This window comes from Hymenobacter daeguensis (genome assembly GCF_054780555.1).
In genome coordinates, this window is sequence record NZ_BAAGWC010000016.1 from 1 (window position 1) to 57,671 (window position 57,671).

At 63.9% G+C, this 57,671-nt stretch carries 36 protein-coding genes (1 of these 36 running past the window's edge); 19 read left to right on the forward strand and 17 right to left on the reverse strand.

Features of this window, described 5'->3' with window-relative positions; translation table 11 throughout:
* Nucleotides 1-114: 114 nt before the first annotated feature.
* Complete coding sequence (locus ACYVHT_RS16335; protein WP_460554130.1) at nt 115-1,338, reverse strand: ABC transporter permease; 1,224 nt, start codon at nt 1,336-1,338, stop codon at nt 115-117.
* A 109-nt stretch (nt 1,339-1,447) separates the two neighbouring features.
* Between ACYVHT_RS16335 and ACYVHT_RS16340 the strand changes: the two genes are divergently transcribed.
* From ACYVHT_RS16340 to ACYVHT_RS16355, 4 genes are all read left to right on the forward strand, one after another.
* Nucleotides 1,448-2,686, forward strand: a complete 1,239-nt coding sequence (locus ACYVHT_RS16340; RefSeq protein ID WP_460554133.1) for an exo-beta-N-acetylmuramidase NamZ family protein — start codon at nt 1,448-1,450, stop codon at nt 2,684-2,686.
* Nucleotides 2,687-2,838: 152 nt separating this feature from the next.
* Nucleotides 2,839-3,792, forward strand: a complete 954-nt coding sequence (gene fmt / locus ACYVHT_RS16345) for a methionyl-tRNA formyltransferase (protein ID WP_460554136.1) — start codon at nt 2,839-2,841, stop codon at nt 3,790-3,792.
* Nucleotides 3,793-3,807: 15 nt separating this feature from the next.
* Nucleotides 3,808-5,319 carry a hypothetical protein gene (locus tag ACYVHT_RS16350; RefSeq protein ID WP_460554139.1) on the forward strand — a complete coding sequence of 504 codons (1,512 nt, stop codon included), beginning with the start codon at nt 3,808-3,810 and terminating at the stop codon, nt 5,317-5,319.
* 48 nt (nt 5,320-5,367) lie between these two features.
* Complete coding sequence (locus tag ACYVHT_RS16355; protein WP_460554142.1) at nt 5,368-5,856, forward strand: dihydrofolate reductase; 489 nt, start codon at nt 5,368-5,370, stop codon at nt 5,854-5,856.
* Nucleotides 5,857-5,928: 72 nt separating this feature from the next.
* Here the strand turns inward: ACYVHT_RS16355 and porU2 are convergent, their stop codons facing one another.
* Nucleotides 5,929-11,148, reverse strand: a complete 5,220-nt coding sequence (porU2, locus tag ACYVHT_RS16360; protein WP_460554145.1) for a putative type IX secretion system sortase PorU2 — start codon at nt 11,146-11,148, stop codon at nt 5,929-5,931.
* Between the two features lie 85 nt (nt 11,149-11,233).
* Nucleotides 11,234-12,349 (reverse strand): PorV/PorQ family protein, encoded by a 1,116-nt coding sequence (locus ACYVHT_RS16365; RefSeq protein ID WP_460554148.1) that lies wholly within the window; start codon nt 12,347-12,349, stop codon nt 11,234-11,236.
* A 424-nt stretch (nt 12,350-12,773) separates the two neighbouring features.
* On the opposite strand from ACYVHT_RS16365, the gene ACYVHT_RS16370 reads away from it, so the two are divergent.
* A complete protein-coding gene (locus ACYVHT_RS16370; protein ID WP_460554151.1) occupies nt 12,774-13,121 on the forward strand; it encodes a PadR family transcriptional regulator in 348 nt (115 codons plus the stop codon).
* A 65-nt stretch (nt 13,122-13,186) separates the two neighbouring features.
* Entirely contained in the window at nt 13,187-15,826 is a 2,640-nt protein-coding gene (locus ACYVHT_RS16375) for a PspC domain-containing protein (RefSeq protein ID WP_460554154.1), read from the forward strand.
* A gap of 97 nt (nt 15,827-15,923) precedes the next feature.
* Here ACYVHT_RS16375 and ACYVHT_RS16380 read toward each other — a convergent pair whose 3' ends face one another.
* The 3 genes from ACYVHT_RS16380 to mce form a co-directional block, all read right to left on the reverse strand.
* Complete coding sequence (locus tag ACYVHT_RS16380; RefSeq protein WP_460554157.1) at nt 15,924-17,363, reverse strand: CCA tRNA nucleotidyltransferase; 1,440 nt, start codon at nt 17,361-17,363, stop codon at nt 15,924-15,926.
* Between the two features lie 112 nt (nt 17,364-17,475).
* A complete protein-coding gene (locus ACYVHT_RS16385) occupies nt 17,476-18,048 on the reverse strand; it encodes an L-threonylcarbamoyladenylate synthase (protein ID WP_460554160.1) in 573 nt (190 codons plus the stop codon).
* 106 nt (nt 18,049-18,154) lie between these two features.
* Nucleotides 18,155-18,556 carry a VOC family protein gene (mce, locus tag ACYVHT_RS16390; protein WP_460554162.1) on the reverse strand — a complete coding sequence of 134 codons (402 nt, stop codon included), beginning with the start codon at nt 18,554-18,556 and terminating at the stop codon, nt 18,155-18,157.
* Nucleotides 18,557-18,769: 213 nt separating this feature from the next.
* On the opposite strand from mce, the gene ACYVHT_RS16395 reads away from it, so the two are divergent.
* The 4 genes from ACYVHT_RS16395 (at nt 18,770) to ACYVHT_RS16410 (ending at nt 21,431) form a co-directional block, all read left to right on the forward strand.
* Nucleotides 18,770-19,984, forward strand: coding sequence for a PLP-dependent aminotransferase family protein (locus ACYVHT_RS16395; protein WP_460554165.1), 1,215 nt, complete (start codon nt 18,770-18,772; stop codon nt 19,982-19,984).
* 102 nt (nt 19,985-20,086) lie between these two features.
* Nucleotides 20,087-20,497 carry a Fe-S cluster assembly scaffold IscU gene (gene iscU, locus ACYVHT_RS16400; RefSeq protein ID WP_046244756.1) on the forward strand — a complete coding sequence of 137 codons (411 nt, stop codon included), beginning with the start codon at nt 20,087-20,089 and terminating at the stop codon, nt 20,495-20,497.
* Nucleotides 20,498-20,588: 91 nt separating this feature from the next.
* On the forward strand, nt 20,589-20,984 hold the full coding sequence (locus tag ACYVHT_RS16405) for a hypothetical protein (protein WP_460554169.1): 396 nt from the start codon (nt 20,589-20,591) through the stop codon (nt 20,982-20,984).
* A gap of 120 nt (nt 20,985-21,104) precedes the next feature.
* Complete coding sequence (locus ACYVHT_RS16410) at nt 21,105-21,431, forward strand: HesB/IscA family protein (RefSeq protein WP_460554172.1); 327 nt, start codon at nt 21,105-21,107, stop codon at nt 21,429-21,431.
* Between the two features lie 610 nt (nt 21,432-22,041).
* Here ACYVHT_RS16410 and ACYVHT_RS16415 read toward each other — a convergent pair.
* The 5 genes from ACYVHT_RS16415 to ACYVHT_RS16435 all read right to left on the reverse strand — a co-directional run bounded on the left by ACYVHT_RS16415 (nt 22,042) and on the right by ACYVHT_RS16435 (nt 35,869).
* Complete coding sequence (locus ACYVHT_RS16415) at nt 22,042-27,003, reverse strand: choice-of-anchor D domain-containing protein (RefSeq protein WP_460554175.1); 4,962 nt, start codon at nt 27,001-27,003, stop codon at nt 22,042-22,044.
* A gap of 963 nt (nt 27,004-27,966) precedes the next feature.
* A complete protein-coding gene (locus tag ACYVHT_RS16420; RefSeq protein ID WP_460554178.1) occupies nt 27,967-31,827 on the reverse strand; it encodes a T9SS type A sorting domain-containing protein in 3,861 nt (1,286 codons plus the stop codon).
* Between the two features lie 607 nt (nt 31,828-32,434).
* A complete protein-coding gene (locus ACYVHT_RS16425) occupies nt 32,435-33,691 on the reverse strand; it encodes a glycosyltransferase family protein (RefSeq protein WP_460554181.1) in 1,257 nt (418 codons plus the stop codon).
* Between the two features lie 174 nt (nt 33,692-33,865).
* Complete coding sequence (locus ACYVHT_RS16430) at nt 33,866-34,612, reverse strand: LytR/AlgR family response regulator transcription factor (protein ID WP_460554184.1); 747 nt, start codon at nt 34,610-34,612, stop codon at nt 33,866-33,868.
* 180 nt (nt 34,613-34,792) lie between these two features.
* Entirely contained in the window at nt 34,793-35,869 is a 1,077-nt protein-coding gene (locus ACYVHT_RS16435; protein WP_460554187.1) for a sensor histidine kinase, read from the reverse strand.
* Nucleotides 35,870-36,243: 374 nt separating this feature from the next.
* On the opposite strand from ACYVHT_RS16435, the gene pulA reads away from it, so the two are divergent.
* The 3 genes from pulA to ACYVHT_RS16450 all read left to right on the forward strand — a co-directional run bounded on the left by pulA (nt 36,244) and on the right by ACYVHT_RS16450 (nt 41,579).
* Nucleotides 36,244-38,217 carry a type I pullulanase gene (pulA, locus tag ACYVHT_RS16440; protein WP_460554190.1) on the forward strand — a complete coding sequence of 658 codons (1,974 nt, stop codon included), beginning with the start codon at nt 36,244-36,246 and terminating at the stop codon, nt 38,215-38,217.
* Nucleotides 38,218-38,551: 334 nt separating this feature from the next.
* Nucleotides 38,552-39,553, forward strand: a complete 1,002-nt coding sequence (locus ACYVHT_RS16445; RefSeq protein WP_460554193.1) for a hypothetical protein — start codon at nt 38,552-38,554, stop codon at nt 39,551-39,553.
* Nucleotides 39,554-39,800: 247 nt separating this feature from the next.
* Nucleotides 39,801-41,579 carry an OmpA family protein gene (locus ACYVHT_RS16450; RefSeq protein ID WP_460554196.1) on the forward strand — a complete coding sequence of 593 codons (1,779 nt, stop codon included), beginning with the start codon at nt 39,801-39,803 and terminating at the stop codon, nt 41,577-41,579.
* On the opposite strand, the gene ACYVHT_RS16455 is transcribed toward ACYVHT_RS16450, so the two are convergent.
* The gene (locus tag ACYVHT_RS16455) at nt 41,580-42,749 is read right to left on the reverse strand and encodes a hypothetical protein (protein WP_460554199.1); all 1,170 of its coding nucleotides are present in this window, start codon (nt 42,747-42,749) and stop codon (nt 41,580-41,582) included.
* A 135-nt stretch (nt 42,750-42,884) separates the two neighbouring features.
* Between ACYVHT_RS16455 and ACYVHT_RS16460 the strand changes: the two genes are divergently transcribed.
* Complete coding sequence (locus tag ACYVHT_RS16460; protein ID WP_460554203.1) at nt 42,885-43,667, forward strand: ABC transporter permease; 783 nt, start codon at nt 42,885-42,887, stop codon at nt 43,665-43,667.
* A gap of 44 nt (nt 43,668-43,711) precedes the next feature.
* On the opposite strand, the gene ACYVHT_RS16465 is transcribed toward ACYVHT_RS16460, so the two are convergent.
* Nucleotides 43,712-44,317 carry a transposase gene (locus ACYVHT_RS16465; protein WP_460554206.1) on the reverse strand — a complete coding sequence of 202 codons (606 nt, stop codon included), beginning with the start codon at nt 44,315-44,317 and terminating at the stop codon, nt 43,712-43,714.
* Between the two features lie 139 nt (nt 44,318-44,456).
* Here ACYVHT_RS16465 and ACYVHT_RS16470 point away from each other — a divergent pair, with 139 nt between their 5' ends.
* Nucleotides 44,457-45,287 carry a P-loop NTPase family protein gene (locus ACYVHT_RS16470; protein WP_460554209.1) on the forward strand — a complete coding sequence of 277 codons (831 nt, stop codon included), beginning with the start codon at nt 44,457-44,459 and terminating at the stop codon, nt 45,285-45,287.
* Here ACYVHT_RS16470 and ACYVHT_RS16475 read toward each other — a convergent pair.
* Together ACYVHT_RS16475 and ACYVHT_RS16480 are read right to left on the reverse strand one after the other, a co-directional pair.
* Nucleotides 45,284-45,949: a hypothetical protein gene (locus ACYVHT_RS16475; protein WP_460554212.1), complete on the reverse strand. Its 666-nt coding sequence runs from the start codon at nt 45,947-45,949 to the stop codon at nt 45,284-45,286. The two genes, ACYVHT_RS16470 and ACYVHT_RS16475, sit on opposite strands and share 4 nt — an antisense overlap.
* On the reverse strand, nt 45,891-46,973 hold the full coding sequence (locus tag ACYVHT_RS16480) for an AAA family ATPase (RefSeq protein WP_460554215.1): 1,083 nt from the start codon (nt 46,971-46,973) through the stop codon (nt 45,891-45,893). The genes ACYVHT_RS16475 and ACYVHT_RS16480 overlap by 59 nt, the downstream gene beginning before the upstream one ends.
* A 53-nt stretch (nt 46,974-47,026) precedes the next feature.
* On the opposite strand from ACYVHT_RS16480, the gene ACYVHT_RS16485 reads away from it, so the two are divergent.
* Nucleotides 47,027-48,388, forward strand: coding sequence for a sigma-54-dependent transcriptional regulator (locus tag ACYVHT_RS16485; RefSeq protein ID WP_460554218.1), 1,362 nt, complete (start codon nt 47,027-47,029; stop codon nt 48,386-48,388).
* 103 nt (nt 48,389-48,491) lie between these two features.
* On the opposite strand, the gene ACYVHT_RS16490 is transcribed toward ACYVHT_RS16485, so the two are convergent.
* Together ACYVHT_RS16490 and ACYVHT_RS16495 are read right to left on the reverse strand one after the other, a co-directional pair.
* Nucleotides 48,492-48,923, reverse strand: coding sequence for a response regulator (locus tag ACYVHT_RS16490; protein WP_460554221.1), 432 nt, complete (start codon nt 48,921-48,923; stop codon nt 48,492-48,494).
* A gap of 86 nt (nt 48,924-49,009) precedes the next feature.
* Nucleotides 49,010-52,555, reverse strand: coding sequence for a PAS domain-containing hybrid sensor histidine kinase/response regulator (locus tag ACYVHT_RS16495; protein WP_460554224.1), 3,546 nt, complete (start codon nt 52,553-52,555; stop codon nt 49,010-49,012).
* Nucleotides 52,556-52,966: 411 nt separating this feature from the next.
* On the opposite strand from ACYVHT_RS16495, the gene ACYVHT_RS16500 reads away from it, so the two are divergent.
* The 3 genes from ACYVHT_RS16500 to ACYVHT_RS16510 form a co-directional block, all read left to right on the forward strand.
* A complete protein-coding gene (locus tag ACYVHT_RS16500) occupies nt 52,967-54,412 on the forward strand; it encodes a sensor histidine kinase (protein ID WP_460554227.1) in 1,446 nt (481 codons plus the stop codon).
* Between the two features lie 81 nt (nt 54,413-54,493).
* Nucleotides 54,494-55,204: a hypothetical protein gene (locus ACYVHT_RS16505; RefSeq protein ID WP_460554230.1), complete on the forward strand. Its 711-nt coding sequence runs from the start codon at nt 54,494-54,496 to the stop codon at nt 55,202-55,204.
* 108 nt (nt 55,205-55,312) lie between these two features.
* On the forward strand, nt 55,313-57,671 hold the 5' portion of the coding sequence (locus ACYVHT_RS16510) for an AsmA family protein (RefSeq protein ID WP_460554233.1). 974 nt of this gene lie beyond the right edge of the window; 2,359 of the gene's 3,333 nt are visible here — the first part of the coding sequence; the start codon lies at nt 55,313-55,315; its stop codon lies off the right edge, out of view.

Genomic DNA, 57,671 nt, shown 5'->3' on the forward strand with positions numbered 1-57,671 from the left:
CATTGACGGTCTGTAATTTCGTGGCGGTGCATGGGCGATTACTGATTTAGCGAAAGGTAATTGTCCTCACGCTCTAGTATCCGTTCAATCAGCAAAAATTGGTGGTTCCGAGCATTAGTCGAACTTGATGGCTACCACCGGCTTAATCCGGGCAATCAGGTAGGTGGGAATAAGCACGGCCAGCAGCGAGGCGGCGAAGGTGGCCACGTTCAGAATGATGAGCATGCGCGGGTCCCAGGAAATGGGCACGCGGTCCATGTAGTAGTTCTCAGGGTCGAGCGGGATGACGTGGAAGTAGTACTGGATGGCGCAGAAGCCCACGGCGATGACGTTGCCGATGGCCATGCCGCGCAGCGTGAGCGACAGCCCCCGGAAAAAGAACATGCTCCGAATCTGGGTATCGGTCGCGCCCAGCGCTTTCAGAATCCCAATCATGTTGGTGCGCTCCAGAATCATGATGAAGATGGTGGCCACCATGTTGAACGTGGCCACGAAAATGATGAGGAGCAGGAAGATGATGACGTTGCGGTTCAGCAGCTGCAGCCAGTCGAAGAGCTGGGCGTACTGGTCCGTGATTTTGTCGATTTTGAGGTCGTAGGGCAGCTGTTCGATGAACTTATCGTAGGTGCGGTCCAGGGTGTTGAAATTCTTCAGCACCACTTCCATGCCGCCCACCAGCGAGTCGGGCCAGGCCGGCGAGTTCAGCTCCCGAATCTGGCGAATGTCGCCCAGCACGTACACTTCATCAAACTCATCGAGGCCCGTGGAATAGATGCCGCTGACGCGAAACTGCCGGATGCGCGGCGGGTTCTGAATGAAGTAAAACAGCGCCTTGTCGCCCACCGAGAGGCGCAGCTTGTCGGCCACCTTGCGCGAGAGCAGCACGTCGTCGCTGGCCGCCGAGTCGGGGAAGCTCAGGAACTTGCCAGCCACCAGATTGGCGCGCATGGGCGAGCGGCCGTCGGTTTCGGCAATGCCCTTGAGCACCACGCCGAGCACTTCGTCGGTGGTTTTGATGATGGCCGTTTTCACGGCGTAGGGCTGGGTGGTTTTTACTTCCGGAAACTGGTGCAGCTGCTCCACCAGCCGGGGGCCGCCAATGGGCGCTACTTCGAGCGAGTTGTTGGTGTCGTAGCGCGAGATTTGCAGGTGGGCCCCAAACGAAAAAATCTTGTTCTGAATCTCGTTGCGGAAGCCTTGCAGGATGGCAAACGACACAACCATCACCGCCAGGCCCATGGCAATGCTGATGATGGCTATTTTTGTGACCGACGAGGTGAAGGAGCCGGAGTCGGCTCCCCCGTCAATCTTGTGCGAAATGTAGCGGGCGACGTTCATTGTTCAGCCGTAAAGCTACGTTTTGAACGCCGACCGGCCACGCCGCCGCCGCAGATATCCGGCACCGCCCGCGCAGGCACGGCATTTATTCCTCTTTTTTCCCATTGCTATGGTTGGCATTTCGGCTAAAATCATGTTTTCGGTCTTGCTGGCGCTGCCGGCCTGCGGCACCGCCCGCCCGGCGGGGCAGGCCCCGGCCGAGGCCCATACGTTGGCCACCCCGCCCCGCGTTGCCGCGGCGGCGGCCATCACGGTCGGGGCCGAGCGCCTGGCCGAGTACCTGCCGCTGCTCAGGGGCCAGCGCGTGGGCCTGGTCATCAACCAGACCTCGCGGGTGGGCAGCAGCTACCTCGTGGACACGCTGCGGGCGCGGGGCGTGAACGTGACGGCCATCTTCGCGCCGGAGCACGGCTTTCGGGGCGAGGCGGCCGACGGGGCCACCATCAAGGATGGGCGCGACGCCCGCAGCGGCGTGCCCGTGCGCTCGGTGTACGGCAAAACCAAGAAGCCCACGCCCGAGATGCTGGCCGATGTGGACGTGCTGGTGTTTGACATTCAGGACGTGGGGGCGCGGTTCTACACCTTCATCAGCACGCTGCACTACGTGATGGAAGCGGCGGCCGAGCAGGGCAAAAAGGTCATCGTGCTCGACCGCCCCAACCCCAACGGCGACCTTGTGGATGGCCCTCTGCGGGAGCCGGCGCACCAGTCCTTCGTCGGCCTCGACCCACTGCCCATTGCCCACGGCCTCACAGTGGGTGAGCTGGCCAACATGCTGAACGGCGAGAAATGGCTGGCCGGCGGCAAAGCCTGCGCGCTCACGGTCGTTCCGCTGGCCAAGGGCTACACCCACGCCACGGCCTACCACTTGCCCGTGCGCCCCTCCCCCAACCTGCCCACCGACCACGCCATCCGGCTCTACCCCAGCATTTGCCTGTTTGAGGGCACCAACGTGAGCATCGGGCGCGGCACGGCCACCCCGTTTGAGGTCATCGGCAGCCCCAGCCAGCCCGGCACGCGGCCGTATTCCTTCACGCCCGCGCCCAACGCGGGCTCGCCCACGCCGCCCCAGAACGGCCAGCGCTGCTACGGGCTGAACCTGGCCACCGCGCCCGCCCGCGCCGCCGATGGCGGGCTCGTGCTGAGCTATTTGCTCGATTTCTACCAGCAAAGCACCGACAAGGCCCACTTCTTCGGCAAATATTTCGAAGAGCTGTCGGGCACCGACGCGCTGCGCCAGCAAATTATAGCGGGCAAGTCGGAGGCGGAAATCCGGACCTCGTGGCAGCCGGGGCTGGCGAAGTTCAAGGCGCTGAGAAAAAAGTACCTCCTGTATCCGGAGCGGTAAGCCCTGGCCTGAATGCCCGAAGCGGCGGCCCTGGCGAACAAAGCTTCCGGCCGAGCCGCCTGGCAACAATTTTCCGGCTGAAATTCTTGCCGGAAAATTGTTGCTGCCGCCGGGCGCACGGCACTTCCGCAGCACAGCGTTTTCTTTGCCCCATGAATACTCCCCTGCGCCTGGTTTTCATGGGCACCCCCGATTTTGCCGTTTCTACCCTGGAGGCCCTGCTGGCCTGGCCCGGCGGGCAGGTGGTGGCCGTCGTCACGGCCCCCGACCGGCCGGCGGGGCGCGGCCGGCAGCTGCAGGCCTCGGCCGTGAAGGTGGCCGCCGAAGCCCACGGCCTGCCCGTGCTCCAGCCCACTAATCTGAAGTCGCCGGAATTCCAGGCCGAGCTGAAGTCCTACGCCGCCGATTTGCAGGTGGTCGTGGCCTTCCGGATGCTGCCCGAAGCGGTGTGGAACATGCCCCGGCTGGGCTCCATCAACATTCACGCCTCGCTGCTGCCGCAGTACCGCGGCGCGGCCCCCATCAACTGGGCCCTGATGCACGGCGACCAGGAAACCGGCGTTACCTCGTTCTTCCTGCGCCACGAGATTGATACCGGCGACCTCATTTTCCAGGACCGGGTGGCCATCGCGCCGGACGACGATTTCGGCTCGCTCTACCATAAGCTCAAGGAAGTGGGCGCGGTCCTGGCCCGCCGCTCGGTGGAGGCCATTGCGGCGGGCACCGCGCCCAGCACGCCCCAGGTGCAGCGCGACGACCTGCGCCCCGCCCCCAAGCTTCAGAAAGAAACCGGCCGGCTCGATTTCCATAAGCCCGCCGCCGAGTTGGTGCATTGGGTGCGCGGCCTCTCCCCTGTTCCCACGGCCTTCGCCGCGCTGCCCGACGGCCGCACCCTGAAGGTATTCCGCGCCGCTACCCGGCCTTTCGGGGCCGAGGCACCGGCCCCCGGCACCTGGGCTTCGGACGGCAAAACCTACCTGCGCGTGGCCGCCGCCGATGCCTGGCTCGAGGTGCTTGACGTGCAGCTCGAAGGCAAGAAGCGAATGCCGGTGGCCGAGCTGCTGCGCGGGGCCGGCCGCGACCTGCAAACCACCGCCCAGGCGTAGCCCGGCGCATTGTCTATGTCGAGTCCGACCAATCCCGCCCGGCCCAGTGCCCGCCCGTGGCCGCTGAAGCGGTGGCTGGTGCGGCAGCGCGGGCGGGCAGTTGGGCTGGGGCTGGGGCTCGCGCTGCTGCCTTTTTTCGCGCTGTCGTTCTACAACGCGCCGTTCTGGGATGACTTTGGCATGGCCCTGATGGTGCGCCAGCACGGCTTCTGGGGGGCGCAAAAAGCATTTTACCTGGGCTGGGGCGGACGCTACGCCACCTGCTTCGTGCAGACGCTGGGCAACCCGCTCAGCTACGGCTGGCTGGGCGGGATGCACCTCGTGCCGGTTTTCATCCTTGGCGGCACGGTAGCGGCGCTCTACCTGGGCCTGCGCGAGCTGAGCGCCCGGCAGCTGCCACGCGGCGCGGCCTGGCGCGGCGCGGCCCTGCTGCTGCTGCTCTGCCTGGCCTGGATGCCGACCATCTACCCCTTATTCTATTGGTTTTGCGCGAGCACGGGCTACCAGCTGGGCATCATGCTCATGCTCCTGATTCCGGTGGCCGGGCTGCGGGCGTTGCGCGCCCCGGCGGGCTGGCGGCGCCGGGGCTGGTACGGACTGGCGCAGCTGAGCACGGTGGTGGTAGTGGGCCTGAATGAGATTGCGCTGCTGCTCTTGGGCTGGACGCTGCTGGTGCTGCTGGCCGGCACCTGGCACGCGGGCCTGCGCCGGGCGGCAGCCTGCTGGGGCGGCCTGCTGGCCACGGCGGTGGTGGCGGGCACCGTGGCCGTACTGGCCCCCGGCAACTGGGTGCGGATGTACGGCCCCACCGGCCAGGCCACGGCGCCCGCCATCGCGCTGGGGCCGGTGTTGCGCTACGGCGGCGAAAACCTCGTGGCCTTTCTCACCAAACCCACCCATGTGATGGCGCTGCTGCTGCTGCCCTGGCTGCTGGGGCCGCTGCTGGTGCGCGCGCGGCACTGGCGGCCGGCGGGGTTCCGCCTGCCGCTATGGGCGGGCGGGGCTGTGCTGGCGGTGGGCGTGGGCATCAGCTTTTTCTTTCACGCGCTCATCACGTCCAATCCGCCGCCGGGCCGCACCAGCAGCTTCATCTGGCTGTGGCTGTTTCTGGGGTGGGCGGTGGTGCTGTGGGCAGCCGTGCCGGCCCGGGTGCCGGCGGCCGTGCGGCGGGCGCTGCGCTACGGGCAACGGTTTGCCGCCGGCGTAACGCTGCTGCTGCTGGCCGCCGGCGTGGAGCGCAACGCCTGGACCGAATGGCTGCGCAACGCCCCCACCTGGCGGGCCCAGAACGAGGCCCGGTTTGCCCAGATGCAGGCGGCGGCCCGGCGCGGGCAGCGGGTGCTGGTGGTGCCCCCCTTTTCCGGCATCACCCCGCGCCACGTATCCATTCTGGGCGAAAACCTGTTTCACCATCCCAACAACAGCGTGCAGCACCACAACAACGACGTGACGGCCCACTGGTTCGGCCTCGACTCGGTGGACCTTGCCGCCCATTCGGCGCAGGGCCGGGTGGGCGAAGGCTTATAGCCGCTGCGCATCACTTTTGTCGTTCAACCTCTCAAAACGTTTCTTCTGATGGTTTCCTTCGTTGTGGCCGTGGCCGAAAATAACGTCATCGGCAAAGACGGCGGCATGCCCTGGGGCCGCCTGCCCGCCGACCTACAGCACTTCAAAGCCCTCACGCTGGGCCACCCCGTGGTGATGGGCCGCCGCACCTACGACAGCCTGGGCCGCGCCCTGCCCAAGCGCCCCAACATCGTGATAACGCGCCAGCCGGGCTGGGCAGCCCCCGGCTGCGAAACCGCCGCCTCGCTGCCCGCCGCCCTGGCCCGCGCCGCCGAGCTCGATGCGGAAATCTGCGTTATCGGCGGCGGCGAAATCTACCGCGAAGCCCTGCCCGCGGCCGATGTCATCTACCTCACCGAGGTGCATCATTCGTTCGAAGGCGATGCGTTTTTCCCCACGCTCAGCCCCGCCGAGTGGCGCGAAGAAAGCCGCGAGCGCCACGAAGCCGACGAGCAGCACGCCTACGCATTTAGCTTCGTCACGCTGCGGCGGCGCTAAAACCTGACACCATCAGCAACGAAAAAAGGCAGCCCCAGTTAGGCTGCCTTTTTTCGTTGTCCTTCAGAAGCCCTAGCGCATGAGCACCAGCTTGCCCCAGTCGTTTTTGAAGGCTTTGTCGCCGGCCGTGTCGCGGTGGCTGAACTGGCCGCCGGCATCGTCGAGGGCCACGCGGTAGAGGTAGGTGCCGTTGGCCAGCCGGTCGCCGTAGGTATCGGTACCGTCCCAGGCAAAATCGGTGATGTTGTTGCCGATGTGCAGCGGGCCCAGCTCGCTCATGAAAATCTCGCGCACCACGCGGCCGGTCAGGCTCATAATCTGGATTTTCAGGTTGGTGGGCAGCGTCTGGCCCGTGAGCGTGAACACGAAGCGGGCCTTGCTCACTATCGGGTTCGGATACGGGTACACGTTGCTGATTTGCGAGGAGTTCACCACCTCAAACTTCACCTGGAAATCCTGGCTGCCGGCAGCGGCATTGCTGGGGTCGCGGCCCTGCACGCGCAGCTCGTACACGCCATCGGGCAGCGGGCCGCTCTTGGCCGGCTCGTAGATGAGCCGGGCCACGCTGCCCTTGGTGCTGTCCACGCTGAAGCGCACTTCCGAGCCGTTGAGGTTGACCATGGTGGGCAGGCCCGTCTGGCCCGGCCTGCGCAGGCTCACGGTGAAGGCCGACGGATTGGTAATGTGTGTCAGCCGGCTTTCGTCGCTGAGCTGAATGTTGATGACCGGCTGCGACGACACCAGCTCGCCGTTGAGAATGTGGCGGCCGTCGAAGGCCACGTCCAGCGTGGGCGGCACGTTGGTGTCCACCACCGTAAACTGCTCCAGAATAAGCTCATTGTTGGAGTAGTTCTGCTCGGGCTGCAGGCGCGGGTTCACCACCACTTCCACCACGAAGGTGCCGAACCTGTTGCGCACATCCAGGCGCACCGGCACGGTGAGGGCCGCGCCCGCGCTCAGCAGGCCCGGCGAGGTTATCAGGGCGGTGGCCACCACGGTCCGCGTGTTCACGTCGCGCAGGCTGACGCGGGTTTGCAGGGGCCGGACGAAGGCTTCGTCGGAAATATTCTCGAAGCGCACCGGGAAACGAACGTAGCCGCTATCCACCGCCTGCCGGGTAAGCGTGGCGCTGGTGTAGTTGGAAGCGGCCACGGCATCGCGCCGCACCACGCCCTCGGGCAGGCCGCGCGAGGTTACCAGCCACTGGCGCAGCTGGGGCGGGATGCGCGTCACGGTGTCGGCCACGGCCAGCTCCAGCCGAAGGTAAGGATAGGTGCGGGCCGGCACCAGCGTCGTCAGGGCCTGTCCGGTGCGGCCGGAAGCCGTTACGTTGGGCAGCACCACGGTTTCGCGGCCCAGCGTATCGATGGCCACTACGCTCAGCGTGCGCTGGCCGGTAGCCAGCGGATTGCGAATGGTGTGGTACAGACTCAGCCACTGCTGCGACGGGCCGATGCGCGTCGAAACAATGCGGCCGGCGGAGCTGGGCCGCTGCAGGGTGTCGCGCAGCTCCACGAGCTGGCTCACTGTGGGAATGGTGGTGGCGCTGCTGCGGTCCGGGCCCCGCTCATGAATGAGGCGGCCGGTGGTAGCCGTCAGCTTCTGGCCCAGCAGGGTCAGGGGCTCGCCATCGGCCAGGGTGGTGATGAGCTGCGAGCCGAGCAGGGCTTGAATACGGCCCTTGAGCGCCGCCGGCAGCGTGGAATACGTCAGGCGGTTGGCCGACACCACGGCCACGTAGGAGCCATCCGGAATGGCCGTCAGGAATGCATCGAGCAAGCCCTGCCGCGTCGCGCTGGAATTGAGGTTGTCCAGGGGGTCCACATTGGCCGGATTGGGGAGGTCGGGGGCCGAGAAATAGTAGAAATAGTCGGGAGCCTGGCCACAGCGCTGAAAGCCGGCCGGCATGGCCACCGGCCGCAGCGAAGCTCCGTTGTACACGGCAATCAGCAGGTTGGGCGACTGCACGCCGCAGCCGCTCACCGACGGCAGCCCCGCCGCCGACTGAATGTAGATGCCGCCGCCCGTCACCGACGAAAAGCCGGCCGCAGTGCCAGCCACGCCGCCGCCTTTGGTACGCAGCACGATGGGAATGCGGGTATTCACAAAGCTCCAGCGGCCATTGGGCGCGTTCACGTCCACGTTGGTGCGGGTGTCGCGCTTGAACTGTGCGTAGTGGCTCTGCGACCACCCGCCGGGGCTGCCGGGAATCACCCGGAAAGACGAAACCACCCAGTTGCCGTCCTCGCCCGCCTGCGGAGTCTGGAAGCGGGCCCGCCAGTACCAGACCAGGCTGTCGCGTCCTCCCAGCGTGGCCGGCACCGTGGGGGCCCATTGCGCCACCACCCCGGCCGTCACGGTGGTGCGGCGGGTGGTGCCGTTGAAAGCCGCCGTGGTATCCAGCTCAAACTCATACACCCGCGAGGTGCCCTGCGGGTCGTTGGACTGCACCACCAGCTGCGGCGTGGTGCCCGACAGAATGGCGAATTCCGAAGGCCGCAGCACCGTAATGCCGCCTTTCAGGAAGGAGAAGTCAATCTGGGCCGTGTTGTTGCTTTCGTTCGATTCGGCCACCCGGTTGTTGGGGTCGATGACCACCCGGAAGGTACTCGTGCCGCTGGCCGCCGGCAGCGTATTGTTGGTCAGGGTCAGGGCGTAGGTCGTGTCCGGCTGCCACGACTGCCGGAACGTGAACACGGGGTACACCTGATTGGGTATGCCGGAAGCACTCGGAAAAATGCGGGTGACCTGAATCTCAACCGGGTCGTAGGTAATCCGGCCGGGGTTCGATACACCCACGTTCAGAATAAAGTCCGGCGAATCGGCCCGCACCGTGGGGGGCGTGGCCCCGGGCGTGGGCGTGATGGCCAGGGTAGCCGCGCTGGCCACAAAGTCGGGTTGGGCCGGCGCGAACAGCGCCAGCGTGGGGTCGCCCTGCCAGCCCGTGCACAGCAGCTGCTCAATGCCAAGGTTGGAGCTGTAGAGCGGGCTGCGCTGCAGCCGGCGCACGGCTTCATCGTGCGCTACCGTAATCGGCTTGCCAAACCAGGCCGGCTCATTAAACAGGATTTTATACAGCGAATCCTGCGCTACCCGCAGCTCTTCTTCGAAGCTCAAATCGGAGGTTCCCAGCGAGCCGATGGCCCCTTTCTGTTCGGCAAAAAGCCAGTCTTCGATGACCGTGGGCGTGGTTGAGAAGGAATTGTTGCTTGAGCAGCCATTCAAAAACAGGAATGGGTAGCGGCCGGTATTGTTGTAGGTGCTCGAAGTAGAAGGCTTGCCGAAGTTGAGGGCGTAGGCATCGGGGGCCCCGTGCCCGAAATAGGAAATCAGCGAAAGCCCGGCATTGAGCTGGGCCGAGATATCGATGCTAACCGGCAGGTTATTGGGCGTCACCCGGAACGCCGTCTCAACGTGCCCGCCGAGGTAAGGGCGCTCCACCCGGATTTTCTCGGCATCCATGTAGCTCCGGAAGTCAGCCGTTTCCTGCGCGGTATAGCCGCCCACCAGGTGCAGCACGTTTTTGCGCCATGCCGCGGGCGGCAGGGCATCGTGCGTTTTCACTTTGGCCAGGTAGCTCATTATCTGGTGCGGCGTGGTCACGGTCAGGCGGCCGGTGTGCAGCTTGGCATACCAGTTATTGTTGTCGATATCCGCCGAAATCATGTTGTCGGACACGGCCCGGCTGCTGGCGGGCACCAGGTCCAGGCCCAGTTCGCCATTATCGCGAAAATTGGGCGACTGGCCAGGAGACGTCTTTTGGTCGGCGAGCTGAATGCCTTTGCCCAATAGCAGTAGATACCGGTTGGTAGCGGCGGGGGCCGCCGCTACCAGCCAGCGGCTGAAGTGGCGCAGCGCCAGCCACGACCGGTCGCCGTAGGTGAACTGGTCGTAGAGCTGCGGAGCCGTCACCATCAGCGTATCGTAGCGCCCGCCGGCCACCGAGGCCCGGTAGTTGGCGTATTCCCGCGCCGCATTGGTCACACCCGGCGTGGCAGGGTCGGGCCGCATCAGCTGCGGGTGGGTGATGATGATAAAGTTGGGGGTAGCAGCGGCAATGTTGCGGAACACCACCCGCTTGGCGCGCACGGGCGGCACCGCCAGGTAGGCCTCATCGGCCAGCAGGAGCTTGCGGGTGGTGGTGCTGGCACTCGGAAACACGTAGCGGCGGGCCGTGCCGGTGGGCGCGCTCACAATGCGCTGCACATTGTAAATGTCCTGCACGTCGAAGCCCACCACCGTGGCCGGAATGGAGTCATTGGCGTACTCGTAGGTGGCCGTGCTGGCCAGCAGCGAATCGTTGTAGAACACAACGCTGTGCCGGTTCGAGAACCACCGGTTGAGCTGGGGAAACGTAATTTTGAAATAGCCGATGTTATAATTGTCGCCCGTAGGGCTCAATGGCGACGCGGTGTTGCCAACGTACACCTGCCCTCTATTGTTAACGTCGGAGCGCAACAGGGGGAAAGTTTGTCGGGCCCGCTGCCTTCCTGCCCATTGCATTGTTCCTATCTGCCGCGGAACGCCGCCGTTCACCGCAATCAACCGCGTAGCGTGCGCTCCCGAATTGGCCCCAAAGGCGAGGATTTCCATCGAAGGTGCCGGGCCGGTTGGGGCCACTCCCCGAACCAGCGAATCGGAAGCAGTATATCCAAATGACCCGTCATTTTGAAATGCAAAGCCATAGTAGCCTTCCGCGGGCTCTAGCCAGGGCATGTAGATGTACTGGTCAACCGGCGGGTCGTAAAAAAACTTTTGTTTGAACACCTGCACCTGGGTCGTCAGCCGGTGTGGGTGCAGTGCCCCACCCGCTGCGGTGGGCTGGGTCATGGCCCGGCCATCACGTGCGGCACTGCCAACGCTCCAGGTAATGAAATAAGCGGCCGTGTCGGTGTAGATGCTGTAGTATTGGTGGCCCTGGTCCTGTGGGCGTCTGTACATTTCCACGTCCAGCTTACCATCATTGCGAATGGCGTAGAACTCCACAAAGCTCGTCGGGTCGAGCACGTTGGCGTTGCCGCCCACGTAGCGCGCTATCTCGCGCCCGCGCCGCCAGATTTGCAGCTGCCGGGGGGCCACGCCCGTGATGCCAGCCTGCGTAAGATACTGGTAATCGAGCTTGTACAGCCCGTCTTTCACAATCTTAACCTTATAATACTGCTGGCCCGACACTATCCATTCGTTGCCCACCGGGCCCGACTGCGCGTGCGCCAGCGCACCACTCAGCAGCAGGCCCAGCAGGCCAAATACCCGCAGCCAGCGCTTACTCAGTTGCTTGTAGTGTTTATCCATTGTAAGAAAGGAATTGCTGATTCTACTATATTTTCAGTTGGTAGCAGCTACGGTAGCGGTAGCGGATGGTTATTGCGCGGCGGGCTTACTTAAAGCCGTAGCCCAGCGACACAATGAGCGAGTTGGTTTGCGAGGCGCTGCCCAGCTTCTCCACGGCCAGGCGCGAGAGCGCCAAATCGACCCGCAGGCCGCTCACGGCCACGCCTGCGCCCAGGCTGTACTGGCCCTTCCACTGCATCGACTTATCCACCACACTGCTGATTTGCTGGTAGTTGCCAGCCCCGCCGCGCAGAAACACCAGGTTTTTATAGCCCAGCTCCAGGCCGGCGGCCGGGTTCACGCTCACGGCTTTGGTGGAGATGGGCGTGCCGCGCTGGCCGTCGGTAGTGGTTTCGAGGTCCACGGCCAGCAGGGCCGAGAATTGCTTGGGTAGGTCGATGCGCCGGCCCACGCCCAGTATGAAGCGCGGCAGCGTGATTTCGGTGCTGTTTTTCGGAATGGCGTCGCCCGTGTTGGCAATGGTGCTGCTGATGCCCTTCTGGTACTCGTCGGCGTTGATGTTCCAGGCGTTGAAGGTGGTGGTGATGTCGCGCGCCATCAGGCCGAAGTTCCAGCCCTTGTGGTTGTACTGCACGCCGGCATCGATGCCGAACCCGTAGCCGTGGGCAAACTTGCCGATGTTGCGGTAGATGATTTTGCCGTTGCCGCCAATGCTCAGCCCTTCCGGGCCCAGCTTGCGGGCGTAGGACAAGAGCAGCGCGTAGTCGGCCACCGAGAAGTATTCAATCTTGTCGTACTGCACGTAGCCGTACTCGTTGATGAGGGCGCGGGTGTCGGCAATGTTGTCCACGCCCAGCCGCAGCACGCTGATGCCCACGGCGCTTTTCTCATCCAGCGGCATCGAGAAAGCCGCGTAGTCGTTTTTCACCACGCCCGAAAACAGCTCCGAGTGCATCAGCACGCCGTCGTACTTGTGGGTCTGGTTCACGAGGCCGGCCGGGTTCCAGTAGCCGGCGGTGGCGTCGTTGGCCAGGCTGGCCTGCACCTTGCCCATGCCCAGGGCCCGGGCCCCTACCCCGATGTTCAGAAATTCGTTGCTGTACTTGGGCGTTTTGGTCGTTTGAGCGGCGGCGGGCCGGGCCAGCGCGGCGGTAGCGCCCAGGAAAAGCAGCCCACGGGCGGCAGCGGAGAGTTGGGACATAAAATGCGATAGGGTAAGAGTTAGCGCGGACGGAACGCAAGTTACTTCATTATAGTGCGCCGAAGCCCGCCAATTTCGGGCCAACTATGCCCCTACCGTGGGGAACGAGCACGATTTCAGGGCGGACGCCGGCGCCCCCGCCCCTGGCTGCCGGCCCGCCTGGCAGCCGCGTTACCGAATGGGCGGGCTTGCGCTGCTGAATAATTCTACACATTCTCAGCAGAAGGCAATTCCGGATTTTCGGCACCGGCCGCTTAAACGAAAGCCGAAAATCAATTTTGTGTTAAAAATTTTCTCATTGATTATCAAACGATAGCAAAATATTTATCCATTTCAGGAAGAATTATTCATCCAGTACCTTGCGTTACAAAGTACCTACCATACATTTGTACTGTTCGTCACCCACTAGTCATCCAACTCGCCCATGAAACTCGAGAACACCCAGGTTCAGATGCGCAAGGGAATCCTTGAGTTCTGCATCCTGGAAATCATCGCCCGCGGCGAAGCCTACGCCTCCGACATGCTGGAGGAGCTGACTTCGGCCCGCATGATAGTGGTGGAGGGCACGCTCTACCCCTTGCTCACCCGCCTCAAAAACGCCGCCTTGCTGGACTATGTCTGGAAGGAGAGCAGCAGCGGCCCGCCCCGCAAATACTACACCCTGACCGACACCGGCCGCCAGTTTCTGGAGGAGCTGCGCGAAACCTGGGAGGAAATGGCCACCTCGGTCGGCATCATCCGCCACAGCCGGCCACCGGGCGATAGTCGCTAGCCACTGCACCTGCTTTTCTGCATCACTCACCCCAGCTTCAATCGGCCCGTTCGGCCTTCTTTCACATGAAAAAGAACATCAGCATCAATTTACAGGGCATCATCTTCCACATTGAGGAAGATGGCTTCGAGGTCCTTAGCCGCTACCTGGCCGAGGTGAAAGCCCACTTTGCCAACTACCGGGGCCACGAAGACATCGTGAGCGACATCGAAGGCCGCATCGCCGAGCTGTTTTCGGCCCGCCTCTCGCCCGTGCAGCAGGTCATCTCGCTGGACGATGTGCAGGCCATGATGGCCAAGATGGGCCGCGTGAGCGACTTCGCCCCCGATGCCGACGAGGACGACGCCGAGGAAGCCACCGCGAGCGCCAATGCCTCGGCTGGTTTTGGCCGCACCGCCGGCAGTGCGTCGGCCGGCTTTGGCAGCGCCGCCGCGGCAGCCACCGCCCCGGTTGCCGACGAGCCCAAGCGCCTGTACCGCGACATGGCCAACCGCAAGGTGGCGGGCGTGGCCGCCGGCATTGCCCAGTACTTCGCCGTCAACCCGCTCTGGATTCGCCTGGCGTTCGTGTTCGGCACCGCCTTCACGCCGGCCATCAACATCTGGTCGCGCCACAACGTGAACGTGAGCCTGGGGGGCTGGGTAACGCTGGCCTACATCATTCTCTGGATTCTGCTGCCCAAGCGCTACGATGCGCCCGCCCACCCCGAGGCGCTGCTGAACACGGGCCCGCTGGCCGGCCGCCGCTTGTTTCGCGACACCGGCACGGGCAAGGTAGCGGGCGTGGCCGCCGGCCTGGCCGCCTACTTCAACGTTGACGTGACGCTGGTGCGGGTGATTATGCTGGCCGGCCTGTTCGCCGGAGGCTTCACCTTCCTGCTCTACATCATTCTCTGGATAGTCTTGCCCGAGGCCAAAACGGTCTCGGACAAGCTCCGTATGCGGGGCGACGCCATGACGCTGGAAAGCTTCGACAGCAGCGTGCGCAACAATGCCTTTGCCGACGGCCCCGCCACCACCAACCGCCCCGTGGGCGCTTTCGTGGAAGATGCCGCCCGTGGCCTGCAGCCGGCCGTGAACTTTGTGGGCTCGGCCATCCGGGTGTTTGCCGGCATTCTGCTCACCATCATGGGCTTTGGTTTCCTGGTGGCCCTGGCCATTGGCCTGGGGGCCGGCATCGGCCTGCTGCCGCACTCGCAGAACATTGTGCTGGGCGATGCGCCCGCCCACGTCATGCTGAACGGCATCCCTACCTGGGGCCTGCTGGCCGGGTTTCTGGCCTTCGCCATTCCGGCGCTGTCCCTGCTGCTGGGGGGCCTGAACCTGCTGTTCCGCGTGTCCATCATGAACCGCACGGTGAGCCTGTCGCTGCTGGGCCTGTGGCTGCTGAGCCTGGTGGGCGTGGCCATGGCCTTTGCGCAGCAGAGCCGCGAATATCAATTCGACGCCCAGGTAGAGCAGCTGGAACGCTACCCCAAGCTGACGACGCCCGTGCTGATGCTGGACTCCCGCCGCGTCGACCGTCAGTGGGAACAGCACGTTGAGCTGAACCTGGCCGCCGCCGATAGCGGCAAAGCCGTGGAAGTGCTGCGCCTGCTGGGCTCGAAAGGCCCCAGCGAAGAAGTGGCCCGCCGCAACGCCCTGACGACCATCGACTATACCATCCGGACCAGCGGCGACTCCTCGCTGGTTTTCGACGACCACTTTTCCTTTCTGCCCGATGCCAAGTACCGCCGCCAGGAGCTGACCGTGACCCTGCGCCTGCCCCGCGACCGCACCTTCCGCATCAGCCGCAGCTTCGCTTACGACCTGCTCGACGACGACAACTTCGTGGGCAACCGCCGCCCCGAAGACCCCGAGCTGCACCGCTACCGCCTGCGCGGCAACAAGCTGGAGTGCATTGGCTGCACCGACGAGCAATTGGGCAAGGACGAAGACGATGACGACTCCGATATCAACGTGAACATCGACGCTGATGACGACGACAGCAACGACGACAGCGGCGACGACGAGAGCAACCGCGGTGCTTCGGCCTTCAGCACGGACCTGAACAGCTACGGCTCCGACCGCCGCACGTTTGAGGAAACCGGCTTCACCCGCGTGAGCGCCGTGGGCGGCTACCGGGTGGTGGTGCGCCGGAGCGACAGCTTCAGGATTGAGGCCGGCGGCGACAAAGACGTGCTCAACGACCTGCGCGTGGAACTCGAAGGCGACGAGCTGCAAATCAAGCCCCGCAACACCGGCTCATTCTTTGGGCGTAACTGGAACCGCAGCGAGAAGAAAGTCCTCGTTATCGTCAACATGCCTGCCGTGGACCGCCTGGAGCTGGCCGGCGGCATCGCGGCCGACCTCGGCGGCTTCGAGCGCCAGGACCGGATGGACATTCAGCAGGCCGGCGCCACGTCCCTGAACCTGAACGGCAACTACGGCACCCTCAAGATTGGGCAGGCCGGCGCCTGCCGCACCACGGCCACCGGCAATGCCGACGAGCTGGAGCTGGACGCCGCCATGGCCTGCGAGCTGGCCGCCGCCAACCTGCAAACCCGCACCGCCAAGGTGGACCTGGCCGCCGCCTGCAAAGCCCGCATCAACGTGAGCGAGTCGCTGAAGGGCAATGCCGTAGGGGCCAGCGAAATTGCCTACAGCGGCAATCCGAAGAGCGTGAAAGTAGAATCGGTGGGCGCTTCCAGCATTAAGCGCCTCTAATCCAAAATTTTTCTTTGTTAAGAAATTTATTAGAGGCAACTTTCACCTAAATATCTGCATCTATCCACCCAACGGTAAAAAAAAGAAGAAGCCAGGCTTAGTTTGGTGAGTGAACGACGCCTCCTTCTGGAGCCAGCCCTTTGGCCGCCCCCTGCTGCAACAGGAAGGCCAAGGCTGGCTCCATCTCGTTTTTAATGAGGCCATCGAGGATGGCTTCCATCACGGCCTCCTTCAGCTCGCCCACCTGGCGCGAGGGCTTCAGCCCGAAGGTTTCCATGATGATTTCGCCGGTAATCACGGGGCGGAAGCTGCGCAGGTGGTCCTTTTCCTCCACTTCCTTCAGCTTCTCCTCCACCTGCCCGAAGTTGCGCAGGTAGCGCTCCTTGCGGGTGTGGTCCTTGCTCGTGATGTCGGCCCGGCACAGCAGCATCAGGCGGTCAATGTCTTCGCCAGCCTCGAACAGCAGGCGGCGCACGGCCGAGTCGGTCACGGTTTCCTTCACCAGCGCGATAGGGCGCAGGTGCAGCCGCACCAGCTTCTGCACCATCCGCATCTCCTCGCCCAGCGGCAGCTTCAAATCGGTGAAGATGCCGGGCACCCAGCGCGCGCCCTTGTCCTCGTGGCCGTGGAAGGTCCAGCCCACGCGCTGGTCGTAGCGCTTGGTGGCGGGCTTGGCGATGTCGTGCAGGATGGCCGCCCAGCGCAGCCAGAGGTCGCCGCCGGCGTTGGCTACGTTGTCGAGCACCTGCAGGGTGTGGTAGAAATTGTCCTTGTGAGCGTGCGTGCCCACCTTTTCCACGCCGTGCAGCAGCGCCATCTTCGGGAAGATGAGCTGCAGCAGCCCCGTCTGAAACAGCAGCTTGAACCCGTAGCTCGGCGTGGGCGACTGGATAATCTTGTTCAGCTCCACTGTGATGCGCTCCTGCGACACAATCTTTATCCGGTCCTTGTTCCGGATGATGGCATCGAACGTATCGGGCTCAATATCAAAGTTGAGCTGTGAGGCAAAGCGCACGGCGCGCATCATGCGCAGCGGGTCGTCGGAAAACGTTACGTCCGGCCCCAGCGGCGTGCGAATGGTTTTGCTGGCCAGGTCCTTCATGCCCTCGTAGCGGTCCACCAGCTCGCCGAAGTTTTCGGGGTTCAGGCTTAGGCCCAGGGCGTTGATGGTAAAGTCGCGGCGCGCCAGGTCGTCTTCCAGCGTCCCGGTTTCCACTTCGGGCTTGCGGCTTTCGGCGCGGTAGCTTTCCTTGCGGGCGCCCACAAACTCAATGTCGCCGGCTTCCTTAGTGGGCAGCATGGCGGTGCCGAAGTTCTTGAACACCTGCACCCGGCCCCGGCCTTTCAGCTTCGCGCCCACGGCCTGGGCCAGGGCAATGCCGTCGCCCACGGTCACCACGTCAATGTCCTTGCTGTCGCGGCCCAGGGCCAGGTCCCGCACGTAGCCGCCGATGACGTAGGCGGGCTGCTGCAGCTCGGCCGCCGCTTCGGCGATGGTGCGAAAAATGGGCAATTCGGGTAATTGGGGCGTATTCATAGTAGCGCGAACTTTAGCTTCGCTGACCTTTGGTTGTAGTTCGCGTCCCCGAACGAAACCTGAACGATTTCAACAGCGCGGGGACGCGAGCTACAAAGTTCGCGCTACTTTCCTACTCGCGCACCACTTCTAGCCGGCCGCCCTCGCCCAGCCGCACTACCCGCGAGGGCGCTACCCGGGTGGCATCGTCCTGCCGCCAGTTGGCCACGTAGTCGGCCCCGCGCACGATGGCCGGGTCCACTTCCGCATACACGGCGGGCGTGGGCTCGCCAGCTTTGTTGGCCGAAGTCGATACCAGGCCGTGGCCCAGCCGGCGCACCACTTTGTGGCAAAATTCGTCTTTGGTCACGCGCAGGCCCACGGTGCCATCGGGCGCCACCAGTTCCGGCGCGAGGGCACGGCTGGCGGGCAGGATGTAGGTAGTGGGCCGGGTATCGGCGGCAATCATGGCCTCCAGTTCGGCCGGCACGTCGGCGGTGTAGCGCTGCAGCATGGCCCAGTCGGCCACCAGCACGATGCTGGGCTTGCCGGCCTCGCGGCCCTTCAGCTTGTAGAGCTTCTGCACGGCTGGTGGCGCTTCGGCATCGCAGCCCAGGCCCCACACGGTGTCGGTGGGGTACAGAATGACCTGCTGGAGCAGCAGGGCATCGACAGCTTCATCTACTTGTTGTTGGAAAAAATTCATGGCAGTAGCGCGGACTTTTAGTCCGCGAATAAGCGGTTGGCGGTTATCGGTTAAAAAGTGCGGCGTAGGCGGCATCCAGGAATGACTCGCGGACTAAAAGTCCGCGCTACAAGCTCTGGCACAGCTCTACCAGTACGCCGGCTGCACTTTTCGGATGCACGAAGCACACCAGCTTATTATCGGCCCCGCGCTTGGGCTCCTCATTCAACAAGACAAAGCCCTCCCCTTTCAGGCGCGCCATCTCGGCCCGGATGTCGTCCACCTCAAACGCGACGTGGTGAATGCCTTCCGGCTTTTTGGCCAGGAACTTCGTGATGGCGCTGTCGGGCGAGGTGCCGGCCAGCAGCTCAATCTTGGAGCCGCCCACCTGAAAAAAAACCGTATCCACGGCTTCGCTGGCCACGTGCTCCATCTTATAGGGGGCGATGCCCAGCAGCGTGGTATAAAGCGCGGTGGCGGCGTCGAGGTCGTTCACGGCCAGGCCGAGGTGTTCGAGATTGGTAAGCATGAGGTGAATGGAAGAACAGGCTGCAACGCCGCTGAATGGGCAATAAACCGGCATTTACCGAGCTTTTTGCGCCGGCGCGGACGGTTCGCGCATTTCCTTGTTTAGATTGTATCTACTTTTGTGAGGCCAAAGAAAACTGATTGCCCCCGAACCCTGTTCTAGGCGGGTATCAGCGGTTCGCTGGTTTACCACTTGTCACTACTGCTGCGCGCAATGCTTAAGCTCCCTATTTACCTCGACAACAACGCCACCACGCCCCTCGACCCGCGGGTGCTGGAGGCCATGATGCCCTATCTGACCGACGTGTTCGGCAATGCCGCCTCGCGCAACCACCCCTTCGGCTGGGCCGCCGAGGAAGGCGTGGACTACGCCCGCGAGCAAATCGCCAAACTCATCAACTGCGACCCCAAGGAAATCATCTTCACCTCGGGCGCTACCGAGTCGGACAACCTGGGCATCAAGGGCGTGTTTGAGATGTATAGCCAGAAAGGCAACCACGTCATCACCGCCACCACCGAGCACAAAGCCGTGCTCGACACCTGCAAGCACATCGAGAAGCTTGGCGGCAAGGTGACCTACCTGCCCGTTGACGAAAAAGGCCTCATCAGCCTCGACGAGCTGGAAGCGGCCATGACGCCCCAGACCATTCTGGTCAGCATCATGTACGGCAACAACGAGACGGGCACCATCCAGCCCATCCGCGAAATCGCCAAAATTGCCCACAAGCACGGCGCGCTGTTCATGACCGATGCCACCCAGGCGGTGGGCAAAATCCCGGTTGACGTCATCGCCGATGGCATCGACCTGATGGCTTTCTCGGCCCACAAAATCTACGGGCCCAAGGGCGTGGGCGCCCTCTACGTGCGCCGCAAGAACCCCCGGGTGAAAGTGACCGCCCAGATGGACGGCGGCGGCCACGAGCGCGGCATGCGCTCCGGCACCCTCAACGTGCCCGGCATCGTGGGCCTGGGCAAGGCCTGCGAAGTGGCCCGCCTCGACATGGAAGCCGATACCGCCCGCCTCTCGGCCATGCGCGACCGCCTCGAAAAGGAGCTGACCACGCTGGAAGAAAGCTACATCAACGGCTCGGTGGAGCACCGTCTGCCGCACGTGACCAACATCAGCTTCAAGTACGTGGAAGGCGAAGGCCTGATGATGGGCGTAAAGGACCTGGCCGTATCCTCCGGCTCGGCCTGCACCTCGGCCTCCCTGGAGCCCAGCTACGTGCTCAAGGCCCTGGGCCTGAGCGACGACCTGGCCCACAGCAGCCTGCGCTTCGGCCTGAGCCGCTTCACCACCGACGAGCAAATCGATTACGCCATCAACCACGTAAAGGAAGCCGTAACCAAGCTCCGCGAAATGTCGCCCCTGTGGGAGATGTTCAAGGAAGGCGTCGACTTGAGCAAAATCGAGTGGGCAGAACATTAATAAAATGAGGAATGAAGAATGAGGAATGAAGAATTTGCTTCTGTGCCTCATCAGCTTCAATTCCTCATTCTTCATTCTTCATTCTTAACTAAGCGAAGCGAAATGGCTTACTCCGATAAAGTAATCGACCACTACAGCAACCCCCGCAACGTGGGTACGCTGGACAAAAGCAAAAAGAACGTAGGCACCGGCCTCGTGGGCGCCCCTGAGTGCGGCGACGTGATGCGCCTGCAAATCGAGGTGGACGAAGCCACCAACACCATCACCGACGCCAAATTCAAGACGTTCGGCTGCGGCTCGGCCATCGCCTCGTCGTCGCTCGCAACGGAGTGGCTGAAAGGTAAATCCATCGACGAGGCCCTGGCCATCGACAACATGGAGATTGTGGAAGAGCTGGCCCTGCCGCCCGTGAAAATTCACTGCTCGGTGCTGGCGGAAGACGCCATCAAATCGGCCATCTCGGACTACCGCGTGAAGAACGGCCTGCCCGCCCTGGAGCTGGCGCACCACTAAGTTTTTAATGAGGAATGAAGAATGAGGAATGAAGAATTGGCTTCGTGGCCGATTCTTCATTCCTCATTCTTCATTCCTCATTCTTCATTGAATGATGGACGAATTTGAAATTGCCCGCCTGCAGCGGGAGATTCAGCAGTACCTGGGCCTGACGGCCGAGCAGGTGCGGTTTGAGTTCCGGCAGCTGGATGGCCTGACGCGGCTCGACCTGATTACCGTGAACCCACGGCACCAGCAGAGCTTCCTGTTTCGCTACGAAACGGGGCGCGATAAGGAAGAAGCCCTGCAAAAGATGCTGGACTACGTGAAGCGTTTCCGCGACACCGAAAGCTCCTACACGGTGCAGTGGCGCAGCCCCGGCGACCGGGAGCTGCACACCTCCTACTTCCGGGCGCACAACGCCTACGAGGCGCTGGATAAGCTTTACTTCGGCCGCGACCTGAATGCCATTACGGTTTTTAGCGTGGTGCTGAACCCTAGCTCTTAGCCATTTAGCAGGATTTTGACGGGCTGGCGAACAAAGACTTTTGCCAGCTTGTTTGTAATCTATCTAAATTGCACCCGCATTCAACCATTTGCTGAGCGGAGCCAGCTCCCTCCTACTGCCATGATTACCGTTTCGGAAAAAGCCAAAGAAAAAGTATCGCGCCTGATGAGCGACGCGCATCTGGATGACACTTACCGCCTGCGGGCCTCGGTGGCCGGAGGCGGCTGCTCGGGCCTGAGCTATAAGCTGGACTTCGACAACGAGGTGCGGCCCATGGACCAGGAATTTGAGGACAAGGGCGTGCGCGTGGTGGTCGATATGAAAAGCTTCCTCTACCTGGCCGGCACCGAGCTGGACTTTTCCGATGGCCTCAACGGCAAGGGCTTCCAGTTCAACAACCCCAATGCCTCGCGCGAGTGCGGCTGCGGCGAGAGCTTCTCGGTCTGAACCACGGATTCATTCGGATTTTCCGGATTTCGTGGGCGGCTCTGTTGCTTGTCGTTTTCGCCGTCGTCATACAAGAATCAAAGGCTGCCCTTGCGGGTGGCCTTTTTGCATTTGGCTATTTGTTGCTGAGGCTGATAATGAAGCTGTTTAGAAAGTCTGATTTGCCTACACATCTGTCATCCTGAGCGCAGCGAAGGACCTTATCACGTTAGAATAGGCGTTGTGCTGACGTGATAAGGTCCTTCGCTACGCTCAGGATGACAACGATTTTGACTTTTTAAACAGCTTCAATACCGGGTTTCGGGTTAGTTTATGGCTGTCTTTACTCGTCGCGCTGCGGGGCTTGCCCCCGCCCGCCGTGTGAGCCCAGCCAACGATGCCGGGCAACGGCGGGCGGGGGCGAGCCCCGCACCCTACGCCATTTGCGCAAGTCATTTCGTGACCGGTATAAATGGGGTGGAGACGCACACCAGCCCGAAGACTGCTCTACGTGGTCAGCCATGCGCATGCTCACCTGGAAAACCAATCAGCTTCCTGCTCTCAGCGCACAAAAAAGGCCACCCGAATTGGGTGGCCTTTTTGATTGCGGGGCGTCCACAAAATCCGTGGGCTATTCCTTCTCGAACTTCTGCACCACGCGGCCGGTGGCGGTTTGCAGCTCGATGAAGTAGAGGCCGGTGGGCAGCTGCTCTACGCCTACTTTGGCAGTACCGGCTTCGGTGGTGCCGTGCAGGACGGCCTGGCCCAGCTGGTTGAGCACGCGGTAAGGCGTGGCCGCTTCGGTAGCGAAGCTGATGGTGCTGTGGGCCGGGTTGGGATAGAGCACCACTTTCGCGGTGGCGCTGGTGCCGGCCACGGTGGCTACGGATGAATAGGCAGCGGTGCCGTCGGCATCTACCTGGCGCAGGCGGTAGTAGAGCTGGGCGGCCGGAGCCGTGGCATCGAGGGCGGTGTAGGCCGTGGCGCGGGCGCTGCTGCCCTGGGCCTTGGTGGTGGCCACCGTCACGAAGTCGCGGCCGTTGAGGCTGCGCTGCACCTCGAAGCGGGCGCTGTTTTTCTCCGAAGCGGTGGTCCAGGCCACGGCTACCGACTTATCGGCCTGGCGCTGGGCGCTGAAGGCGCTCAGCTCAACCGGCAGCGGGTTGTTGGTGAGGTAGTTGTTGGTGCCGGCATCGGTGCTGGCCAGGGCGAAATCGGAGAACGAGGTGATGGGCACGGCAGAGGTAAGGGTGCCGCTCACGTTGCCGGTGGCAGCGGTGCCGGTGGCGGTGCCGTGGCCGAGATTCTGCCAGTTGCCGTTGCCGTCGCGCTTGGCGATGACAAAGGTGCTGGCCTGCGGGTCGGTCACGTAGTCATCGGCCCCAAACTCCATGGTGAGGGAGCCGCTGAAGCCGGTGGGCTGCACGTCGGGCGTGATGGTGGCGTAGCGGATGTTCGACACGCGGGTGAGCGGGGCATCGACGCCCGTGGTGCGGGCCGTGCTGTTGATAATCTCGCCGGTGAAGGTGGTGGTGCTGGTTTGGGCCGTGGCCGTGAGCGTGAGCGGGCGGTAAGCCGTGCCCTTGCCGATGGGGAACACCGTGGTGGCCGGCCCCGTGGTGATGCGGGCCAGCGGGCCGTTCACAAAGCTGGTGGCGCTGCCGCCCGTGGTGCCCGCGCCCTGGTACAGCGTGAGGCTGTTGGTGCCCGACGTATTCAGCAGGCCGCTGGTCAGGGTCAGGTTGTTTTCGATGCGGGCGGCGCCGGTGGTGGTTACCTGGTCGGCGTTGTTCACGGTCACGTTGTAGTAGTTACCGGCGGCCAGGCTGGCGGCGGGGCCGGTGAACACCGGCTTGCCGATGGCGCTGCCCCAGCCGGTGGCTACCCGGATGCCGTCGATGTCGTAGATGGGCGTAGTATTGCTCTGACGCAGGGCTATTGCATTGAGGCTGTTGACGGCAATGGCGTTGGCTTCGGTGAGGGGGCCGATGGTGGGCGTGGTGGGCTCGATAACCGGCGCAGCCGCATCGAACACATAGAGGCTGGCCTCGTCGTTGCCGCCCGCATTGGTCACGTACTTCAGCACCACCAGGTAGTTCTGGCCCGTGTTGTAGATGGTCGGGCCGTACACCGCACCAGCAGTCGAGGAGTTGGATACGGTGAGGCCGAATTTAAAGCCGCCCGAGGGGTCGGACTGGGTGAAAACCTTGCCCCGGAACACCACCGCCGTGCTCGGCGCGTTGGTGTCCATCAGGTGCATGAAATAGTCGTTGTCATCAATCCCGATGTTGATGATGGACGAGACGTAGAGCGTGGTGGTGCCCGCTGGTGCCGTGAAGCCTTTGTTAACGTCTTCGCCCGTGCCAAAAGACGTCGCCTGGTTGTTGGAGGCCGAAACGCCGGCGGGGTATTCGCTGTAACTCAAGCTGGTGGCCTGTATCTCCATGGGACTGCCGCTGCCGGCGCTGCTATGGGCCGTCCAGCCATTGGCCGTGAGGCGGGTGCCGGCGGTGCCGTTGAAATCATCTTCGAGCAGCAGCACACCGGCCTGGGCGGCACCGGCCGGGGGCGTGAGCGTGGTGAAGCTGGCCGTGCCCGGCGCAGCGGCCAGGTAGTTTTCGAGGCCGGCCACGCCGTTGTCGTTGTAGGCGTAGGCTTCTACGGTGTAGGCCGTGGCGGGGGCCAGGCCGGTGACGGTGAGGCTGGTGGTGCTGCCATCGGCAATCACCACGAAGTTGTTGGGGCCCGTGGTGGGGTTGGTGCCGGTGGTGGTGCCGTAGGCCGTGTTGGCGGTATAGGTGCGGCCATCGATGGGGGCCACGGCGGCGGCGGCGGTGGGCCGCACCACTACCAGGCGCCTGGCCCCGTCGCCGCCGCTCAGGCTGAGCAGCACGGTGGTGGTGGTGGGGGCAGTAGCCGTCACGGTGGGCTGCACGGTGGGCTCGGTGGCGGGCGGCGTGCTGCCGGTGAGGGTGATGGTGTAGGTGCCCTCGTTCGAGTCGTCGTTGGTGATGGTGAGGGTAGCCGTCTGGCTGCCGGCCGCAGTGGGCGCGAAGCGCACCACCAGCGGCGTGTTGGCCCCGGCGCCTACCGACGTGGGCAGCGGCGTGGTCTGGATGCTGAACGCACCGCCGGCGTTGTTGCTCAGGGCAATGCCGGCAATGTTCAGGGTGCCCGTGCCGGTGTTAGCAATGGTGAAGGTGGCATCGGTGCTGGCCCCCACGGCCGTGGCGGCGTAGGCGTAGCTGCCGCCGCTGGCAATGGGCGTAGCGCCCTGCGTCACGTCGATTTCGGATGCGGGAGCGCAGTACACGTTCACGTCATCAAGCCGCCAGGGCGAGGTAGTGCTGCTCACCTTGCGGAAGCGCACCCACACGCTGGCATTGGTCGAGTACGCCGACAGGTCCACGCTATATACATCGTAGCTGCCGCTGGGCACATTGCTGTGGTCGTAGGTGGCCACGGTGGTGTAGGTACCGGTTTGCGTAGTCGTGGATACTTCCACAATCATCGTCTTGGCAGTAGCATTGGTGCTCCGGCCGAGTGCGAAGGTCAATAGGGAGGGATAGTTGAGGGTGGCCGTAGTCAGCGAGCCGGTGTTGGAGGCGAACGTAGCAGCAGCAGTGCCGGTCTTGATATCACCCGCCGAAGTAGAGCGCGACACGCTCGTGTTCAGCCAGCCCGTGGGCGTAACCGTCGTTTCAAAGCCTTGCGTGAGGCAGGGCGCGGTAGCCGGCGGGGCCGGCGTCACGGTGAAGGTAGCCGTGGCCGTGGCCGCGCCGCCGTTGCTTACCACTACGCTTTTGGTGCCAGCGGCAGCAATATCCGCCGCCAGAACGGCCACCGTGAGCTGCGTGGCCGAAACAAAGGTGACCACGCGGCTGGTGCCGCCGAAGGTTGCCGTGGCGCCGGCCAGGAAGTTGGTGCCGTCGATGGTCAGGGTGAAGCCGGCGCTGCCGGCAATGGCCAGGCTCGGCGTGAGGGCGGTGATGGTGGGCGTGGGAGCATTCACGTCAATCTCCACCACGTTGCTGGCCACGTCGCCGCAACCGGCGAAGGTGCTCAGGGCGCGCACGAAGTAGGTGCCGGGCGTGGCGAAGGTGGGCGTGTAGCTGGGGCCCGTCTGGCCCGAGATGGCGGTGAAAGGGCCGGTGGCGCTGGGGCCCGACTGCCACACCCGCGTGGTGCCGGCCACAGTGGTTTCGGTGGCGGTGAGGGCCGTGCCGTTGGCCCCGGCCACAATGGTCTGGGTGGCGGTGGGCGCAATGCTCACCGTGGGGTTGCTCACGATGGTGAGGGCCGCCGACGTGCCGGCGCTGGTGGCGGCGGGGTTATCGGCCACTACCCGAATGAGGTAGCCCGTGCCGGTGGGCGTGCCCGCCGGAATGGTGGTGGGCACGGTCTGGGCCGTGGTCGCGTTGTTGTTGGCCAGCGTGCCAATGGTGACGGGCGCGGCAAACGAGCCGCTGGCATCGGAGAGCTGCACCAGGAAGTTGTTGGTGGCGGCGTAGGGGCCGCTGGCCGTGAAGGTCACATTGAGCGAAGCCGCCGAGGTGGCGCACAGCGCCGCCGTGGCAAACGTGGGCGTGCTGATGGTGTTGGCCGGCGGTGCCGTCACAATAACTTCGGCCACGTTGGAGCTGCTCACCGAGCCGCAGGCCGCAAACGTGCTCACCACGTTGATGTAGTAGGTGCCGGGCGTGGAGAAGGTAGGCGTATAGGTGATGCCAGTTTCGCCGGGAATGTTGGTGAACGGCCCGGCGGCCGCGTTGCCAATCTGCCACTGCCGGGTGGTGCCGGTGCTGAAGCTTTCGGTGGCCGTGAGCGGGTTGGCCGCCGCCCCCGACACGTAGGTCTGGGTGATAGGCGGCACAATGCTCACCGTGGGGTTGTTGACGAGGATGAGCGCCGTCGACGAGGAGCTGGTGCTCACCGGGCTGGTGGAGCGCACCCGAATGACGTAGCCCGCGCCGCTGTTGGTGCCGGCCGCAATGCCCAGCGCCACCGGGGAGGCCGGGGCGGTGGTGCCCGCAACGGTGGCCGTGGCGTAGGGCGTGGCAAACGAACCGTTCGGGTCCGACAGCTCTACCACAAAGTTGTTGCCGGCATTGAACGTGCCGGATGAGGTGAACGACACGCCCAGGTTGACGCTGCTCGTCGAGCAGAACGCCCCGCCGGGGTTGGCCGCGGTGGGGTTGGCACCGGCCAGGTAGGTAGGCGTGCCGAGGGATGCGGGAGGTGCGGCGGTTACTGTACCGTTTACAGTGGCGAGCGTAGCTAAAGTGGTACCGCCACCCGTTACAGAAACGGTTTCGCTGTTATAAGTGCCAGTTGTTGGACCAGCTTTAAGTCGAACATAGACCGGAGTGCCTGCAAGGGTGCCGCCGCCCGCATTTGCTACCGAAGCAGTAGTGCCAAACGTCGAATTGTCGGTGGATACTTCAAAGTCAGTAGGAGCCGTAATGGTGATGGCACTACCAGCTGTAAGATTAGCCCCGCTGAGTGTAAGGGTTTGTGAAGCAGAAGCTGTACCTGCTGCAGCCGTAAAACCGGTAAGTGTGGTAGGGGCAGTAGCTGGTGAAGAAGCTACCACTAGGTAGGGTGTTGTAGCAGTGCCGTTAGCAGTCAACTTAAGGTTTTGCATACGCACTCCACGTCCGGTAGCACCGTTGTTGGAAATACGCAACCGCACTTGGCTGCTTACTCCGGGCAGCGTAATGCTGGTAGTTGTAACGTAGGTAGCACTAGTTGGCGTAACCGATGTGAAGGACGTGTATGTCGTCCCGCCGTTCAGCGAAATCTCAATTTTGGCAGGGTTGTTTCCACCGGAACCAAACGTAGCTACATCAAGGGTAAATGTACCCGATGTATAGGGTGACAGGTTATAGATTCCTGTTGTAATAACATCCGTAGGGTTTGTTTCAACCAACAGATATGCACTGGCTCCACTACCCTGCTCGATAGGGTTAGCAGCATTGTTATTAACTCCGACTGCTCCAAGTGGTAGTGTACCAGCTACGTTGAAAATTGTGGTCTGTCCCCACCCCAACAGCGGTAACATTAGCATCATGAGCAGCGCCATGCTGCGGCCGATGCTGGCGGAAAAATTAGTAAGGAGTTTCTTCATAAGAAGCGGTTATTAAGAGGTTTACTTAATTTCTGCGGGGTAGGCACGCTGTGTGTAAAGATAGAAAGAGGCTTTTGGATTCTGACTCCAGCGCAATTACTAAATCATTATATCGGCCCGTAGGCTATTGCAGGGCCACTTTTTTGGCGAGAATTAGCCTACCAACAAGCAGCCAATTCATTGGCCGCGCTACGGCCGACGCTAAGGTGGCGGGGCCGTAGGTTTCGGGCCCGGGGCCCCGCGGGCCGGGGCACAACGGCCCTGCCCGGCACGCCGCCCGCGGGCAGCGGCCCCGTTAGGCCGCGCACGGCCGCGCTTAGTCCGGGGGGCCACTCTCCGCGCCCCGCCGGAACCGGAGCCGGGCAAAAAAAAAGCTCCCGCCGCAACGGGAGCTTTTTTTGGTGGGTCCCGGGCAGGCCGGCACCCGCCCTAGTTCGTTTTCACGAAGCGGCGCACCTGGCGGCCGGCGGGGCTGCTCAGCTCCAGCAGGTAGGTGCCGGTGGGCAGGGCCTGCACGTCCACGGTGGGGTTCTCGGCATCGGCCGGGCCGGTGGCCAGCACCTGGCCCAGGGTGTTGAGCACCCGGAAGGTGCGCGCGGCCAGGGCCGGGGCGGTGGCCGTGAGGCGGTCGGTGGCGGGGTTCGGGTAGAGGGTGAGCTCCACGGCCGTGCCCACGCCGTTCACGCGCAGCACCGGCGAGAAGGCCACGGTGCCGTCGAGGTCCACCTGCCGCAGGCGGTAGTATAGCTCGGCGGCGGGCGCCGTCTGGTCGAGGGCGGCGTAGGCGGTGGCCTGGCTGCTGGTACCCTGGGCCTTGGCCGTGGCAATGGTCACGAAGTCGCGGCCGTTGAGGCTGCGCTGCACCTCAAAGCGGTCGGAGTTCTTCTCGCTGGCGGTGGTCCAGCGCACGCTCACGGCCTTGCTGGCCTGGCGCTGGGCCGCGAAGGCGCTCAGCTCCACGGGCAGCGGGTTCACGTTGGTGGGCGTGCTGCCGTCGGTGGCGAGGGTAAAATCGCCGAGCGGGCCGGCCGCAAACGAAACCGAGGTGATGTTGGCGCCGGTGCCGTTGCCGCCAATGTCCTTCCACTTGCTGTTATCGGCCGGGTCGGCCATGGCAATGCGGAGCAGGCCGGTGTTGCCGGGCGTAATCTGGTCTTCCACCAGGTCGTAGCTCAGCTTGATGGTGGCGCTGCCCAGCGTGCTGCTGCCGCCGGGCTCGGCCACCACGCTGTAGTAGCGCAGGCCCGACACGCGCTGCAGCGTGGGCGGCAGGGTGCGCTGGGGCGAGGGGCCTTCAATCTGACGGGCGGTGTAGCTGGTGGTGCCGGTCACGGCATCGGTCACGGTGAAGGTGAGCGGGCGGTAGTAGCCGTTCACGCCCAGCGGGTAGGCCAGCGTGGCAAAAATCGGGTTCGCGTTGGTCACCGAGGCCAGCGTCAGGGTGTTGGTATAGCTGTTGATGCCGCCGCCCACGGCCGCGCCACCGGGCAGCACGCTCAGGCGGTTGTTGCCCTGCACGAAGATGTTGCCGCGGGTGAAGGTGAGCACGCGCACCGAGAGGTTGGTGGTGAGCTGGGCCAGCGGCACCGGCGTCACGGAGTTGTTGCGGGCCAGCGTGAGCGAGGCCATCACGTCCTGGCCGGGCACGAAAGCCAGCGGGCCAATGTCGCCCGAGACGGTGGCGCTGCCCCCCGTGAAGCTGATGGCCGAGGAAGTGGTTACGCCGAAGCGGGCCACGGCGGGGTCGGCCACCACCAGCGGGCCGGTCACGTTCAGGGCCAGGTTGGTGCCCAGGTGCAGGGTGCCGGTGGTGAGGGTGAGGTTGCGCACGTTCAGGGTCTGGCCCTCCACGTTCAGGGTTTGGCCGGCGCGGTTCAGCAGCAGGTTGTTCAGGAAGCCGTTGTTGTCGGCAAAGGTGAGGGTACCAATCGGGCCGCTGCCGTTCACGTTCAGGCTGCTCGACACCGAGCTCTGAATCAGGCCCAGGCCGGTGGTGTTGGCCGTGCCATTGATGTTGAGGGCATTAATCAGGCCCAGCACGCCGTCGCTCACCAGGAAGTCATTGCTCACGGTAATGGTGCCGTCGAGGTACACCGTTTCGTGGGGCCGGGCCATGGTGAAGTTGCGCAGCATGTTGTTGGACCCGCCGCGGAAGCTGATGCGCCCGCCGCCGCCGGCCCCGCCCACTACCAGGCTGGCGTCGTTGCCGTTGAAGCTGCCGTTGTCCACGTCGAGCGGTCCGTTCAGGGTGAGGGTGCGGCCCGAGGGAATGGTAAGGGTGCCGCTGGGGATGCTCAGCGTGCCGTTCACCGTCAGGTCATACGGCAGTGCCACGGTGTTGCTGGCAACGCTGCCCGAGCCCACGGCATTCACCGTCAGGTTGTTGATTTGGGTGCTGCCGGGCGTCAGCTGCAGCGTGGCCACACCCGCCGTGCCGCTGAAGCTGCTGGCGTTGTTCTTGTCGAGGATGAGGCTGGAAGTCGCGTCCACGGCCAGCGCGCCCGTGCCGCCAAAGGTGGCCTTGCCGCCCGCCGCAAAGGCCAGCGTGTTGGCATTGAGGGTAAGCACCGTGCCGCTGGCCAGGTTGTAGCCCCCGCCGGCCGTGTTGCCCAGCTCCAGGTTGGTGGCGTTGCTGGCCAGGCTCACGCCGGCCTGGCCGGCGTTCAGGGCCAGGCTGTAGAGGCGCAGGGTGTTGCCGCCGCCGTTGAGTACCTGCGGCGTGGCCGTGTTGGTAGCCACCAGCACAATGCGGTCGGTGGCCGATGCGCTGAAGCTCACGGTACCGGCCAGGGTCAGGTTGCCGCCCAGGGCCAGCGTCGAAGCCGCGTTGGGAGCGCCGCCAAACACGTTGGAGCCGCCGCCCACGTTGCTCACCAGCACATTGCCGCGCACGGTGGTGGTGCCGGCGCTCAGCAGCTTGGTGCCGTTGCGCAGGGTGAGGTTGCCGTAGCCGGCCCCGCCCAGCACCGGCACCGAGTAGGTGCCTGCCTGGGCATATTCGATGGTGCTGGCCGCATCCACGCTGCCGAACGTGATGCCGGGGGCCGCGTTGGCCACCACCACCGCGGCATTGGCGCTCAGGTCGAGCGGGCCGGTGAAATTGTAGGCCGCCGGCACCAGCAGCGAAGCGCCGGACTGCAGCACTACCTTCGAGTCGGCGCCGCTCACCGTCCAGTTGGCGGTGAGGGTGCGGCCCGTGCCCGTCACGCTATAGGTCTGGCCGGCCGCGCTGAAGCTGGCCGGGCTGTCGCCGCTGCCGTCGCCGTTGGTGCCAAAGGTGCTGAGCACCTCGAGCGAGCCCGTGGGCTTGGCGTAGTAGGTGATGTTGGTGGCCGTCCGGAACTGCACATCGGAGCCGTAGCTGGTGCCGTTGGCGTTGGTGGTATAGGCCACAATGAAGTAGTTGGTATTGGGCGTGAGGCCGCCGAGTACGGCACTGTAGGTGCCCGTGCTGGCCGCGCCGTCCACCACCTTGCCCACGCCGGCCGTGCTCAGCCGCGGGCTCTGCACCGTGCTGTAGAGCAGGCCGCGCTCCGTGAAGGGGGGAATGCCCTCGCGCAGCACGTTGCCGCCCGCCGTGGCCATGGTAGGCACGGGGCCGGTTACCGACGTAGTCACCACCGTGGGCGACGCCGAATTGCGCGGGTTGGCCACCTCAAACTGAAAATCGACCCCGTTCTGGTCGGTGTCGATGGTGCCGCTGCCGTCGCGGGCCACCGAGAACACCACGCTCGGAATCGGCGCCGGATTCACGCCCTCGTAGGCATCCACCGTCACCGACGAGCCATTGGAGCCGTAGCCCACGAAGTCGAGAATGGCGGCGTTGCCGGTGGGGTTGGTTTGCGGGCCGGTGAGGGCCGTGGTGGAGTTCACCAGGGCCACCTTGCCGGCCGCACTGCCCATGTTGATGGCCCCCGTGCGGTCGGGGGTGGGCAGCGCGGCCAGGCCATTGGTGCCGCCCGCTTCCTGAATCAGGTAATAGCTGTAGGCCGGGATAATGGTGCCGCCCGGAATGCTCGTCGTCGACCAGCTGCTGCCCGTGCCGGACGCGTACTGCACCGAGATGCCGGCCGCCGGCACCACAAAGGCACTACCGGAGTTGTTGAACAGCTCAATAAAGTCATTCTTATAAGTGGAGCTGGCGCCGTTGCCGCCGCCGTACACCTGGCTGATGACCAGGGCAGAGCCGGCGGCATGGCCCGCCACGGGCAGCAACCCACCAAGAACAAGAAGCGCCGCGCGCCAGTAGCCGGCGTAGCGGTTGCGTATGTTGGTAAAGGGTTTTTTCATGATTTTTTTGGGTGAAGTGGAAAGGATACCAGGACTCTATTTCAATTTAATCAAATAAAACTGCTATAAAATTCCCAACTGCAGCTAAACGTGTGGCTGTAAAAAGTATTATTGAATGCGTAAATATTTACTCAAAATTAGTGCCATCGCGCTAGTTATCTGCACATAATAAGAATAAATTTGACTTTTCTTAGAAAAAAGCAATTTATTTACGCTTATTTGGACAACCATACCCACACTGTCCAACTGGCGGGGAGATGGGGCTGGCCTCCGAGCCGGCGGCCCCAGGCAGGGGGCCCGAAATGCCGGCAGCCCGCCACCAGCCCGGGACGGGGCCGATGACGGGCTGCGGTAGTAGTGCCTGCCATTCCGGGTCGGCCGCCAGCGCCAGGCGTTGCAGCCGGCGGGGGCAAATCCGCCGGGTGGGTGGCAACGCTCAGCGAGCAAAACCGGCTCAGAATGACAGGGCTTGTGGGGAAGCACGAGGCCAGTGGCGGGTGCGGCCTGAAATTACGCCCGAAGCGGCGGGGCGGGGCTGCTGGCATCGGCCAATGGCCCCAAGGCATCGACCGGGAGGCTTTTTTTCGGCGGCGCAGCGGGGGCCGGGCTAGCCGGCCACGGCCCGGGCAAAGGCGGCATTCAGGGCCAGGGGCGTGCGGCGGGGCGCGGGGGCCGACACCGGCAGCAGTGCCCGAATCACGTCTTCGGTGAGGGCGCACTGGCGGTGGTGCGAGTAGTGCCAGCGCTCCAGGCAGGCGCGCGCCACCCGCTCGCGGGTGGCGGCGGGCTCGTCGAAGGTGCGGTGCACGGCACGGGCGGCGGCGGCCACATCGCCCCAGAGGTAGAGCAGGCCGGTGTGGCCGTGCTGCACCAGCTCGAGGGTGCCGCCGGTGGCGGCGCCCACCACGGGCACGCCCGAGGCCAGCGCTTCGAGGGTGACCATGCCGTAGGTTTCGTTTTCGGAGGCCATTATAAACACGTCGATGGCCTGGTAAAACACGGCCGGGTCGGGGCGGAAGGGCCGGAAGTGCACCTGCCGCTGCAGGCCCAGGCGGGCCACCTGCCGCTGCAGCCGGCGCAGGTAGGCATCGCCTTCGTTCAGGGTAGGCTCGCCCATGATGACGAGGTGGGCATCGTAGCCGTACTGCTGGCGCAGGCGGTGCAGCACGTCAATCACAAAATGCTGGCCCTTGCCGTCGTCGAGCCGGCCGAGGATGCCCAGCAGGCGCACGCCCGGCGGCAAATCAAGCGCGTGGCGGGCCTGGGCGGGCGTATGGGTGGGCGGCGCAAACTGCTCCAGCGGCAGGCCCAGGGGCACGGTGCGCAGCCGGGCGGGGTCGAATCTGGTTTTTTGAGTCACCTCGCGGGTCAGGCCGGGCAGCGGCGACAGCCAGGCATCGACGAGGCGGAAGCGCAGGGTGTGCACCAGGCTGCGCTTGGGCCGGCCCAGCTGCATGTGCTGCTGGTAGATGATGCGCAGGTGCCCGCCCATGAGGGTTTTGACCAGCGTGGCCACGGCCAGGTCTTTGTTTTGGGTAACTATTAATACGCCGATGTTGAGGCGTTCGAGCTGCTCTTTCAGGCGGTGGGCCAGCAGCGGCATGGCCAGGCCCCGGTGCACGGCAAGGGTTTCGAGCGGCACAAACCATTCTTCGGCCCAGTAGGCCAGCGGGGTGGCGGGCGGCGCAAAAAACGTGATGCGCCACCCGCGCTCCTGCATCCAGCCCGCAAATTTCAGGCTGTTTAGCTCAAGCCCGCCGAGGCTGCCGGAGAGGCAAAGCACGGCCAGCTGCGGGTCGGCCGCCGGGTCATGGGCGGCCGGGCCGGAAGCGGAGCTTCCGGCCGTTAAGGTGAAGGGTTTCATAGCTCAGAAAGACAGGGAGAGAGAGGGGCATCGGGGGCATCGGGCAAAAAAAGGCATCGTGAAGAGCGCAGCCGGGCCATTCGCCGGCAGCATCACACTTCATCTTTCACAACTAAGCCGGGTCAGTAGTCCGACTGCGCTCTGCACGATGGTATTCGGGTATCGGGCCGCGGCTCAGGTCCAGCGGCTCAGGAATTGCATGAAAACGTCCTTGTACTGGTCGCCCACCGGAATGGTGACCGCGCCAATCTGGACGGTGAGGCGGCGCACCGACTCAATCTTGTCGAGGGCCACGATGAACGAGCGGTGAATCCGCATGAAGCGCCGGGCGGGCAGCTTCTCCTCCATCGCCTTGAGGCTCATGAGGCTGAGCAGGGCGCGGGGCGTGCTTTTGAGGTGCACTTTCACGTAGTCCTTCAGGCCTTCCACGTAGAGAATGTCGCTCAGGGCCACGCGCACCAGCTGGTATTCGGCCTTCAAGAAGAGGTATTCGTCTTCCTCGGGCGCGGCGGCGGCCGGGGCAGCCGGGTGCGGGGCCGTCAGCTCGGCGTAGGCGCGGGCCTTGCTGGCGGCCCGCAGAAACTCCTCGTAGTTGAAGGGCTTCACGAGGTAGTCGATGGCATCGACGCGGTAGCCCTCCAGCGCATACTGCGGGAAAGCGGTGGTGAAGATGACGCGCGGGCCGGTGGGGCCCAGCACGCGGGCCAGCTCTAGGCCGTTGAGCTCCTGCATCTGAATATCCAGGAAGGCCAGGTCGACGGTGCCGGGGTGCTCGTGCAGGTACTTGAGGGCCTCCACGGCGCTGCCGAACTTGCCCACCAGCTCCAGAAACGGGGTTTTCTCCACGAAAGCCGCCACCATGCCCAGGGCCAGCGGCTCGTCATCGACGGCAATGGTTTTGAGGGAAGGAACGGTGGTCATGGGGGTTCTGGTAAAGGTGTGAGGGTAGGCGGGTGGGCGGGCATGCTGTCAGCCTGCGCGCAGCGAAGGACCTTATCGCCGATGAACAGTTTGCAGTATTGAAAACAACGCGAACGTGAGAAGGTCCTTCGCAGGCTCCGGCTGACAGACGATTTCTGTCATGCTATCCGCCGGCCCTACTCACGCCACATGCAGCGTGAGCTGAACGCGGAATTCGTTGGCGGGCGTGTGGTCATCTACCGCCAGGCTGAACTGGCCGGGGTAGAGCAGGTCGAGGCGGCGGCGGGTGTTGGCCAGGCCGATGCCGTTGCTGCCGGCCAGGTCGGTAGAGGGGAGCGTGAGGCGGGTGTTGCGCACTTCCAGCTCCAGCACCTCGGGGATGGGCTGGCGCAGGGCAATGAAAATACGGCTGTGCTCGGTGGCGGCCACGCCGTGCTTGAAGGCGTTTTCGAGGAAGGGCAGCACCAGCATGGGCGCGATGGCCACGTCGTGCACCAGCTCGGGCTTCTCGAAGGTGACGTGCACCCGCTCATCGAGCCGCAGCTGCATGAGCGTGATGTAGTCCTGCACGAAAGCAATTTCCTGGCTGAGCAGCGTGGTGCCGCCGGCCGTGTCGTAGAGCACGTAGCGCATCATGCGCGAGAGGCGGTGAATGGCCGTGCGGGCCTGCTCGCCGTCGAGCAGCGTGAGGGCGTAGATGTTGTTGAGCGTATTGAAGAAGAAGTGCGGGTTTATCTGGGCCTTGAGCACCGACAGCTCCGACTGCACGCGCTGCTGCTCCAGCGTCTGGCGGGCCTGGGCGTCCTTCTGCCACTTCTGCACCACCGTGATGCAGGTGCTGATGCCCAGCACAAACATGGTGGTGAGCAGGCCGGTGGTGTCGATGCGGAAGCCGGTGCGGGGCAGGCGCGGGCGGCCGGCGGCGGCCTCAAACGCTTTGTCCATGAGCGCCGGCAGGTTCAGCGACACTTCCAGAAACTTGCTGAAGCCCAGCGTGGCCAGGGCAATGGCAAACAGCGACAGCACAAACCACTCGGTGCGCCCCTGCAGCAGCAGGCGCGGCACGATGATGCGGGCATTGAGGTAGAACGTGATGACCCAGACGCAGAACATCAGGCCCTGCTTCACCCAAAACTGCGTGGGCATAACTACCCGCCCCGTGAGCGGCTGAAACAGCAGAAACGTGAGCCCGAACAGCCCCCACACCAGCACATGAATCAGCGGAGCAAGGTAACGGCGGGGAGTAAGGACGGCCATGGGCGAGCGGGAAATCGAAACAAACATACCGGACGCCTTTTCCAAAACCCCGCCAAACCGACCGTAAGCAGGATTGTATCGACGGCGGGGGGCGTTTTATCGCTCAGAAAGTCCGGCTTTAAAACCGCCCGCCCATCGGCAACGGCGCATTGGGGCTGCATGGCGGGCATTTCGGGCCGCCGGCCTAATTGAACGGCCGGCATGAATTTTAGAACTAAACCAACCCGCATATTTCATTTTGAGCCACTGCAACGGTTTCGATATTACTTAGCCGGTATAAACTTCTACGCACAATCAACTTTTTGCTATTATCCTGCTGCCCGATTGCCGAACTTTGCAGGATGACTTCCCGGCTTCCACTTCTGCTGCTGCTTGTGCTGCTCTCCCCCCTTGCGGCACCGGCCGCTCCGCCCCTGCCCGACTTCGCCAGCTACCCCACCTACCTCGGCCCCGACCTCGGCCTGACCTGGCGCGGCACCCACGCCACCCTGCGCGTGTGGGCCCCCACCGCCGAGGCCCTGCACCTGAAGCTCTACAAGGACGGCACCGGCGGCGCCCCCACCGCCGACTACGCCATGGCCCGGGCCGAAGGCGGCACCTGGACCTACGCCCTGCCCGCCGGCACCACCGGCTTCTACGCCGTGCAGGCCACCATCGGGGGCCGGAAAATGGCCGAAGTGGCCGACCCCTACGCCCACGCCGTGGGCCTCAACGGCCTGCGCGGGGCGGTGTTCAACCCCAGCATTGCGCAGCCCGCCGGCTGGAGCGAGGACCTGCGCCCGGCCCTGAAACAGGCAACCGACATCGTCATCGGGGAAGTGCACGTGCGCGACCTCACCATGCACCCGCAGTCGGGCGTGCGGCACAAGGGCAAGTTTCTGGGCGCGGCCCAGGTGGGCACCCGCGGCCCCGAGGGCGTGAGCACCGGCCTCGACCACCTGGTGGAGCTGGGCCTCACCCACGTGCACCTGCTGCCCACCAACGACTTCGCCAGCATCGACGAAGCCGCGCCGGCCAGCGCCAACCGCTACAACTGGGGCTACGACCCGCTGCACTACTCCGTGCCCGAAGGCACCTACTCCACCGACGCCGCCAACCCCGCCGCCCGCATCCGCGAGCTGAAGCAGCTGGTGGAAAACCTGCACGGCGCCGGCCTGCGCGTGGTGCTCGACGTGGTGTACAACCACACCGCCGATGCCGGCCGCAGCAACTTTGAGCAGCTGGTGCCCGGCTACTACTACCGCCACAACCCCGACGGCAGCCTGAGCAACGCCACCGCCTGCGGCAACGAGGTGGCCTCGGAGCGCCCCATGGTGCGCAAGCTCATCGTGGAATCGGTGGCCTGGTGGGCCCAGCAGTACCACGTCGACGGCTTCCGGTTCGACCTCATGGGCGTGCTCGACATTGAAACCATGCGGGCCATTCGCATTGCCCTCGACCAGCAGGACCACAGCATTTTCCTATACGGCGAGGGCTGGACTGCCGGGGCCTCGCCCCTGCCCGATGCCCGCCGCGCCCTCAAAGGCAACATGACCAGGCTCGACCGCATTGCCGCTTTCGGCGACGAGCTGCGCGACGGCGTGAAGGGCCACTACGCGCACCAGACCGAGCCCGGCTTCGCCAGCGGCCAGCCCGATTTGGAGGAGAGCGTGAAGTTCGGCATCGTGGCCGCCACCCAGCACCCGCAGGTCGATTACGCCAAAGTCAACTACTCGAAAGCGCCCTGGGCCAACGCCCCCGGCCAGGCCATCAACTACGTGGCCTGCCACGACGACATGGTGCTCTGGGACAAGCTGCGCGTGTCGGCGCCCCGCGCCACGGAGGCCGAACGGCTCAGGATGGATTTGCTCAGCAACACGATTGTGTTCACGTCGCAGGGCGTGCCGTTTTTGCCGGTGGGCGACGAGTTTCTGCGCACCAAAGGCGGCTCGCACAACTCCTACAACCAGCCCGACAGCGTGAACCAGCTCGACTGGGGCCGCAAGGCGCAGCACCTGGCGGTGTATGAATACTACCGCAAGCTCATTGCCCTGCGCAAGGCCCACCCGGCCTTCCGCCTGCCCACCGCCGCGCTGGTGCAGCAGCACCTGGAGTTCCTGCCCGACATGGCCCCCGGCATCATTGCCTATAAGCTGAAGGACAACGCCGGCGGCGATGCCTGGCCAACCATCTACGTCATCTTCAACGGCAACCGCTCGGCCTGGAGCGTGAAGCTGCCCCGCGACACCTACAAAGTGGTGCTGCGCGGCGACCAAATCAACGAGGAAGGCCTCGACGTGCTGGAAGTGACCAGCGGCGTGCAGGTAGGCGGCAGCTCCGCGCTGGTATTGGTGCCGATAAAGCAGTAGAGCACACTTACCCTAACGTGCGCAACCTCACCCCCGGCCCCTCTCCTGAGGAGAGGGGAGCCACGGCGGCGCGGACACAAGTTCTTATCTACAATCGTTAGGCTCCCCTCTCTTTTGGAGAGGGGCCGGGGGTGAGGTTGCTCCGCCCGCCGCTTCCTAATCTGAAAAAATCCGCTTTCCATTTTGAAAAAATTTATCCCTGCCGGGCCCCGCGCCCGGCGGGGATTTTTTATTAAAATACTAGTAGTCAATACATATCAACTATTCGGTAGTTTTTTTTTCAATCCGGCACCGGACTTGGCATTAGGTGGAAGTAACCAAACACCTAAACGCCATGAACACCTTCCTTGCTTCTTCCTCTAACCCCGACAGCGGCCTGCCCAAGTGGCAGCAGCCGGAAAAAGTCGCCGGCCGCGTGGTCCTCGTCGGGCTGGTGGGGACGGCCGTGTACTTCTGGGGCGCGATACTGCCCTTCCTCGTCGACATGGTGTTCGACACCGTGAAGCTGGGCATTGGCCTGGGGGTGCTGTTCGTGCTGTTTCTGCTGGCCACCAACAAGCGCATTCACGCCGGGCTGTGGTACGCCGGGCAGCGCATCCTGCGCTCGATGGCCGGGATTTTCGTGAACACCGACCCCATCGGCATCATGGAAGACTACATCCGGAACACCGAGAAGGAGGCCCGCAAGATGGACGCCGAGGTGACCAACATCGAAGGCGCCCACGAGCTGGTGAAGCGCAAGCTGGCCGCCAACGCCCAGCAGGTGAAAGAGTACCTGGCCCTGGCCGACTCGGCCGCGCGCCAGGGCGAGAAGGACGCCGCTGAGAGCTACGCCAGCCGCGCCGCCCAGATTCAGGACTACAACCAGCGCCTGATGCCGATGGCCACCACCACGGCCAACGTTTCGGTGGTGATGCGCCAGATTCTGAAGGCCGCCATTCGGCAGATTGACAGCAGCAAGTTCAAAGTCAACCTGCTGAAGGACGAGTACCAGCTGGTGAAGCGCACCAGCTCGGGCATGCGCGCGGCCATGAACATTCTGCGCGGCGACCCCGACAAGAAGTACTTCTTCGACCTGGCCACCGACCGCGTGGCCGAGGACATGGCCCAGCAGCTGGGCCAGATTAAGCAGGCCATGCGCTACTCGCAGGAGTTCGTGAAGGAGATGGACATCCAGAACGGCGTGATGAGCGAGAAGGGCCAGCGCCTGCTCGACAAATACCAGAAAGGCGACTTCAACGCCGTGATGCAGGAGCAGCCCCAGGCCCAGCAGTCCCAATCTTTCGCCGCCACCAAAAAAGCCTCCGATGATGCCTATTCTAGCCTGCTTGACTAGCTTTTTGCTGGCCTGTGCCTGCCTCGGCAGCGCAGACCTGCTAGTCCGCGAACCGGCGGCCCGGGTGCCGCAGCAGCACACGCAGCTGGTGGCGCGGCACCACGCCAAACCCGCCGCTCAGCTTCTGGCCCACACGCGCCCAGGCCCCAGGCAATAACCCGCTTGCCCCTCCCTTTTCAATCACCTTTCGCGCCTCACCGCGCGGGCGCGGACTTAAAAGTCCGCGCTACATTTCCCCCCTACCCCCATGACAACCCGTGGTAAAGTGTTAATCGGCCTCATTCTCGTAGGCCTGCTCTATTTTGGCATCAACAAGCTGATTGCCAGCAACAGCATCTTCAAAAAAGCCGACACGCAGTCGGTACTGCTCAACTCCATCGAGCTGCCCGCCACCAGCGGCGGCAGCCGGGCCACCATTGTGGTGCCGCTGGCTCCCATGCCCGGCACCGCGCCCGCCGAAAAGGGTACGCCCGTGGTGTGGGAGGTGATGGCCTGGAACAGCCAGATGGCCGGCATGCTGGCCAACGGCGGCCCCCGCACCACCACCGGCTCGGCGATGGCGGCCAATGGCTTGGACGTGCAGATTGTGCGCCAGGACGACGTGAGCAAGATGCAGGCCGACCTGGTGAAAAACGCCCTCGACCTGCAAAACAACCCCGCCACGCCCGGCCTGATTGTAAGCATCATGGGCGACGGCCTGCCCGGCTTCTCGGCCGTGCAATCGGAGCTGAAAAAGGCCGGCACCCAGCTGCAGGTTATTCCCTACTCGGTGGGCAAGTCCTTTGGCGAAGACAAGCTGATGGGCCCGAAAGAGTGGCTGGATAACCCGAAAACGGCCCTGGGCAAAACCATTGCCTGCTACCTGCGCGACGGCGACCAGAACATTGCCCTGAAATGGTGCGCCGACAACAGCCTGAAAGTGAACCCCGACGAAACCACCTACGACCCCGAAGCCGTGAACTTCATGGCCGCCTCCGACTTCCTGGTGGCCGCCGAGAAATACATCCTCGGCAAACCGGAAGCCCGCACCAAGGTGGTGAACGGCAAGAACACCGGCGTAAGCGTGGACGTGGTGGCCGACGCCGTAGCCACTTGGACGCCCGGCGACGTGAACATCGCCAAGCAGCGCGGCGGCCTCGTCAACATCGTGAGCACCAAAGACTACTCGAACCAGATGCCCAACATCATGGTGACCACCAAGCGCTGGTACGACGCCCACCCGAAGGAAGTAATGGGCCTGATGACGGCCTTCGCCGTGGCCGGCGACCAGGTGAAAAGCCACCCCGAAGCCCTGACCCGCGCCGCCGACATCTCGGCCACCGTGTACGGCGACCAGGACAAGCCCGGCGCCTACTGGCTGAAGTATTACAAGGGCGTAAGCGAGGCCGACCGCAACGGTGACGTGGTGGAATTGGGCGGTAGCAAGGCCTTCAACTTCAGCGACAACCTCAGCCTGTTCGGCCTCGACGAAGGCGGCACCAACATCTACGCCGCCGTGTATAAGACCTTCGGCGACGTGCAGAGCAAGCTCTACCCCAAAGAACTGCCCGGCTACGTGCCGCTGAATGACATGCTGGACCTCAAGCCCCTGCAAACGCTGCAGGCCCAATACAAAGGCAAAGCCTTGGCCCCGGCCGAAACCCAGCAGTTTGCCGCCGACGACGAAATCCGCCAGAGCGTGAGCAAGCGGGCCTGGAACATCGAATTCACCAGCGGCCAGAGCAGCTTCACGCCCCAGGCCACCCAGGAGCTGAACCAGCTGTTCAACGACCTGGTGGTGGCCGGCCGCCTGAAAGTGGCCGTGCACGGCCACACCGACAACTCCGGCGACCCGCAGCGCAACCAGCAGTTGAGCGAAGACCGCGCCATGGCCGTGCAGCACTGGCTCGAAGCCAAGAGCCACAGCGCCTTCCCCGCCGGCCGCGTGCAGGTGTACGCCCACGGCGCCACCGAGCCGGTGGCCAGCAACGCCACCCCCGACGGCAAAGCCAAAAACCGCCGCGTAGAAGTCGTGCTGGGCAACTAACTACATACCCAAAAACAAGAACCTCACCAGATAAGCCACTCCGCTCAGCACCTCAAGGGCGATGAGGAATTGTAACGCTTTTCGTTTGCGCCGCTGGCTCACATCGGCCGGAACCCACGCCATTACTTCCAGCACGATAACCCAATGCAGCACGTGGTTGGCGGCCACTACCTGCCACACAAAATTGCCGTGCAGCGCCCGGATGCCGGTTTCGTACACCACCTGAAAGATGCCGAAGCCCACCAGCAGGCTCAGCAGCGCAAGCTGGTGGGCGGGCCGCCGCAGCCAGTCGGGCCGCAGGCCATAGGCCGCCACCGGCAGCAGAAACGAGCTGGCCGCACAAGCCAGCACCTGCCAGCCGCCATAATCCGGCACAAACGTGCGCCAGCCGGCCGGAAACCCCAGGCCCAGCCGGGAAGCGCCGCCCAGGGTATCGTTTGGGTGGTGGTTGGTCCAGGCCAGCTGCCCGCCAATGACCAGGGCCACGGGCAGCAGCACCAGGGCCAGCCGCAGCAGCTGCGCAAGCCGGAACCGGGATTTCAGCGCGAACAACAGGCCGAAGGCGGGCACGAATGCAAACGCATAGCTCGGCTTGAAAACAGCTCCGACTACCAGCAGCAGGCTCAGCAGCAGGTCGGCCGGGAGGCGGGCCGCACGGTCAGCCGAAAGCCGGCGGACCCCGTAGGCAAACGCCAGCACGCTAAACGGCATGGCGCTGATAACGGTGGAATTGTGGTAAACATTGGGTGGCAGCGTGCCCAGGTACCAGGCTTGGCTGTGGAAGGGCAGCGGAAACAATAGACACGAGCAAACGGCCGCCAGCCCAACCATTCCGGGTGCGGGCCCGGCCGCAGCTCCCGGAGCCACAGCCCCGCGCCTCAGCAAGCCGCTGCCCGCGTAGCTGGAAACCCCGACCAGGCTCCCCCACGCCACGGCTATCGCCACCAGGGCAGTGCTCAGCAGCCGGGAAAGGCTGCTCGAAAAGCCACTGAGCAGGTACACCAGCTGGTAGAAGCCGAAATTGGCCGGCAACGAGCCCTGGCCCACACAGGCTTTGTAGAGAATGTCCACGTGCGGCTGCACATCGGTGGGCTGCCCCATGTACTGGATGAGCAGCCAGTAATACCCCGTGGCCACCACTGCCGTGACCGCACTCAACAGGCCGACCATCAGCCTGAAACGACCCGCTGTTTCTGGAATAAAGATACTTTTCAGCAATAGACGCATCGGGGGCTTGGGGTAGAGAGTCGGCGGGCAGCTGGTAAAAGTATTCATTCCGCATCGGCGAAAGCGCCAACCAAAACTATGAAATCCCTATTCGCCCCCAACGCCCAGCCGCGCCGCGCCGTGTTCTCCTCCATGGTGGTGGCCCAGGTAGCCCTGCTGCTGCTGCTGTGGCTGTTTTACCCCATGCGGCTTTTCCCCAGCCTGAGCGAAGTCGCCCGCTCGCTCGGCGACCTCATCACCACGCAGGGCCTCATTCAGGAGCTGTGGGCCAGCATGACCACGGCCATCGAAGCCCTGGCCGTGGCCACGGTGCTGGCGCTGGGCATCGCCTACCTCACGGCGCTGCCCTTCTTCCGCCCCATCGCCTACGCGGCCTCCAAGATGCGCTACCTCACCCTCACCGGCCTTACCTTCTTCATGGCCCTGATGGTGAGCTCCGGCCACCAGGTGAAGCTCTCGGTGCTCATTTTCGGGGCCACCGTGTACCTGGTCACGGGCATGACGAGCGTGATTCTGACCACCACGCAGGAGGAGATGGACCACGCCCGCACGCTGGGCATGAGCGAGTGGCGCAGCTTCTACGAAGTGGTGGTGCTGGGCAAGCTCGACCAGATGCTCGAAGTGGTGCGCCAGAACTTCGCCATCATCTGGACCATGATTACGCTCGTGGAAACGCTTTACCAATCCGAAGGCGGCATCGGCCTGCTGCTCTACAAGCAGAACCGCTACCTGCACCTCGATGGGGTGCTGGCCATTCAGCTGGTGATTCTGGCGACTGGCGCGGCGCAGGACTATGTGTTTGTGCTGCTGCGGCGGGTGTTTTTTCCTTACTCGGCGCTGCATGTAGCGCGGACTTTGTAGTCCGCGAGTCCAACGACTTCCCATCGCGGACTACAAAGTCCGCGCTACATGAGGCCGTCCATCACATAGGTAAAAGGCCACTCCTGCCAATCAACTACCAGCCCAGCCTTCACTGGGTTCTGCACGATGTAGCTAATAATTCTATCCAACTCTCCTTTTCGCACGATGTGGTCGTAGCTCTCCGATTGCCAGAAACCACCAGTCCGCCCCAGTAACTTATTGGCTTGCAGCGCAGTGAATCCCTTAATGCGCTGCAAAGTCCGCATCAGCGGCGGGGAGTCCTCCGACAGCCGCACCAATAGGTGCACATGGTTCGGCATCAGGCAATAAGCCAGCAGCTGATACTGTGAGCCATCGAAGTGCTGCAGCGACTGCTTGACGATTGCCGCGATTTCCGGCTGCCGCAGCCAGGTAGGGCCGTGGTCGGAGTTGGCCAATAAATCATCAAAGCGCCCGAAATACCGTTTCCGCTCGGCATAGAGTTGAGCAGGGTCTAAATCCGAGTTACGCTGCACAAGTCGGGCTTCATCCTGCAAACGGCCCAGTAATTCCTGCGGCAAAGAATCGGCGAGGCGGAACGTGAGGAAGATATCCTCGCCCGGCGGCAACCAGTGGGGCAAATGCCGCTCATAAAAAATCAAGTCCTCCACTCATGTAGCGCGGACTTTGTAGTCCGCAAGTCCAAGCTACTGCCCATCATTCCAAAATCCTTTACTCGCGGACTACAAAGTCCGCGCTACTTCTTCCAAACGCTTTCAACTCGCGGACTAAAAGTCCGCGCTACTTCCCATGACCGCCCACACCTACGCCTACCGCGACCCCATCCTGACGCTCAACAACGTCTCCATCACCCTCAACCACGAACCCATCCTGCGCGACATCAACGCCCAGGTCCTCGACGTGACGCGGCCCAACATGCGCCAGGGCCAGGTCGTGGGCTTCTACGGCCGCTCGGGCATCGGCAAGTCGGTGCTGTGCCGCATCATGGCGGGCCTCCTCGCCCCCGGCACCGGCACCGTGGCAGTGGGCCTCGCCCAGCAGCCCGTGCTGCCCGGCATGGTGGGCTTCGTGCAGCAACGCTACCCCCTCTTCGACCACCGCACCCTGCACGACAACCTGCTGGTGGCCGCCCAGCGCAAGCACGCCCCCGCCGACGCCCGCCAGCACGTCGACGCCTACCTCGAACGCTTCGGCCTGGCCCCGCACCGGCGCAAGTACCCGGCCCTGCTCTCGGGCGGACAGCGCCAGCGGGCGGCCATCGCCCAGCAGCTGCTCTGCTCCGACCACCTCATCCTGCTCGATGAGCCCTTCTCGGGCCTCGACGTGGCCATTATTGACGAAGTGAAACGAATAATCGTCGAAGTCACCACCATGGACGAGCTGAACACCGTCATCATCGTCTCGCACGACATCGTGACCACCACCGCCCTGGCCGACCGCCTCTGGCTGCTCGGCTACGAGCACGACGCGGCCGGGGCCCTCGTGCCGGGCGCCACCATCAGCCCCCAGCACCAATACAACCTGGCCGAAATGGGCCTCGCCTGGCACGAAAACGTCGAAGCCGAACCCGAATTCGCCCAGTTCGTCGAGCACATTAAGAATGAGATTCGGAGGAGTTAAACCGCCCGCGTTACTTCCCGCATGCGCCAAGCAGGAGCTTGACGGTTGGATAGATTGTAGAGCGTGAATGGTAGGCCCCACCGATTTAATGCGGCGGAAAGTCGCTGGTCTAAGGTCGTTTTAAGTTGCTGATTAACCAGTCGGCGTAGCGTGCGCTTGCTACCAATATCAGGCACCAACGTTTCAGGCGGTTCAACTAAAAACAAAATGACTTCAATAGCAGGATGCCGGCTTAAACAGGCCATCGGGCGCAACGAATCATCTCCCAGCCTTTCGGCCAGTGTCAGCCCAGCCATTGTACCAATTGTTTTTAGTAGTACGGTTTCGTAAAGTTCGGTTTCACGGTCACCTTTCGCCATAGTGCGTAGCCGGTCATCCTTCACTTCGATAAACTGTAGCTGCTTGGATTCGCCCGGCAAGCGGCAGACAATATCCATTGCCCGGATGCCTTGCGCCGTCTTCTTTGTCTTTTCGCCAAGAATAATGCCCCGATAAAATCCTGCTGGCTCGAATGCTAGCGTATCTTCCTCTTGGTCATATTTCACCACTTCCCAATCCGACGGAAAATCAAAAGCTAATCCTCTGCCGCTTTCCTTATTCCATTCAATTATTGTCGGCATGGCGCTGCTGGTCTTCTCGAACGAAAATTTCTTCCAGCGCATCTGCCTGCTCCAATTCCACTTCCAGTGCTACTATATCTGGCAGGTATTCGAAATTACCAGTTGTAACAATTCGCGTAGCTTCGCCCGGCGCGGCATTCAACCCAAAATATTTTATTGGTAATGGTTCCGCATCTTTCTCCCGCGATAGAATATGAAATTCCTTCAGCAGACTCATGCTGTGCGTAGCCAAGATTATTTGGAATCCTTGACGAGCTAATTCGACTAGAATAGCCGCAAGCTTCCGTAGCAATGCTGGATTTAGATTAGCTTCTGGTTCATCCCAAAAAAGTGTGCTTTGTGCTGTCAGGCTTCCGTTACTTAATAAGCGTTGTAACGTTCCAAACTTGCGCAATCCCTCCGCCACTAAGTTTATATCCATTGGTTTTTGCTTAGCAAAAGCTAAATAAAAACGACTTCCCTCAGCTTCTACTTCTCCACCTAATTCTTGCGTTAATTTGGCTAATACATTAGCCGCTGCTGGTTTTTTGAGTGGCAAATGGTCCAATTGCTCCAGCAAGTCTAGGTAAGTTTCATCAAGTGGCAAACGAAGCTGGTTGGAAGCAGGTCTCATCCAGCTTAATGTAAGAATTTCTTTAGCTGGAATAAAAACTGGTGTAGCATTAGCCTTGCTAACTTCACCTGCTGCTGTTGAAGGTGTAAGAGAAAGTTTTGATTCTGTAGAGATACTGGGAGATAACATGAGTTGTCCCGGACTCAAACGCTCATCATCTAATTCGTATTGAATAAAGGCCTGGGGTTCGGCTGCTTGGCGCCTAATCAATTCACTAACATCAGCAGGAGTTGGCCGAAAAATCTCTTGTAGAGAAGTTAGCGGTGAATCTAGGCTTATTCCATTCCAGTTTTGCAAACGGTTTGTCAGGCTACGCAATACCGCATATCCTAGCTTTAACACGTGGCTTTTGCCTGTCCCATTGGTGCCAACAATTACATTCAGCCCAGGCACAAACTCAAAGTCGGCCTCAGCAAAAACGGTAAAATTTCTAATCAGAAGGCGCTTTAGCATATCCCAAAACTACACCGTAATTGCGGCTTAATCCAGTCACCGCTCCATAACCCATGCCCACCGGTACCCTGCTCATCATCGACGACGAAGCGCGCTTGCGCCAGCTGCTGGCCCAGGTGCTGGAGCTGGAAGGCTACACCGTGCTGCAAGCCCCCGACGCCCACCGCGGCCTGGAGCTGCTCCAGCAACACGCCGCCGACATCCTGCTCGTGCTCTCCGACGTGAAGCTGCCCGATGCCAACGGCGTCGACCTGCTGCCCCGCTTCAAAGCCGCCGCCCCCGATGCCGAAGTGGTGCTGCTCACCGCCTTCGGCACCATCCCCGATGGCGTGAAGGCCATGAAGCTCGGCGCGTTCGACTACCTCACCAAGGGCGATTTTGAGCAGCAACTGGTGGTCGTCGTCGACCGCGCCGCCGAAAAAGCCCGCCTCCGCCAGCGCGTCACCGAGCTGGAGCGCCGCGTGGGCCAGCAGTACCGCTTCGAGTCCATGATTGGCGACTCGCCCGAGCTGCGGCGCGTGCAGCAGCTGGCCCGCCAGGTAGCCCCCACCGACAGCACCGTGCTGCTCGAAGGCCCCACCGGCAGCGGCAAGGAGCTGTTTGCCCAGGCCATCCACCAGGCCAGCGGGCGGCAAGGCAAGGCCTTCGTGGCCGTCAATTGCAGCGCCTTCCCCAAAGATTTGCTCGAATCCGAGCTGTTTGGCTACAAGAAAGGCGCCTTCACCGGCGCGCTGGCCGACAAGAAGGGCCTGTTGGAAGAAGCCAACGGCGGCACCCTGTTTCTGGACGAAATCGGCGAGCTGGAGCTCAACGTGCAGGCCAAGTTCCTGCGCGTGCTCGAAAGCCAGAGCTTCACCAAGCTCGGCGACACCAAGCCCACCAAGGTCAACATCCGCCTGGTAGCCGCCACCAACCGCAACCTCAAGCAGGAAGCCGCCGAAGGCCGCTTCCGCCCCGATTTATACTACCGCCTCTCGGTCTTCACCATCCTCGTCCCCAGCCTCAAAGACCGGCCCACCGATGTGCCGCCGCTGGCCAACTATTTCCTCCAGCACTTCGCCGCCCGCCTCAGCAAGCGCCTGCCCGGCCTCTCGGCGGAGGCATTGGATATGCTGCAGCGCTACCCCTGGCCCGGCAATGTGCGCGAGCTGAAAAACGTGCTGGAACGGGCCGCCATTCTGGCGCCGAATGGGGAGTTATTGTCGGCTGATTATTTGCCCGATGAGTTCCACGCGCTGGGCCGCCCGGTTCGGCCCGGCGCGGATGCCGCCGACGAAAGCCTGCGGGCGCTGGAAGCGCGGCACATCGGCAAGCTGATGGGCGAGCTGGAGGGCAACAAGCCCGACGTGGCGAAAAAGCTGGGCATCGGCCTGACGACGCTGTACCGCAAGCTGGAAGAGTACGGGCTGGCCTAACCAGCGCGAGTTTAGCGCAGCGGAACTCCTACCGGGCCATGACGGAGAGGCTGCGCCTGAGCTTGCGCGTGGCGCAGCCCGCAAGGGACACGGGCGGGCGTTGCTATTCCTTGATATTCGTCAGCAAATCCAGCAGCTGGCACAGGTGCGATTCCTCGTAGGGCTTGGTGAGGCAGGCGTTCATGCCGGCGGCCCGGTAGGCATCCCGCTCGCTCTCGATGCCACTGGCCGTGAGCGCAATGATGGGCACACTGGCGTGAAATTCATCGGGGTGCTGGCGAATGGCCCGGGTCACCTCCACCCCGCTCAGGCCGGGCATGCGGATGTCGAGCAGGGCCGCGTCGAATTCGTGCTGCTGCAGCTGCACCAGCGCATCGTGTCCGTCGTTCACGGCGTACACATCCACCCCCCAGTTTTCCAGGATAATCATGGCAATGCGCTGATTGACCAGGTTGTCTTCGGCCAACAGCACCCGCAGGCCACTCATCCCCTCATACGAGGTGATTTCGGGGTTGATGCTTAATAGTTTTTCCACAGTAGAAGATGATTAGTTTGAGCTACAGTATGAATATAACACTTTTTTCAGACTGCCTCCGCCTCGGCCCGGGTGCGGGCGGCCTGCTATAGGCGGCCGGTCAAATCGAGCAGCAGCTGGCAGAGGGCGGCTTCCTCGTAGGGCTTGGTGAGGCAGGCATTCATGCCGGCGGCCAGGTAGATGGCGCGGTCGGCTTCGAAGGCGTTGGCGGTGAGGGCGATGATGGGAATGGCGGCCCGGCCGGCATGGGCGTAGCGGCGAATGGCCTGCGTGACTTCGACCCCGCTCAGGCCCGGCATCCGGATGTCGAGCAGGGCGGCATCGAACGACTGGGCCTGCAGCGCCACCAGGGCATCGGTGCCGTTGCCCACGGCCGTCACCAGCACGCCCCAATGCTCGAGCACGGCTATGGCAATGCGCTGATTCACGGGGTTGTCTTCGGCCAGCAGCACGCGCAGATTGCGCAGGCCCTCGTAGGTGGCAGCCGGTGGCACAGGCACGTGGGTGGCCGCTTCCAGCGCGCGCGGCAACGCCAGCCGAAACGAAAACGTGGTGCCCTGCCCCACTTCGCTGCACAGGCGCAGCACGCCGCCCATCTGCTGCACCAGCTGCCCGCTGATGGACAGCCCCAGGCCCGTTCCCCCGAAGCGCAGGCTGGTTTCGGGGCTGGCCTGGGCAAAGGCATCGAAGATGTGCTGCTGCTCTTCGGGCGCGATGCCGATGCCCGTGTCCTGCACCCAGAAGCGCAGCACCAGCCGCTCGGGCCCCTCCTCCACCACCGCAGCCCCGAGCCGGACGCTGCCGCGCTCGGTGAACTTGATGGCGTTGGAGAGCAGGTTGAGCAGCACCTGGTGCAGCCGGTAGGCATCGCCCACCACGCGGGGGGCGGCGGTGCGCAGGGGGGCCACTTCCAGCCCCAGCCCCTTCTCGGCAGCCAGCGCGGCCACGGTGTGCCCGGCCCCCTGCAGCACCACGGCCAGGTCGAAGGGCTCGTGGCTGAGCTGCAGGTGCCGGGTAGTGATTTTGGCCATGTCGAGCACGTCGTTCACCAGGGCCAGCAGGTGCTGGCCGGCGTGCTGCATGGTGTTGAGGTATTCCTGCTGCGCGGCCGTGAGGAGCGTTTTTTGCAGCAGGGCAGCCATGCCCAGCACGCCGTTGAGCGGCGTGCGGATTTCGTGGCTCATCCGGGCCAGGAAGGCTTCCTTGGCCAGGGCATTTTCTTCGGCCTCCTGCTTGGCCTGCTGCAGGGCTTTCCGGGCCAGAATGCCGTCGGTCACGTCGTAGCCCGAGGCCACCACGTAGGACGGGTAGCCCTCCTCCGATACCAGGTAGGTGTAGTATTGCAGGTAGCGGTGCTCGCCGGCGCTGGTTCGCACGGTCACGATGCGGGGCTGCGCCTGCAGGGGCTTCTCGCCGTCGAGGTAGGCCTGCAGGGCGGCGTGGTGCTGCGGGGGCAGGGCCTCGCGCAGCGGGCGGCCCACCAGCCGGGCGGCCGGCAGCCCCAGCAGCCGCTCGATGGCCGGATTCACGGACAGCACCTTGCCCTGCAAGTCGTGCGTGCAAATGAGGGCCTGAGAGTAGTACACCAGGTCGTGGTACTGCTTTTCGCGGCGCTCCAGCTCGTGGCGGGCCTTTTTTACGTCCGTGATGTCGGTGCTGATGGTGAGAATGCCCAGCTGGCCATCGGTGCGCAGCAGGGGCCGCTTGTGCACCTGGTAGTAGAGCGTTTCGCCGGTGGCCAGCGTGAACGGCATTTCCCGGGTATGGGGCTGCTGCGAATCGCGCACGCTGGCATTCAGCTGGCGCATCTGCTGCATCTCCTCCTGCACGGCGGCCGGGGCCCCCACGGCCTGCCAGTGCAGGCTGTGCCCAATCATGTCGGTATAAGCCTGGTTGGCAAACGAGACGGAGTTGTCGGGGTCCACCATGTAGAGCACGTTGGGCAGGGCATCGAGAATCTGGCGCACAAAATCCTGCTGCACCTGCAGCATCCGCTGCACCTGCTGCTGCAGCTTCTCGGCCGTGTAGCGAGCCGTGATGTCGATGCCCGAGCCCACCACCAGCCGCAGGGTGCCGGTGGCATCATACACCGGCCGCAGGTGCCGCAGCATCAGCTGCGGGCGCTGCTGGCGGTCGGTGCGCATTTCCTCCCAGGTCACGTCGGAGCGGGTACGCACGGCCAGGTCGAAGTATTGCTGGCGCTGCTCGGCAAGGCCGCTGGGGTGCTGCTGCTGGCGCAGGTAGAAGTATTCGGCGCTGCTGAGCCCGATGATTTGCTGGCGCACCACGGGGTCAGATATCGAGGAGGGGTTGACGAACAGAAAGCGGTGCTCGGCATCGAACACGGCCACGTCCACCGGCAGCAGGTTCAGGATGGACTCGTAGAACTCCTGCTGCCGGGCCAGCTGCTCCTCGGTTCGCTTCCGCTCCGTGATGTCGGCGCCCGAGCAAATCATCAGCCGCTGGCCATCGGCCGCCCGGATGGGCTGGAAGCGCATCAGGTAATTCCGGACCTCGCCGTGCTTCAGCAGGGTTTCTTCCCACACCACTTCCCGCTGCTCGCGCAGGCTCTGGGCAAACGCCGCGCTGCGCTGCTGCAGCACCTCGGCCGGCCGCTGGCGGCGGCGGCCGGCTTCGTCGCTGGTTCTGCCAATCATCCAGGCGCGCAGGGCGGGGTCGGGCTCGATGACGGGGTTCAGGTACAGGTAGCGGTGCCCGGCATCGAAGAGGGCCACGGCCGTGGGCACCTGCTCCAGAATGCTTTCATAGAAATACTGCTGCCGAACGAGCCGCTGCTCGGCTTGGTAGCGCGCCGTGATGTTGGTGAGGTAGAGCGTGGCGTAGGTTTCGCCGGGCACGGCCACGGCCGTGCACAGGTAGTGCTGCCCGGCCACGGCCAGCTCCTGCTGGTGCTGCGCCGGGGTGCGCAGGGCCGCCTGCACCAGGGCCAGCAGGCGCGGGGGCAGGCCCGGCAGCTCCTCGCCGGGGGCGTGCTGCAGCGGGGCCGCCGCCGGGTTGGCATACACCACCGCGCCGGCCGCCGTGAGCCGCAGAATGGGGTTGGGATTTTGCTGGGGAATGTAGGAGAGCGTCCGAATCTCGGCATCGCGGCGGTGGCGCCCGGTCACGTCGCGGTAGCAAATCAGGCGGCCGGCGCGGGCCGTGTCCAGCACCAGGTAGTCGAGCTCCACCACCCGCCCATCGGCCAGGGCAAAGGCTTCCTGGAGCACGGTCTGGCCGGCCGCGTTCAGGGCGTGAGCGCGGGCCCTGAACGCGGCCGGGTCCAGAAAGGCATCGTCGATGTAAACGGCGGCGTAGGGAATGGGCGGGCCGCCCTCGGCCGGGCCCGCCACCGGCGGCAGCCCGAACAGCTCCCAGAAATGCTGGTTCACGAACTGAATCTGCCCGTGCTCATCTACCAGCACCAGGCCCACCTGCAGGTTTTGCACCAGGGCCGCGAGCTGCACCTGCTGGCGCTGCGCGTGGCGGGCCAGGTCGGCCTGCTCCTGCTCCAGCGCGGCAATGCGGGCCTCGGCCGCCGCCAGGGCGGCTTCGGCCTGCTGGCGGCGGGTCCGTTCCGCGTCGAGCGGCGCGGTCCAGTCAGCATCGGGGCTAGCGGCAGCAGTCGGCATGGCCAGGGAGCGTGGGAAGCGGCCAGTGGCGCGCCGGCAGCGGGAGCTGCTGGTCGCCACCAGCCATGAAAGGGATGTTCAGGTGCTCCAAAGTACTGAGGTTTTTTCGGCGACCATCGACCATAACCAGAGTGTAATCAAGATAATCAACACTTTCCATATAATTATCCTACCCCGCCGGCCGGTGGGCCGTAATTCCGGCCGCCCGGGCGCGATTCATGCGGCAGCCGTGCCCGCAGGCCCATGCCTAGCTTTGGCCCCGGGCACGGCCCGCGGCCGTTCAGCCACGCAAAAATCTGCTGGCCCGCGGCGTCATTTGCGCATTAAATATCATGCTTTGCGCCCGGTCAACGCCCAGGCCGGGCGCAAAGTTTGTGCCGGCAGCGCTGCGGCCGGCCCAGTTTCCCTGCCATGTCCCTCAAACTCAAGATTCGCCTGAGCGTGTTCCTGTTGCTGCTGCTGCTGCTGGGGCTGGGCGGCTACGCGTTTTTCACCATCAGCTACCTCGAGCACGGGGCCCACGGCATCGAGCAGCACGACTTCAACCTGGCGCGCACCACGGTGCTGGCCTTTCTGGGCGCGGGCACGGCCGTGGGCATCACCATGATGGTGCGCCTGCCGCGCATTGTGGTGCGCCCGCTGCGCCGCCTCACCGTCGACATGGAGCGCGTGGCCGGCCCCGGCCCCGCCACCCGCGTGGCCGTGGGCCGGCGCGATGAGGTGGGCACCATTGCCGCCGCCGTGAACCGGGTGCTGAGCCAGGCCCAGGACGAGCGCCGCCTCACCCTGGCCGAGCTGTTTACGGAGCGCAACCGCATGGAAAGTCTGGTAAAAAGCCTCGACGAAGGCCTGCTGCTGCTGGACGAGCAGCGCACCATTGTGCTGGCCAACCCCGTAGCCTGCGACCTGCTGGGCCTGCCGGCCAAGGACTTGCTGGGCAAAACCGCCGATGCCGTGGCCGCCACCAGCGAACTGCTGCGCGACCTGCTGGTGCCGCTGGCCGAAGCCAACCTGGCCGGCGATGCCGTGCCCGACCCGGTATTCACCTTTCCGCACAAGGGCGATGCGCCGCACTACCAGCTCAGCATCAGCCCCATCGAGAGCGTTGGGCCGGCCAACAAGCGGCTGCCCGCCGGCCATATTTTCTGCCTGCGCAACGTATCCGACTTCAAGAAGCTGGACGAGGTGAAATCAACCTTTCTGGCCACCATCTCGCACGAGCTGAAAACGCCGCTGGCCAGCATCAAGCTCAGCCTCATGCTGTTGCAGAACCCGCGCACCACCGATGCCGAGCGCCAGACCCTGGCCGCCGGCATTGGCGAGGAAACCCAGCGCCTGCTCCAGATGGTGGGCCAGCTCATCGAAGTGTCGCGCCTCGACGCGGGCGCGGGCATCAAGCTGGCCCTGCAGCCCGTGCGGCTGGCCGAGGTCATCGGCTACGCCAGCCAGACGGTGCAGCCCCAGCTGCAGGACAAGGAAATCCGGCTGGATGTGCTTCTGCCCGACACGCTGCCCGCCGCCCACGGCGACGTGGAAAAAACCACCTGGGTGCTCATCAACCTGCTTTCGAACGCCATTCGCTACTCGCCGCCGGGCGCGCCGCTGGTCATCCGGGCCATGCAGTGGGGCGAAATGGTGCGCGTGAGCGTGGAAGACGCCGGCCCCGGCATTCCGGCCGAGTTTCACAAGCGCATCTTCCAGCGGTTTGCGGGCGTGCCGGGGCAGGGCGGCCAGGGCAGCTCGGGGCTGGGGCTGAGCATTTCGCGCGAGTTCATTGATGCGCAGGGCGGCCAGCTGTGGGTAGAAAGCCAGCCCGGCACGGGCAGCCGGTTTCTGTTTACGCTGCCGGTGGCGTAGGCCCTTTTCGGTTGTTTGGCGCTGCCCTGCGTAAACCCGGCCGTACCTGCGGCCCCGCGCCGCTTCACTCGCCCGAGACTCATGCAAGCCCCCGCCCCTACTTTCACCGTTGAGCGCCTCACGTTTTCCACCCTCACCGAGTTGCCCAACACCTGGCAGAACCACGACTACCGCGCGCTGCTGGCCAAGATGAGCTACGACAATCCGGAGGCCATCAGCGAAGCCGAGCTGAAGGAGATGTGCCTCATGGCTTTCACCGATTTGGAGCCGCGCGAGGCCGCCGAGGTTGTGCTGGGCTATTTGTTTGCCGAAGAGCTGAGCGCCGGCCAGATTGCCAACCTGGCCCACCAGATGCTCACGGAAAAGCTCTGGGAAGAAAACCCCGAGCTGCCGCTGCACAAGGGCTTTTACCAGGCCACGCAGCTGCTGCACGATGCCTACAACGGCACGTTTCCGGCCACCAAGGCCGTGGAATTTCAGGTAAAATGCACGGCCACGAATGCCGCCGACCTGGCCGTTTTCACTCCCGGGCCGGCCGCGCCCCTGCTGCGCCTGCTGGCCCCCGGCCTGTCAGCCAAAGCCTTGATTAACCGGCTGTTTTCGGCGCAGCTGGCGGGCGATAAGTTTGAAGAAGCCGCCGCCATTCTCTGGCAATTGACCATCTCGGCGCAGTCGGCCGACGCCATTACCTTCGATGTGGTGAGCTCGGCCTACTGGCTGGAGGATTTCAAGTACGCCGATACCTACACCGCCCCCACCCACGCCGACGCAGGGGCCGCCGAGGAAGCCTAAGCGCCGGCTGCTGCTGCCCGGCTGGCATACATAAGCGGGGTTTTTCCGTATGCGGGGCTACTTTGGCACTTTAGCACGCGGTGGCCCCGCGGCGATGAACCCGGCTTTATGAAATTTTTTACCTGGCAACGCATTTTGGCATCGGTGGTGCTGCTGGGCTTGCTGGGCGGAGGCGTTGCGGTGTGGCTGCTGGGCAGCGCCTACGGCCGGCGCGTGGTGGCGCAAAAGCTGCGCCGGGCCCTCACGCACAACTCGGAGCTGGTGCTGGCACCGTTTCGGGTAGAAATGTCGCCCTGGCAGGACTTCCCGCACCTCACGGCCTCGGTGCAGCACCTGGCGCTCACCGATACCTCGTTTCAGCAGTCGGTGGAAGTGCTCCGGGTGGGCCGGGCCGATTTGCGCATCGAGCTGCTGCCGCTGCTGCGCGGCCGGCTGGCGGTGAAGCGGCTGGTTATTACCAATGTGGAGTTTCGGGAGCGCACCGACTCGCTGGGCCACTCCTGGGGCCTGCGCGGCAAGCGCCGCAAGGGCACCGGCGAGGCGCCCGGCCTGAACATGGTGCTCGACGAGCTGATTGTCAACAATTTTCGCATCAGCACCCGCAATGCGTATTCGCGCAGTGCGTTTGGCGCTTCGGCCCGGCAGGCCCGGCTCACGGCGCGGCTGCGCAATGGGGTGCTGCGCGTGGCCGGCACCATCGACGGCGAGCTGAACTACCTGCGCACCCGCGCCGGCACCCTGTTCGAGCGCGAGCCGGTGCAGGCCCGGGTGAACTACACCTACCGTTTCGCAAAGCGCGAAGGGCATCTGTGGCACACCCGCGCCACCCTCAACGGCGACACCATTCAGGTGCGCGGCACCCACCGCGTAGACCCCAATCAGCCGGTGGGCACCCTCATGAACCTGAAGTTTGTGGGCAACCAGCCGCTCACCGAAGTGCTGCGCGCCGCCCTCCCGCCCCGCCTCGAGCCCTACCTGGCCGGGGCCGTGAGCACCAGCAAGGCGCACATCCACTACAGCATCACGGGGCTGAGCGGCCCGAAGGTGAGCCCGCGCAATGTGCTCACCTTCGGGCTGCGCAACGCCAGCCTGCAGTGGCCCGACTCGGCCCGGCGCATCAGCCGCTGGGACCTGCAGGGCAGCTACGACAACGGCCCCCTGCACCGCCCCCAATCCACGGTGCTCACCCTCAGGCACTGCCGCATCTACTCGCCCGCCGGCCGGCTCGACGTGGCCCTGACGCTGCGCAACTTCCGCCGACCGTTTGTGGACGGGCAGTTTCGGGGGCGCACCACGCTGCCGGAGCTGGCGGCGGTGGTATCGCCGGGCCGGTGGCGGGCGCGCGGCGGGCTGGCCGACCTCAACGTGCACGTGCGCGGCCTGCTGCCGCCGCGCCCCGGCCAGCCGGGCTACGGCCAGGCGCAGAAAAACCTGTCGCTGCGCGGCAGCATCACCCTGCACAAGGCCTCGTTTCTGCTGCCCGTGCGCGGGGCCGACCTGGCCGACCTCAACGTGCAGGTGGGCCTCAACGACAGCCTCTGGCACCTTTCCAATGCCTCGGGCAGCCTGAACGGCATGCGGTTTCGGGCTTCGGCCACCACCACGTACCTGCTCGATTACCTCACCGACCTGCATCCCACGGCCAGCATCAGCGGGCAGTTTGCGGTGGAAGAGCTGCGCGTGGCCGAGCTGCGCAACCTGATGCGGCCGGTGCCGCGCAGCGCCAGCGAGGGCTTTGCCATGAACACCAAACGCCCGCCCCGCACCCGCACCCCTCGCAACAAAGCCCAGCTGGCGGCCACCCTGGGCAGCGAATTGATTCCGCCCGGGCTGCTGCTGAACGTGAGTCTGCGCTGCCAGCGCCTGCTGCTGGCCACCGACACCCTCAGCGACCTTGCCGTGACCGTGCGCCACGACGGCCGCCAGGTACAGCTGCTGAACCTGGCCGGCCGGGTGTGGGGCGGCGGCGTGCGCGGCAGCGTGAGCTGGCCCACCGACTCGGCCAACCGCGTGGCGCCGGTGCACTACGAGCTGGGCGTGCATTTCCGCAGCCTGAGCTACGAACAGCTGCTGGCCCGGCTGTCGCGCCCCGCCCAGCCGGCCGCCCCGCTTCCGGCGGCCCGCAACCGCGCCCGCCGGAAGCGGGGCCAGGGCGTGGCCGTGCCCGCCCTGCGCGACTTGCTGCTGGCCGCCAACGGCCAACTCGACCTCCAGATTGACCGCATTGTGCTGCCCGAAGGCGAAAGCTTGGCCGAAGTACAGCTTCGGCTGGCCAAAACCTCCACCCTGCTGCGCATGCCCTACCTGCGCTTCCGCACGCCGGAAGGCGGCTACGGCGAGGCCTCCGGCACTGCCCAGATTGAGAAGCTGCGCCTGAGCGCCGCCGATGCCGACATGACGCTGCGCTACAAAACCCTTGATGTGCAGCGCCTGCTGGGCCTCATTGCCAGCCTCACCACGCCCAGCG

Bases quoted from the DNA above. Each gene is read 5' to 3' on its own strand.
- ACYVHT_RS16335 (WP_460554130.1), bottom strand. From the start codon at position 1,338: ATGAACGTCGCCCGCTACATTTCGCACAAGATTGACGGGGGAGCCGAC.
- ACYVHT_RS16340 (WP_460554133.1), top strand. From the start codon at position 1,448: ATGGTTGGCATTTCGGCTAAAATCATGTTTTCGGTCTTGCTGGCGCTG.
- fmt (WP_460554136.1), top strand. From the start codon at position 2,839: ATGAATACTCCCCTGCGCCTGGTTTTCATGGGCACCCCCGATTTTGCC.
- ACYVHT_RS16350 (WP_460554139.1), top strand. From the start codon at position 3,808: ATGTCGAGTCCGACCAATCCCGCCCGGCCCAGTGCCCGCCCGTGGCCG.
- ACYVHT_RS16355 (WP_460554142.1), top strand. From the start codon at position 5,368: ATGGTTTCCTTCGTTGTGGCCGTGGCCGAAAATAACGTCATCGGCAAA.
- porU2 (WP_460554145.1), bottom strand. From the start codon at position 11,148: ATGGATAAACACTACAAGCAACTGAGTAAGCGCTGGCTGCGGGTATTT.
- ACYVHT_RS16365 (WP_460554148.1), bottom strand. From the start codon at position 12,349: ATGTCCCAACTCTCCGCTGCCGCCCGTGGGCTGCTTTTCCTGGGCGCT.
- ACYVHT_RS16370 (WP_460554151.1), top strand. From the start codon at position 12,774: ATGAAACTCGAGAACACCCAGGTTCAGATGCGCAAGGGAATCCTTGAG.
- ACYVHT_RS16375 (WP_460554154.1), top strand. From the start codon at position 13,187: ATGAAAAAGAACATCAGCATCAATTTACAGGGCATCATCTTCCACATT.
- ACYVHT_RS16380 (WP_460554157.1), bottom strand. From the start codon at position 17,363: ATGAATACGCCCCAATTACCCGAATTGCCCATTTTTCGCACCATCGCC.
- ACYVHT_RS16385 (WP_460554160.1), bottom strand. From the start codon at position 18,048: ATGAATTTTTTCCAACAACAAGTAGATGAAGCTGTCGATGCCCTGCTG.
- mce (WP_460554162.1), bottom strand. From the start codon at position 18,556: ATGCTTACCAATCTCGAACACCTCGGCCTGGCCGTGAACGACCTCGAC.
- ACYVHT_RS16395 (WP_460554165.1), top strand. From the start codon at position 18,770: ATGCTTAAGCTCCCTATTTACCTCGACAACAACGCCACCACGCCCCTC.
- iscU (WP_046244756.1), top strand. From the start codon at position 20,087: ATGGCTTACTCCGATAAAGTAATCGACCACTACAGCAACCCCCGCAAC.
- ACYVHT_RS16405 (WP_460554169.1), top strand. From the start codon at position 20,589: ATGATGGACGAATTTGAAATTGCCCGCCTGCAGCGGGAGATTCAGCAG.
- ACYVHT_RS16410 (WP_460554172.1), top strand. From the start codon at position 21,105: ATGATTACCGTTTCGGAAAAAGCCAAAGAAAAAGTATCGCGCCTGATG.
- ACYVHT_RS16420 (WP_460554178.1), bottom strand. From the start codon at position 31,827: ATGAAAAAACCCTTTACCAACATACGCAACCGCTACGCCGGCTACTGG.
- ACYVHT_RS16425 (WP_460554181.1), bottom strand. From the start codon at position 33,691: ATGAAACCCTTCACCTTAACGGCCGGAAGCTCCGCTTCCGGCCCGGCC.
- ACYVHT_RS16430 (WP_460554184.1), bottom strand. From the start codon at position 34,612: ATGACCACCGTTCCTTCCCTCAAAACCATTGCCGTCGATGACGAGCCG.
- ACYVHT_RS16435 (WP_460554187.1), bottom strand. From the start codon at position 35,869: ATGGCCGTCCTTACTCCCCGCCGTTACCTTGCTCCGCTGATTCATGTG.
- ACYVHT_RS16445 (WP_460554193.1), top strand. From the start codon at position 38,552: ATGAACACCTTCCTTGCTTCTTCCTCTAACCCCGACAGCGGCCTGCCC.
- ACYVHT_RS16450 (WP_460554196.1), top strand. From the start codon at position 39,801: ATGACAACCCGTGGTAAAGTGTTAATCGGCCTCATTCTCGTAGGCCTG.
- ACYVHT_RS16455 (WP_460554199.1), bottom strand. From the start codon at position 42,749: ATGGTCGGCCTGTTGAGTGCGGTCACGGCAGTGGTGGCCACGGGGTAT.
- ACYVHT_RS16460 (WP_460554203.1), top strand. From the start codon at position 42,885: ATGAAATCCCTATTCGCCCCCAACGCCCAGCCGCGCCGCGCCGTGTTC.
- ACYVHT_RS16470 (WP_460554209.1), top strand. From the start codon at position 44,457: ATGACCGCCCACACCTACGCCTACCGCGACCCCATCCTGACGCTCAAC.
- ACYVHT_RS16475 (WP_460554212.1), bottom strand. From the start codon at position 45,949: ATGCGCTGGAAGAAATTTTCGTTCGAGAAGACCAGCAGCGCCATGCCG.
- ACYVHT_RS16480 (WP_460554215.1), bottom strand. From the start codon at position 46,973: ATGCTAAAGCGCCTTCTGATTAGAAATTTTACCGTTTTTGCTGAGGCC.
- ACYVHT_RS16485 (WP_460554218.1), top strand. From the start codon at position 47,027: ATGCCCACCGGTACCCTGCTCATCATCGACGACGAAGCGCGCTTGCGC.
- ACYVHT_RS16495 (WP_460554224.1), bottom strand. From the start codon at position 52,555: ATGCCGACTGCTGCCGCTAGCCCCGATGCTGACTGGACCGCGCCGCTC.
- ACYVHT_RS16500 (WP_460554227.1), top strand. From the start codon at position 52,967: ATGTCCCTCAAACTCAAGATTCGCCTGAGCGTGTTCCTGTTGCTGCTG.
- ACYVHT_RS16505 (WP_460554230.1), top strand. From the start codon at position 54,494: ATGCAAGCCCCCGCCCCTACTTTCACCGTTGAGCGCCTCACGTTTTCC.